51 protein-coding genes and 1 pseudogene (2 of these 52 cut by a window edge) are annotated in these 57,671 nt (G+C 70.0%); 30 read left to right on the top strand and 22 right to left on the bottom strand.

Annotated elements, in window-relative coordinates:
• The 4 genes from QSK05_RS30640 to QSK05_RS30625 all read right to left on the bottom strand — a co-directional run.
• On the bottom strand, positions 1-3,425 hold the 5' portion of the coding sequence (locus tag QSK05_RS30640; RefSeq protein ID WP_285600867.1) for a DNA polymerase III subunit alpha. It extends 1,222 nt beyond the left edge of the window; only the first 3,425 of its 4,647 coding nucleotides appear in the window; it begins with the start codon at positions 3,423-3,425; its stop codon lies off the left edge, out of view.
• Positions 3,426-3,432: 7 nt separating this feature from the next.
• Complete coding sequence (locus QSK05_RS30635) at positions 3,433-3,867, bottom strand: SAV_6107 family HEPN domain-containing protein (protein ID WP_285600866.1); 435 nt, start codon at positions 3,865-3,867, stop codon at positions 3,433-3,435.
• Positions 3,868-4,155: 288 nt separating this feature from the next.
• Positions 4,156-4,764, bottom strand: a complete 609-nt coding sequence (locus tag QSK05_RS30630) for a DUF6504 family protein (protein ID WP_285600865.1) — start codon at positions 4,762-4,764, stop codon at positions 4,156-4,158.
• Positions 4,765-5,192: 428 nt separating this feature from the next.
• On the bottom strand, positions 5,193-6,206 hold the full coding sequence (locus QSK05_RS30625; protein ID WP_285600864.1) for an o-succinylbenzoate synthase: 1,014 nt from the start codon (positions 6,204-6,206) through the stop codon (positions 5,193-5,195).
• Between the two features lie 74 nt (positions 6,207-6,280).
• Here QSK05_RS30625 and QSK05_RS30620 point away from each other — a divergent pair, with 74 nt between their 5' ends.
• From QSK05_RS30620 to QSK05_RS30605, 4 genes are all read left to right on the top strand, one after another.
• Positions 6,281-7,039 (top strand): monooxygenase, encoded by a 759-nt coding sequence (locus QSK05_RS30620; RefSeq protein WP_285600863.1) that lies wholly within the window; start codon positions 6,281-6,283, stop codon positions 7,037-7,039.
• Positions 7,036-8,298 carry a carotenoid biosynthesis protein gene (locus QSK05_RS30615; RefSeq protein ID WP_285600862.1) on the top strand — a complete coding sequence of 421 codons (1,263 nt, stop codon included), beginning with the start codon at positions 7,036-7,038 and terminating at the stop codon, positions 8,296-8,298. Before QSK05_RS30620 ends, QSK05_RS30615 begins: the two co-directional genes overlap by 4 nt.
• A gap of 62 nt (positions 8,299-8,360) precedes the next feature.
• Positions 8,361-9,728 carry a glycosyltransferase gene (locus tag QSK05_RS30610; RefSeq protein ID WP_285600861.1) on the top strand — a complete coding sequence of 456 codons (1,368 nt, stop codon included), beginning with the start codon at positions 8,361-8,363 and terminating at the stop codon, positions 9,726-9,728.
• 2 nt (positions 9,729-9,730) lie between these two features.
• The gene (locus QSK05_RS30605) at positions 9,731-11,230 is read left to right on the top strand and encodes a phytoene desaturase family protein (protein ID WP_352303168.1); all 1,500 of its coding nucleotides are present in this window, start codon (positions 9,731-9,733) and stop codon (positions 11,228-11,230) included.
• Between the two features lie 17 nt (positions 11,231-11,247).
• Here QSK05_RS30605 and QSK05_RS30600 read toward each other — a convergent pair.
• The 4 genes and pseudogenes from QSK05_RS30600 to metF all read right to left on the bottom strand — a co-directional run.
• Positions 11,248-11,557: pseudogene (locus QSK05_RS30600) on the bottom strand (Uma2 family endonuclease); the annotation flags it as partial.
• A gap of 50 nt (positions 11,558-11,607) precedes the next feature.
• On the bottom strand, positions 11,608-11,775 hold the full coding sequence (locus tag QSK05_RS30595; protein ID WP_285600858.1) for a hypothetical protein: 168 nt from the start codon (positions 11,773-11,775) through the stop codon (positions 11,608-11,610).
• A 116-nt stretch (positions 11,776-11,891) separates the two neighbouring features.
• Positions 11,892-12,563 (bottom strand): CDP-alcohol phosphatidyltransferase family protein, encoded by a 672-nt coding sequence (locus QSK05_RS30590; RefSeq protein WP_285600857.1) that lies wholly within the window; start codon positions 12,561-12,563, stop codon positions 11,892-11,894.
• A 257-nt stretch (positions 12,564-12,820) separates the two neighbouring features.
• A complete protein-coding gene (gene metF / locus QSK05_RS30585; RefSeq protein ID WP_285600856.1) occupies positions 12,821-13,726 on the bottom strand; it encodes a methylenetetrahydrofolate reductase [NAD(P)H] in 906 nt (301 codons plus the stop codon).
• Between the two features lie 299 nt (positions 13,727-14,025).
• Between metF and QSK05_RS30580 the strand changes: the two genes are divergently transcribed.
• The 5 genes from QSK05_RS30580 to QSK05_RS30560 all read left to right on the top strand — a co-directional run bounded on the left by QSK05_RS30580 (position 14,026) and on the right by QSK05_RS30560 (position 21,114).
• Positions 14,026-15,129: a polyprenyl synthetase family protein gene (locus tag QSK05_RS30580; protein WP_285600855.1), complete on the top strand. Its 1,104-nt coding sequence runs from the start codon at positions 14,026-14,028 to the stop codon at positions 15,127-15,129.
• Between the two features lie 18 nt (positions 15,130-15,147).
• Positions 15,148-16,704, top strand: coding sequence for a phytoene desaturase family protein (gene crtI, locus QSK05_RS30575; RefSeq protein ID WP_352303207.1), 1,557 nt, complete (start codon positions 15,148-15,150; stop codon positions 16,702-16,704).
• Positions 16,705-16,892: 188 nt separating this feature from the next.
• Complete coding sequence (locus QSK05_RS30570; protein ID WP_285600853.1) at positions 16,893-18,395, top strand: glycosyltransferase family 29 protein; 1,503 nt, start codon at positions 16,893-16,895, stop codon at positions 18,393-18,395.
• Positions 18,392-20,029 carry a polysaccharide pyruvyl transferase family protein gene (locus tag QSK05_RS30565; RefSeq protein WP_285600852.1) on the top strand — a complete coding sequence of 546 codons (1,638 nt, stop codon included), beginning with the start codon at positions 18,392-18,394 and terminating at the stop codon, positions 20,027-20,029. Before QSK05_RS30570 ends, QSK05_RS30565 begins: the two co-directional genes overlap by 4 nt.
• A 101-nt stretch (positions 20,030-20,130) precedes the next feature.
• Entirely contained in the window at positions 20,131-21,114 is a 984-nt protein-coding gene (locus QSK05_RS30560; protein ID WP_285600851.1) for a phytoene/squalene synthase family protein, read from the top strand.
• Here the strand turns inward: QSK05_RS30560 and QSK05_RS30555 are convergent, their stop codons facing one another.
• Both QSK05_RS30555 and QSK05_RS30550 read right to left on the bottom strand, forming a co-directional pair.
• Positions 21,115-21,501, bottom strand: a complete 387-nt coding sequence (locus QSK05_RS30555) for an Rv2175c family DNA-binding protein (RefSeq protein ID WP_285600850.1) — start codon at positions 21,499-21,501, stop codon at positions 21,115-21,117.
• 140 nt (positions 21,502-21,641) lie between these two features.
• Positions 21,642-22,673: a hypothetical protein gene (locus QSK05_RS30550; protein WP_285600849.1), complete on the bottom strand. Its 1,032-nt coding sequence runs from the start codon at positions 22,671-22,673 to the stop codon at positions 21,642-21,644.
• Between the two features lie 291 nt (positions 22,674-22,964).
• Between QSK05_RS30550 and QSK05_RS30545 the strand changes: the two genes are divergently transcribed.
• The 4 genes from QSK05_RS30545 to QSK05_RS30530 all read left to right on the top strand — a co-directional run bounded on the left by QSK05_RS30545 (position 22,965) and on the right by QSK05_RS30530 (position 27,350).
• Complete coding sequence (locus QSK05_RS30545; protein WP_285600848.1) at positions 22,965-23,126, top strand: hypothetical protein; 162 nt, start codon at positions 22,965-22,967, stop codon at positions 23,124-23,126.
• Between the two features lie 158 nt (positions 23,127-23,284).
• Positions 23,285-24,562 (top strand): LysM peptidoglycan-binding domain-containing protein, encoded by a 1,278-nt coding sequence (locus tag QSK05_RS30540; protein WP_285600847.1) that lies wholly within the window; start codon positions 23,285-23,287, stop codon positions 24,560-24,562.
• Between the two features lie 98 nt (positions 24,563-24,660).
• The gene (locus QSK05_RS30535; RefSeq protein ID WP_352303160.1) at positions 24,661-26,823 is read left to right on the top strand and encodes a Stk1 family PASTA domain-containing Ser/Thr kinase; all 2,163 of its coding nucleotides are present in this window, start codon (positions 24,661-24,663) and stop codon (positions 26,821-26,823) included.
• Entirely contained in the window at positions 26,823-27,350 is a 528-nt protein-coding gene (locus QSK05_RS30530; RefSeq protein ID WP_285600846.1) for a GNAT family N-acetyltransferase, read from the top strand. Before QSK05_RS30535 ends, QSK05_RS30530 begins: the two co-directional genes overlap by 1 nt.
• Before the next feature lie 51 nt (positions 27,351-27,401).
• On the opposite strand, the gene QSK05_RS30525 is transcribed toward QSK05_RS30530, so the two are convergent.
• From QSK05_RS30525 to QSK05_RS30515, 3 genes are all read right to left on the bottom strand, one after another.
• Positions 27,402-28,454: a threonine aldolase family protein gene (locus tag QSK05_RS30525; protein WP_285600845.1), complete on the bottom strand. Its 1,053-nt coding sequence runs from the start codon at positions 28,452-28,454 to the stop codon at positions 27,402-27,404.
• Between the two features lie 2 nt (positions 28,455-28,456).
• Complete coding sequence (locus tag QSK05_RS30520) at positions 28,457-29,839, bottom strand: class II 3-deoxy-7-phosphoheptulonate synthase (protein WP_502879840.1); 1,383 nt, start codon at positions 29,837-29,839, stop codon at positions 28,457-28,459.
• A gap of 167 nt (positions 29,840-30,006) precedes the next feature.
• Positions 30,007-30,951: a lysophospholipid acyltransferase family protein gene (locus tag QSK05_RS30515; RefSeq protein ID WP_285600870.1), complete on the bottom strand. Its 945-nt coding sequence runs from the start codon at positions 30,949-30,951 to the stop codon at positions 30,007-30,009.
• Between the two features lie 184 nt (positions 30,952-31,135).
• Here QSK05_RS30515 and QSK05_RS30510 point away from each other — a divergent pair, with 184 nt between their 5' ends.
• Complete coding sequence (locus QSK05_RS30510) at positions 31,136-31,945, top strand: alpha/beta hydrolase (protein WP_285600843.1); 810 nt, start codon at positions 31,136-31,138, stop codon at positions 31,943-31,945.
• Positions 31,942-32,607, top strand: a complete 666-nt coding sequence (locus tag QSK05_RS30505; RefSeq protein ID WP_285600842.1) for a hypothetical protein — start codon at positions 31,942-31,944, stop codon at positions 32,605-32,607. Before QSK05_RS30510 ends, QSK05_RS30505 begins: the two co-directional genes overlap by 4 nt.
• Here the strand turns inward: QSK05_RS30505 and QSK05_RS30500 are convergent.
• From QSK05_RS30500 to QSK05_RS30470, 7 genes are all read right to left on the bottom strand, one after another.
• The gene (locus QSK05_RS30500; RefSeq protein ID WP_285600841.1) at positions 32,604-33,317 is read right to left on the bottom strand and encodes an endonuclease/exonuclease/phosphatase family protein; all 714 of its coding nucleotides are present in this window, start codon (positions 33,315-33,317) and stop codon (positions 32,604-32,606) included. The genes QSK05_RS30505 and QSK05_RS30500 overlap by 4 nt on opposite strands.
• A 5-nt stretch (positions 33,318-33,322) precedes the next feature.
• Complete coding sequence (locus QSK05_RS30495) at positions 33,323-34,309, bottom strand: ROK family glucokinase (RefSeq protein WP_352303155.1); 987 nt, start codon at positions 34,307-34,309, stop codon at positions 33,323-33,325.
• Positions 34,306-35,256, bottom strand: a complete 951-nt coding sequence (locus tag QSK05_RS30490) for an ROK family glucokinase (protein WP_285600840.1) — start codon at positions 35,254-35,256, stop codon at positions 34,306-34,308. The genes QSK05_RS30495 and QSK05_RS30490 overlap by 4 nt, the downstream gene beginning before the upstream one ends.
• A gap of 96 nt (positions 35,257-35,352) precedes the next feature.
• On the bottom strand, positions 35,353-35,709 hold the full coding sequence (locus QSK05_RS30485) for a hypothetical protein (protein WP_285600839.1): 357 nt from the start codon (positions 35,707-35,709) through the stop codon (positions 35,353-35,355).
• Between the two features lie 36 nt (positions 35,710-35,745).
• Positions 35,746-36,942: an ArsA family ATPase gene (locus QSK05_RS30480; RefSeq protein ID WP_285600838.1), complete on the bottom strand. Its 1,197-nt coding sequence runs from the start codon at positions 36,940-36,942 to the stop codon at positions 35,746-35,748.
• Between the two features lie 3 nt (positions 36,943-36,945).
• A complete protein-coding gene (locus QSK05_RS30475; protein WP_285600837.1) occupies positions 36,946-37,389 on the bottom strand; it encodes an SRPBCC family protein in 444 nt (147 codons plus the stop codon).
• Positions 37,390-37,498: 109 nt separating this feature from the next.
• Positions 37,499-37,990, bottom strand: coding sequence for a hypothetical protein (locus QSK05_RS30470; RefSeq protein WP_285600836.1), 492 nt, complete (start codon positions 37,988-37,990; stop codon positions 37,499-37,501).
• A 188-nt stretch (positions 37,991-38,178) separates the two neighbouring features.
• Between QSK05_RS30470 and QSK05_RS30465 the strand changes: the two genes are divergently transcribed.
• The 14 genes from QSK05_RS30465 (at position 38,179) to QSK05_RS30400 (ending at position 54,871) form a co-directional block, all read left to right on the top strand.
• Positions 38,179-39,963, top strand: coding sequence for an AMP-dependent synthetase/ligase (locus QSK05_RS30465; protein ID WP_285600835.1), 1,785 nt, complete (start codon positions 38,179-38,181; stop codon positions 39,961-39,963).
• Between the two features lie 279 nt (positions 39,964-40,242).
• A complete protein-coding gene (locus QSK05_RS30460) occupies positions 40,243-40,734 on the top strand; it encodes a TadE/TadG family type IV pilus assembly protein (protein WP_285600834.1) in 492 nt (163 codons plus the stop codon).
• A 5-nt stretch (positions 40,735-40,739) separates the two neighbouring features.
• Positions 40,740-42,341 (top strand): Tad domain-containing protein, encoded by a 1,602-nt coding sequence (locus tag QSK05_RS30455; RefSeq protein ID WP_285600833.1) that lies wholly within the window; start codon positions 40,740-40,742, stop codon positions 42,339-42,341.
• 95 nt (positions 42,342-42,436) lie between these two features.
• Entirely contained in the window at positions 42,437-43,126 is a 690-nt protein-coding gene (locus tag QSK05_RS30450; protein ID WP_285600832.1) for an SAF domain-containing protein, read from the top strand.
• Entirely contained in the window at positions 43,126-44,295 is a 1,170-nt protein-coding gene (locus tag QSK05_RS30445) for a CpaE/TadZ family protein (RefSeq protein ID WP_285600831.1), read from the top strand. The genes QSK05_RS30450 and QSK05_RS30445 overlap by 1 nt, the downstream gene beginning before the upstream one ends.
• Positions 44,292-45,641 (top strand): TadA family conjugal transfer-associated ATPase, encoded by a 1,350-nt coding sequence (locus tag QSK05_RS30440; RefSeq protein WP_285600830.1) that lies wholly within the window; start codon positions 44,292-44,294, stop codon positions 45,639-45,641. The genes QSK05_RS30445 and QSK05_RS30440 overlap by 4 nt, the downstream gene beginning before the upstream one ends.
• Positions 45,638-46,639 carry a type II secretion system F family protein gene (locus tag QSK05_RS30435; protein ID WP_285600829.1) on the top strand — a complete coding sequence of 334 codons (1,002 nt, stop codon included), beginning with the start codon at positions 45,638-45,640 and terminating at the stop codon, positions 46,637-46,639. The genes QSK05_RS30440 and QSK05_RS30435 overlap by 4 nt, the downstream gene beginning before the upstream one ends.
• Positions 46,636-47,577 (top strand): type II secretion system F family protein, encoded by a 942-nt coding sequence (locus tag QSK05_RS30430; protein ID WP_285600828.1) that lies wholly within the window; start codon positions 46,636-46,638, stop codon positions 47,575-47,577. The genes QSK05_RS30435 and QSK05_RS30430 overlap by 4 nt, the downstream gene beginning before the upstream one ends.
• A gap of 6 nt (positions 47,578-47,583) precedes the next feature.
• On the top strand, positions 47,584-49,434 hold the full coding sequence (locus QSK05_RS30425; RefSeq protein WP_285600827.1) for a hypothetical protein: 1,851 nt from the start codon (positions 47,584-47,586) through the stop codon (positions 49,432-49,434).
• Positions 49,435-49,748: 314 nt separating this feature from the next.
• Positions 49,749-51,521, top strand: coding sequence for a sensor histidine kinase (locus tag QSK05_RS30420; protein WP_285600826.1), 1,773 nt, complete (start codon positions 49,749-49,751; stop codon positions 51,519-51,521).
• Positions 51,518-52,174: a response regulator transcription factor gene (locus QSK05_RS30415; RefSeq protein ID WP_285600825.1), complete on the top strand. Its 657-nt coding sequence runs from the start codon at positions 51,518-51,520 to the stop codon at positions 52,172-52,174. The genes QSK05_RS30420 and QSK05_RS30415 overlap by 4 nt, the downstream gene beginning before the upstream one ends.
• Positions 52,175-52,398: 224 nt before the next feature.
• Complete coding sequence (locus tag QSK05_RS30410) at positions 52,399-52,632, top strand: Flp family type IVb pilin (RefSeq protein ID WP_285600824.1); 234 nt, start codon at positions 52,399-52,401, stop codon at positions 52,630-52,632.
• Positions 52,633-52,981: 349 nt separating this feature from the next.
• Entirely contained in the window at positions 52,982-53,200 is a 219-nt protein-coding gene (locus tag QSK05_RS30405) for a Flp family type IVb pilin (RefSeq protein ID WP_285600823.1), read from the top strand.
• Between the two features lie 147 nt (positions 53,201-53,347).
• A complete protein-coding gene (locus QSK05_RS30400) occupies positions 53,348-54,871 on the top strand; it encodes a glycosyltransferase family 87 protein (protein WP_285600822.1) in 1,524 nt (507 codons plus the stop codon).
• Positions 54,872-54,966: 95 nt separating this feature from the next.
• Here QSK05_RS30400 and QSK05_RS30395 read toward each other — a convergent pair whose 3' ends face one another.
• Positions 54,967-56,112 (bottom strand): glycosyltransferase family 4 protein, encoded by a 1,146-nt coding sequence (locus QSK05_RS30395; protein WP_285600821.1) that lies wholly within the window; start codon positions 56,110-56,112, stop codon positions 54,967-54,969.
• Between the two features lie 323 nt (positions 56,113-56,435).
• Positions 56,436-57,362 (bottom strand): hypothetical protein, encoded by a 927-nt coding sequence (locus QSK05_RS30390; RefSeq protein WP_285600820.1) that lies wholly within the window; start codon positions 57,360-57,362, stop codon positions 56,436-56,438.
• 132 nt (positions 57,363-57,494) lie between these two features.
• Between QSK05_RS30390 and QSK05_RS30385 the strand changes: the two genes are divergently transcribed.
• Positions 57,495-57,671: the 5' portion of a metallophosphoesterase family protein gene (locus QSK05_RS30385; RefSeq protein WP_285600819.1), read on the top strand. 594 nt of this gene lie beyond the right edge of the window; the window shows 177 of its 771 coding nt (coding positions 1-177); it begins with the start codon at positions 57,495-57,497; its stop codon lies beyond the right edge, outside the window.

Genomic DNA, 57,671 nt, shown 5'->3' with positions numbered 1-57,671 from the left:
CCGCTGTTCCCGGCTCTGCTCCCGTTCCGGTCCTCGCCCCTGAGCCCCTTCCAGCTCCCGGTGCCCGATTCCGGTGGCCGAGTCGTTCCGGATCCTCCGGTCGACAGGCCTTGGCCCTTCTTCTTCCGGCCCCCGGCCCTTCCCTTCTCCAGCGACCGGCTCCACCGCTCCAGGTCGGCGAGCTGCAGCAACAGGTCGCGGCGGGTCGTACGCCCGCGAGCCGGCACCGGCAGGGCATCGCTCAGGCCGTAGAGGGAGTCGAAAGCGCCGGTAATGATCAGCCTCTCCACGATCGGCCGGGAAATTCTGGCCCGCTGCCAGAAGTCGGCCAGCGACTGGTACGGACGGTTCGCCACCACCCGTTCCACCTCGGCCTCGCTGATGCCCTTGACCTCGGCGAGGGACAGGCGGATCCCGTACGGGCTGCCGTCGGGAAGGACCAGAGCACCGCTCTGAGCCGCCGGAGCGTGGGCAGCCGGGGCGAGCAGGTCTATCGGGACGGGCGAGACGCGGGAGGACGAGGTGCGCGGACATGCCGGAGTGGGCAGACCGGTCAGGACGTTCTGATCGGCCAGAGCCGTCCGTCCGGACACGGCGGGAGCGATCGGTGCGGTGAGGACGCCGGACACCCCAGGGTTCACGGAGTCACCGGCAAGGACAGAAGCGGCACCGTCATCGAACGGGGCGTGGAGCTCGGAGGAAGGGGTGGTGTAGAGCGACCCCGGTTCCTCCTGCTCGCCGTCGAGCCGTTCCACCCGGTAGGAACCGTCGGAGTGGTTCACGTCGAGAGGGAGCACCGTGATGCCGAAATTGCGGGCGTCGTCGAGGATCAGGCGCTTGGGATACATGCCCGGGTCGTGGGTGAGCACCCCGGCCAGGAACGCCGCCGGGTGGTGGGCCTTCAGCCAGGCCGACTGGTAGGTGGGCAAGGCGAACGCCGCGGCATGAGCCTTGCAGAACCCGAACGATGCAAAAGCTTTCAAAACTGCCCATATTCGATCAATAGCATGGTCGTCGAACACGCGATCACCGTCGGAGGTGCGCCTGCGGGCGGCGTGGTGACGGAACCACGCCTCGTTCGACTCGTGCTTGGCCGACACCCCCATCACCCGCCGGAACTCGTCGGCGTCGTCCAGGCCGCAGCCGGTGGCGATACTGACGATCTGCAGCACCTGTTCGTGGAAGACGACCACCCCACACGTGTCTTCGAGAACCGACCGGAGAGCCGGGTGCAGGTACTCCGGCTCGTCCCAGCGCTGCCGGGCCCGCAGGAAGGGCGTGATCATGTCGGATTTCACCGGGCCGGGACGGAACAGAGAGATGTCGATGATCAGGTCGTGGAAGGTCTCGGGAGCGAACTTGCCCACGAGCTCCCGCTGGCCGGGTGACTCGATCTGGAAACAGCCGAGCGTGCGGGTGCTCTGGATCAGGGAGAACGTGGCCGGGTCGTCGTGCGGCACCGCGTCGAGGTCGATCAGGCCGGTCCGGTCGATGAAGTCGGACGTCTCGTCGTGCTTCCCCGCCGCGACGGTGTCCGGACCGTCCACCCGGGCGATCTCCTGGATCGCGTAGGACATCGCGGACTGCATGCGGATACCGAGGATGTCGAGCTTGAGCAGCCCGAGCGACTCCACATCGTCCTTGTCGAACTGGCTCATCGGGAAACCCATCCAGCTGGCCTCGACCGGTGTGCGGTCGAGCAACCGGTTGTCCGAGATCAGCACCCCGCAGGGATGCAGCGCGACGTGCCGGGGCAGCCCGTCGAGGCGTTCGACCAGGTCGAACAGCAATCCCAGGCGAGGATGGGCGAGCCCGGAGGCGCGTAGTTCGGGCAGTTCGGCGATGGCGGAACGGACGTCCCGGGCCCGGATGTGCGGGAACGACTTGGCGATGGTGTCGACCTCGCCGGGGGGCATGCCGAGCACGTTGCCGACGTCCCGGATGGCGTGCCGGGCCCGGTAGGTGTCCATCATCGAGACACAGCTGACCCGGTCGCCGCCGAAGACGTCGAGCAGTCTCTCGTACACGTCGGTGCGCCGGTCGGACTCGACGTCCAGGTCGATGTCGGGCAGCTGGGCGCGGTGCCGGGTGGCGAAGCGCTCCATCAGCAGGTCGTGCCGCAGCGGGTCGACCCCGGAGATGCCGAGCAGATGGTTGATCAGACTGCCCGCACCGGAGCCCCGGGCCGCGACCCGGACGCCCATCTCCCGGATGAGGTCGCAGGCCTTCGCGATGGTGAGGAAGTAGGTGGGGATGTCCAGGGCCGAGACGAGTTCCAGTTCCCGATTCAGCCGCTCGTCGATGCGCTCCCGCTCACGGCGGCTCGTCCGGGGATAGCGGGTGCTGATCTGGTCGAAGCACCTCCGTCGTAGCTCGGCATGTGCGTCCTTGCCCTCCAGACCGAGTACCCGGGCCTCGGGCAGGTGGGCCTCGCCGAGACCGAGCTCGCGATCCGCGTTCATCAGACAACGCGAGGCCAGCGACTCGGTCAGCGCCAGCATCTGCCCCGCTGCCGCCGGGGCACCGGCCGCGACCGCGATGTCGTGCGCCCTGCGGGTCATCTCGGCGGCGCCGACGAGGTAGCCCTCGCTGGTGGTGCGGTCGAGGTGCCGGGAGTCGATGGCGACCAGTCGGCGGGCAGCGTCCAGCACGTCGACCGTGACCGCACCGTCGCGGCCGGCGTGTCGCACGGCGTTGGTGAGGACGGCCGGAACCCCGTACTGGCGGGCCAGGTTCAGCATCCGCGCGGCTTGCCCAAGACTTCCCGGAACCCCCTGCGGCCCGAGGTGATACACGATCTCCACGGCCAGGCAGGCAGATGGCAGCAGGGCACGCCAGTGATCGAGCACCGCCCGTGCCAGATCGGCACGACCGGCCAGCACCGCCCGGCCGTACTCGGAATCGGGCCCGAGCAGGACGACGAGCGCGGGGACGCCGTCGAGCTGGGCCTGTTCGGTGATCAACTCGACGGTGCTGACCGGCCGGCCCCGCTCACCTCTCAGATGGGTGGCGGTGACCAGCCGGCACAGGCGACCCCAACCCTGGCCCGGCTGCAGTCCGGTGCCAGGGCCGGAGGCGAGTGCCAGCACGGTGACCCGGGGAAGACGAGGGTCCACGCTGGCACCGCCCCGCACCGGGACCCGTCGGACGGGTCCCGGAATGCCTTGCCCGGCGGGTACCCGCCGCCTTCCGCCGACCGGAAGTACTGGCTCGACGGCGAGATTCACACCGAGGGCCGGTTCGATCCCGGCTTCCTTACAGGAGCTGACAAACTTGACCGCGCCGTAGAGGCCGTCGCGGTCGGTCAGTGCCAGGGAGGTCAGGCCCTCGGAGACGGCCTGTTCGACCAGCTGGCGCGGACTGGAGGCGCCGTACCGGAGGGAGTACCCGGAGGCGACGTGCAGGTGGGTGAAGGGGTGCGGCATCTCGTGGTCATTCGCAGCTCGGCAGGGTCAACGGGAGAACCTGCTGGTAGGGCAGGCCGAGTGTGGACTCGACCAGATGGTGGAAAGCCTCTGCCTCGCGCAGCAGATCGTCGGCCTCGCGGGCACTGATGACGCCAGTGCGGCCGGCGTCGATCGCAGCCCGGCGGGAGGCGGTGGAGGCGAAGAACGAGGACCACTCGCCCAGTTCAGGAGCAACCCGGGGCAGGACCTCCCAGACGCTGCGGGGCCCGCCCCGGCCCCCGGGACGACTGCGGACCGCGAGCACCGCGGCCGCGGCCCGCAGGGCCGCCAGATGTGCGGTGACGTAGCGCTCGGACGCGGTGCGCGACGCGCAGGCCTGGGCCAGGCCGGCCCGGGAACGATCGAGCAGCATCCGCGCCGCGGTCGAGACGGGCGGCCGGGCCAGAGTGGTTGCCGACATGTCGGCCTCCTCGGGGTCAGGACGTTCAGGACGTTCGGACGGACGATCGGGTACGGCACCGCTGTGACCCTGATGAAAGGGCCGCCACGACGGTGGAACTCGTGGGAGTTGCGGAGATGGTGCCGTCCGTGGCGTGGGCCCTGACGGGCCTGGGTTTCCCGGGGCTGAGGATTTCTGACGGGGCGGCACAGAACTCGCCGGTGGACCGGATTCCGCGGGACCAGAATCCTTGGGTCCAGAAGTGGTTCCGGAGTCGGTCATGAAGATCGGGCCGGAATTCGCGGGCGCTCAGTCGGCGACCTGGAGCAGGCGCCAGGAATCGGCCGACTGCTCCGCGGACGGTGTGCGGGAGAGGTCGTACACCCCGCTGCCGAAGGCCCGCCCGGTGCTCGCCTCCACCCTCCAGACCTCGCACTCGCTGTCGAGCATGAACTCGTGGGGCTTTTCGGCGGGCCCGGCCGATCCAGCCGGTGCTCCCGCCGGCCCGGAGTGACGCCGGGCCGAACCGGGCCGTTCGGCACCTCGCTCCGCCCCACCACGAGACCGATGGCGAGAATGCTTGTGGGACCTGCCGACAACGTCTTCGAGCTGGTCTTCGCGGGCCCGCCCAGGGATACCGCCGGGCACTCCGCCAGGCAGTTCGCCGGAGGATCCGGACGGCTGTCCGGACCAGACCGCGAAGGACGGCTCTTCCGGGACCGGGGGTCGCCGGCCGTGCGAGTCCTCACCGTGCAGGGCACGCGCGGCGGCGGTGGACCACCAGTCGCGCCGCTCGTGCCAGTGCCCGAGAACTTCCCGCACCACGTAGAGACGACCGCGCCAGAGGAAGGCCATCGGCGCGTCACCCGTTTCCTGGACGACCCGGACATCAACCAATTCACTTACCCGACGAGCCATTTCGTTCTACACCTACGCTTCCCGCTACCGCTGCCGACTGGGATCGATGTGCCGACTGATACCTGACGCTGATCCGGATGCCGCACGAAAACTCTTACGGAGCAACCAGGCCCGGGGGAAGACGGGCTGCCACCGGCCTACGGTCCCCCTCTCCGCAGGCCGGTGAAACATGACACCGGGACGGCCGGTGACGAGGCGGGGTCGAGTTCGCCTCGTCACCGACCAACTCACCAAGGGCAGCCGGCGCGCTGTGATCCCCGATGAGCCCGTTCGAACACATGTTCGAACGATTCGAATGTACACCGGTCGCCCGGGAGTCCGTCAACCACAGATGCGCCCCCGTTCGGACGACGCTGAGTATCGGCTCGTCGACGATGAGCGACCGAGGGTGGGAGTGCGGATGCCGACGGGCCGGGCAGGTCGCCGGCTCAGGCCAGGCGCCACGCCGACGGGACCGCGGACGGGTCGGCCAAGCCGTCGATCGCCCGTCCCAGACGCGCCAGCCACCAGGCCCGACGCACCGGGTCGACCATCTCGACCCCGGCGAGGACGGTCTGGTCCGGCACCGGCGCAGCAGCCGGAACCCGGATGAAACCACTTTCCGGGCGCAGAGATTCACCCGGACGGGCGACATCCTCGCGAAACAGGGAGATCGTGCCGAGACCGCAGGCGAACGGGAGCTCCGGGAGCGCCGCCGCGAGGGCCACCTGGGCGGCCAGACCCACGCTGGTCTCCAGCGCCGAGGAGACCACACAGGGCAGTCCTGTCGACTCGGCCACCTCCATGGCCCGGCGTACGCCTCCGAGCGGTGTGCACTTGATCACCGCGACGTCCGCCGCCTCGCTCAGCCGCACCCGGGTGGGGTCGGCAGCCTGCCGGATGGACTCGTCGGCGGCGATCCGCACCTCCACCCGGCGACGCACCTCGGCGAGCTCCTCGACGGTGCGGCAGGGCTGCTCGGCATACTCCAGCTCCCCCGCCACCCGGGTCAGCTCACGCAGGGCGTGAACGGCCTCGTCGACGTCCCAGCGCATGTTCGCGTCCACCCGGACGGCCCCGTGCGGGCCGAGCGCCGAGCGCACCGCCTCGACCCGGGCCAGGTCGTCGGCGAGCGAGCCGGGCCGGTCCGCCACCTTGACCTTCGCGGTGGCACAGCCCGAGGCGATCACCAGCTCGGCGGCGCGTTCGGGGGTGACAGCCGGAACGATGCAGTTCACCGGGATCCGGTCACGCACCGGCGCCGGCCAGCCGACCGTGCAGGCTTCCACCGCCGTCGCCAGCCACCGGGACGCGACGGCGTCGTCGTACTCGGGGAACGGGCAGAACTCGCCCCATCCGTGAGGGCCCGGCAGCAGGACCCCCTCCCGCACGGTGATCCCCCGGAAGCGGTCGGTCAACCCGATCGCGTAGGGCGCCACCGAGAAGTCTGCCTGAGCCGTCACCTGGGCAGATTACGCCCGCGCCAAGACTGTCGGCGGGCCCGCGTAAGGTTGCGGCCGTTGGTTGGGAGAGCAGGATGACGACTCCGGCGAGACGGGTGGTGAAGTACCCCATGACCTACGTGGTGCTCACGGTCTGGGGCGTGCCGATCTCCCGCCTACCTCTGGCGCTGCTCCGGATGGGTACCGAGCGCCTTGCGCTGCGGTCCGTCCCCGGGCTGCGTTTCGCCAAACTTCTCGGTACCGGCGACGGGCGCACGTTCACCCTGCGCGACGCCGATCCCCGGCACTGGGGTTTGCTGACCGTCTGGGAGAGCCCGGAGCACGCCACCGCGTTCGCGGAGGGTGGGGTCCACCGCCGCTGGAACGCCCTGGCCTCCGAGCGTCTCGAGATCACGATGAGCCCTCTGACCAGCCGGGGTGAGTGGGCCCGCACCGAGCCGTTCGGGTCACCGGCACCACGAAGAATTGCGGACGACGTCCAGGTCGCCTCGATCACCCGGGCCCGCCTGCGACCGAGTCGGGCGATGAGCTTCTGGCGTTCCGTCCCTCCGGTCTCCGCCGAATTGTCCACCGTCGCCGGTCTACGCCTGGCGCTCGGTATCGGGGAGGCCCCGATCGGTCTTCAGGGCACGTTCTCCCTGTGGGAATCGTCGTCCGCGCTGAACGATTTCGCCTACCACCGGGCCAGCCACCTCGACGTGGTCCGTCGCACCGGGCCCGAGCGCTGGTACGCGGAAGAACTTTTCGCCCGGTTCGAGGTGCACTCGGTCACCGGGACCTTCGGATCCTTCCGGGGCACCGCGCCGGAGCCCAGCCGGCGGGGGGAAGAATGAACCGGCAGTCGACAGCACCGGACGTTCCGGGGCAGATCGTGATCGGCCTGCTGATCGCCGGTGTCCTGACCCAGATCAGTTACCCGCTGCTGTCCGGTGCTCCCCTGCGCGTGGTCACCGTGCTCAGTGTGCTGCTGCTGACCTCGGCCGGGGTGCTGCACGCCGCCCTGCGCTGGAGTCCTCGGCACGCCGCGATCCTGTTCGCGGTCGCGGGCGGCATCGGACTGGCGGCCGAGACGATCGGCGTGCACACGGGATATCCGTTCGGCGAGTACATCTACACCGGCCGGCTGGGCCTGAAGGTCGTCGGGGTACCGGTGCTGGTCCCGATCGCCTGGACGATGATCGCCTATCCGGCTCTGTTGCTGGGCCGTCGCCTGGCCACCGGCCTCGGCGGGACCAGGAGCCGGGCGCGCACGGTCCTGCTCGGCGGATTCACCCTCGCCGCCTGGGACCTCTACCTCGACCCACAGATGACCGCGCAGGATGCCTGGCGTTTCGCCGACCCACACCCGGCGCTGCCCGGTGTGCCCGGCATCCCGCTGACGAACTACGCGGGCTGGCTGCTGGTGGCGCTGATCATCGTCGCCGCGCTCGACCGCGCGCTGCCCGACCGTCCGGACCGTCGGCGAGGTTGGGAATGGCCTGCCGCCTCCGTGCTGGCCTGGACCTGGCTCGGGTCGGCCGTGGCCAACCTGTTCTTCTTCGGCCGGCCCTGGGTGGGGGTCTACGGAGGCCTGGTGATGGGCCTGACGGTCCTGCCTTATCTACGCCACCTGATCGCGGTCGCCGGAGCCGAACCCGACGGAGAACCAGGATCCGGGCCAGGCACCGAGCCAGGAACCGGGCCGGATCGCGAGCCCTCCCAGGAGCCGAACCCTGCCCCTGAGGACCACCGTGGTCAGGACCTCGCCCGCGAGCAGAGCACTGTGCCGGGCGGCAGACCGGGCCAGAGATCGCGGACCGGGCACGAATCGGGATCCGGCAGTACCGGACCGGGGACCAGGACGGGCACAGGCGGTAGGCCCGGCTCGAGCGATAGGCCCAGCTCGAGCGATAGGCCCAGCTCCGGCAAGCGGGCCGGCTCCGGGCATAGGCCTGATCCCGGAAAGCGGGCAGGCTCGGGGAGCTGGCCTGAACCCGGCAGTTGGGCAGACTCGGGCAGTAGGCCCGGCGCCGGCGGTAGGCCTGGCTCCGGCAACAGGCCGGACCAGGACGACGATTTCAAGGACACGACCGCACGGATCGGGGAACGTTGACGAGACGGAGTACGGCACGCGCTGTCTGGCGCGGACTGGTGCGGGTGGGAAGCCTGACCGCCATGGGACTGACCGTGCACACGGCGTTCAATCTGCGGGCGTTACGACAGCCGGGGAACGACCCGGACGAGGTCGGCGAGCGCGTCACCGTGCTGCTGCCGGTCCGTAACGAGGCCGAGCGGGTGGCGCCCTGTCTGGCGTCGCTGCTCGACCAGATCCGGGTGCCCTACCTGGAGATCCTCGTCATCGACGACGGCTCGACGGACGGCACGGTCGATGTGGTGCGGGCCACGGCGGCCGGGGATCCGCGGGTTCGGATGCTCAGCGCTGGGGATCCGCCCGAGGGCTGGCTGGGTAAACCGAACGCCTGCCACGCCGGGGCCCGGCTGGCGTCGGGTTCGGTGCTGGTGTTCGTGGACGCTGATGTGCTGTTCGCACCACATGCTCTGGCCGCTGCAGTGAACCTGCTCAGAAAGTCTGACCTGCAACTGGTCTCGCCGTACCCGCGTCAGCTGGCCGGTACCGCGGGCGAGCGTCTCGTGCAGCCTCTGCTGCAGTGGTCCTGGCTCACCACCCTGCCTCTGCACAAGGCCGAGAACTCACCGCGGGCGAGCCTTTCCGCAGCCAACGGCCAGTTCCTGGTGGTCGACACCGAGATCTACCGCGACAGTGGTGGGCACGCGGCTCCCACGGTGCGGGGCGCGGTGCTGGACGACATCGCCCTGCTGCGGTCTGTGAAGGCGGCCGGAGGGCGGGGCGGGGTCGTCGACGGCACCCATCTCGCGGTCTGCCGGATGTACGGCGACTGGGCGGAACTGCGCGACGGCTACACCAAGTCACTCTGGTCGGCCTTCGGTGGCCGGACCGGTGCCGGGGCAGTCGTCGCCGGCTTGGGTGTGGTCTACCTGGTGCCACCCATCGCTGCGCTGACCGGCTCGCTGACCGGCTTCAGCGGCTACCTGGCCGGCGTGATCGGCCGTTACCTGGTGGCGGAGCGTACCGACGGCCGCTCACTGCCCGACGCGCTCGCGCACCCGGCGTCGATCGGGGTGTTCGGCTGGCTGGTCGGCCGGTCGGTGCGGGCCAGCAGTCGCGGTGAGCTGTCGTGGCGCGGGCGATCGATCGACGGCGGTTCCGCCCGGCAGCCGGTCTTCGTGCCAGGCGCGTCGGGAGCATCGATGGCGGAACACCGCACCGTGACCAACCAGATCTTCCAGGGCCTGCACGCTGAACCTGACCAGCTTGCTGCACCAGACCTGCGCACCGAACCCGACCAGCCTGCCGAACCTGACCGGCCCGCCGTACCTGACCGGCCCGCCGTACCTGACCGGCCCGCCGTACCTGACCGGCCCGCCGTACCTGACCGGCCCGCCGAACCCGACCAGTCTGCCGAACCTGACCGGCCCGCCAACTCGACCGAGAGCCGCTGAGCATGGCCCGGGTGATCGTGGTCGGTGCCGGGCTCGGTGGGCTGTCCGCCGCGGCCCGTCTGGGGGCGCTGGGCCACCAGGTGACCGTGCTGGAGCAGGCCGAACAGATCGGCGGCAAGCTCGGCCTGCTGCGGCGGGAGGGGTTCGGCTTCGACACCGGGCCCAGCCTGCTCACGCTGCCGGCGGTCTACCGCGACCTGTTCCTGAAGACCGGCAAGCCGCTGGAAGACGTGCTCGAGCTCGTGCCCCTCGATCCGGCGTGCCACTACCGCTTTCCCGGTGGGCTCGAGCTGGACATGCCGGGCAGCGGACCGGGCGGGGTCTCCCGCGCCTGGGCCGAGGCCCTCGGTCCGAGAGCCGGGCAGGACTGGACGGCGTTCCACCGGCGCGCAGCCGGCATCTGGGACCTGACCCGTGACCCGTTCCTGGAGTCACCCCTCGACGGGATCCGCACGCTGCTCGGGCTGGCCCGCAACCCGGCCGACATCCGCACGGTCGCGCCCTGGCTCAGCCTGCGTGGCCTCGGCCGCCAGTACCTGCAAGCTCCCGAGCAGCGCATGTTCCTCGACCGCTACGCCACCTACACCGGCTCCGACCCGCGCCGGGCCCCAGCGGCCCTGGCCACGGTGCCGTTCGTGGAGCACGCCTTCGGCTCCTGGTACATCCCCGGCGGCCTGTGGCAGCTCGGTGCGGCCGTGGCCGACCGGGCAACATCGCACGGCGTCAAGATCCTCACCTCGTCGCCGGTCGAGCAGGTGATCGCCTCCCCCCAGGTCGAGGGGGTGCGGCTGGAGAGCGGCGAGACGTTGCCGGCCGACGTGGTGGTGTCGGGGGTCGAGGCAGCCCATCTGTACCGCGACCTGCTGCCCGGTGCTGAGGGCAAGGGCGGGCGGCGCGCGCTCGCGAAGGCATCACCCTCGCTCTCGGGTTTCGTCATGCTCCTGGCCCTGCGGGGTCGCACGCCCGGCCTGCGGCACCACACCGTGCTGTTCCCCACCGACTACGACGCCGAGTTCGACCACGTGTTCGGCACCGGGAAACAGGCCGGGAAACCCTCACCGGTGCCCGATCCCACGGTGTACATCAGTGCCCCGGACGATCCGGCGCTGCGCCCGGACGACGACCACGAGGCCTGGTTCGTGCTCGTCAACGCCCCCCGCCACGAACCAGCCGCCGGAATGGACTGGGACGCTCCCGGTCTCGCCGAGTCGTACGCCCAGAAGATCCTGGGGCTGATGGCGCAGCGGGGCTTGGACGTGCGCGACCGCCTGCTCTGGAACGAGATCCGCACCCCTGCCGACCTGGAACGCAACACCCGCTCGACCGGCGGCTCGATCTACGGCTCGAGCAGCAACGGCGCGCGATCGGCCTTCCTGCGCCCGGGCAACCGCAGCCCGGTACCCGGCCTGTTCCTGGTCGGCGGCTCGTCCCACCCCGGCGGCGGCCTCCCCCTGGTCGGGCTCTCCGCCGCCATCGTCTCCGACCTCATCGGCAAAGCCTGACCGCCGGTACCGAACCGTCAGATCTGGCTGAGGTCTGTTTCCACCGGAAAGGGAGCCGTCACCTTCAGAACACCGGTGAAGACCTCACCGTCGCGGTACCGCCCCGTAGCCGGATCAAGAACGTACGTGTACGCCAGAGGAACACCCGGTAGCGGCCTGCTCGATCCGCCAGTAGAACTGAATTCCCGCCCGGGCGTACTGCTCCGCCTTCACGATCCGGTCGGTGGTCTCCGAACCAGGAGAAACGACGTCGACGACGAGCAGAACGTGCTCGGGCCGGGTCGGGCTGACGTCGATCGTGTCGGCGCGATAAACCGTCACATCTGGCACCCCCGCCGATCAGCACATCCACAACGCGACCATCCTCGCCTGCCTGCTCAACGCTCCAGGATGCGTTCCACGTCGTCCGGGTCGGCCGCCGCACCGATCGCCTCGATCACCACCGGCACACCGACCCAGTCGCAGAGCCGTTGCACGTTCGGCTCCGCCAGGCGTCGCATCACCCTGTCGTAGATCGGCCCCGGCCGCTTCGGGTCTTTCGCCATGTCAACGAGATTGCCGACCGCAGCAGCTAGTTCACCGGGCAGGAGAGACACCTGTGGATAACCCGAACATCGTGTGAGCCGGGGAATGCACGCCGACGATCAAGAAACCCAGGAGGTTACGACATCCCCCGCCGGACCACCACAACCAGCTGCAACAACCCAGTGGCGCCGGCCCCCGTCATGACGATTCCCCCCGCCGTGGCCCAGGTTCCGGCCGACGCCGGGTAAACCCCCGCCGCCAGCACGAACATGGCCGCCACCAGCACCCGTGTCGGCCGCTCGGACACCGTCACGACACCGATCGACGTCATTCCCCGATGACGGGCCCACGATCGCGTGAACTCGTGCAGCAGACCCAAACAGGCACCGGCCACGCACCAGACCCAGAACCCGCCCGCAAGCCAGAGACAGGCTGCGAAACAGATGTCCGAGCACCGGTCACAGACCCGGTCCAGCCGCGCCCCGAAGGACGAGACCCGGGAACTGAGCACGGCGACGGCCCCGTCCAGCCCGTCGAGCAGCGCGGACAGGCCGATCAGCGCTGCGGCGAGCAGGGGCCAGCGGGATCCCGCCGCAGCGGGCACCAGGGCGCACACCCCCACGAGCAGACCGAAGAGCGTCACTACATGCGGCGATATCCGCAGCATCACGAGCGGTTTGGCCGTCAGATAGACAAAGCGCAGCCAGCCACCGACCAGACCGGTGGGCGCGGCGTTCCCGTGCAGGGCAGACCATTCCGCGAATCCGGGCACCCGGCCGGGCCGTTCCGGGTCAGGCCGTTCCGACATCAGGGCGATCCAGGGAGCAGAGGACGACACCTGGAGACCGAGGGCTCCGTGAGGGTGGGGCTGCGGAGACGGGAGGAAAGCCGACCGGTCACGAGCATCCTCGACCGCCAGCGATTTCCGCGAGGGGTCGACGCACGGTCGCATGTGGGCGGCAGGACGAGCCCCGCGAAGCCCTCCCCGGCCCACCCGCTCCCCCAGGCGACCCGGGAGATGCGGGCCGGTAGACGTCCACAAGCATCAAAACAGCACCAAAACCCCTAGACCCGGGTGGTGAGCCCCAGCGCCTCGGCGACCTCGAGCGTCGCCGTGGACCGGTTCATCGTGATGAAGTGCAACCCGGGAGCACCCCCGTCGAGCAGCTCCCGGGAGAGCTCGGTGGCGATCTCGACGCCCACCTGCCGCACCGCCGCCGGCTCGTCGGCAACGGCGTGCAGCCGCTCGACGACGACATCGGGAATGGCGACACCGGTGAGCTCGGCGATGCGCGTGACCTGCTTGACGTTGGTGACGGGCATGATCCCCGGGATGATCGGGATGGTGCAGCCCAGGGACGCGGCCCGGTCGACCAGTTCGAAGTAGGTCGACGGCGTGAAGAACATCTGGGTGATCGCGAACTGCGCGCCGGCCTCCGCCTTCATCGCGAGCACGCGCGCGTCGGCATCGAGATCGGCGCTGGCGGGGTGGATGTCGGGGAAGGCCGCGACGCCCACGCTGAAGTTGCCCAGCTCACGCACGAGCGAGACCAGCTCGACGGCGTACCGCGGACCCCCCGGGTGCTGCACCCACTCGGCGCGCGGCCCACCGGCCGGGTCGCCCCGCACCACGAGAACGTTCTTCACCCCCGCCGCCGCATAGTCGGCAACCACGCCACGCAGCTCCGCGAGACTGGCACCGACACATGTCAGGTGGGCCATGGGGGTCAGCGTGGTGTCTTGCGCGATGCGCTGGGTGACACGTGTGGTGCGGTCCCGACTCGACCCACCAGCCCCGTAGGTCACCGACACGAAGGTCGGGTTGAGCGGCTCGAGCCGACGGATCGACTGCCAGAGCGTCGCCTCCGCCTCGTCCGTCTTCGGCGGGAAGAACTCGAAGGAGATCGAGGGGCGCTGGGTCGCGATGAGTTCGTGCAGCTGCTCGTGCAGGGCGGGTCGGTCCTGGGGCATGCCGGTGAGTTTACGCGTGCGGTCGTCCGTCACCCCGGCCGCAGCGCGCATGATCAGGAACGGGACGACGCCGAAATGAGCCGAAGTTGATCACGAACAGGTCAGCAGGTGGTCACGTTCAGGGTGGATCGCGGATGAACCGGCGAAAAACGTCGTTCTCACCAGAGTCATAGGCCCCTACCCGGCGCGCAGCGGGCGGGCGGACCTGAGAAGGTGGGACCCCGGCCGCCCACACGCCGGGCCCCACGCGTCTCCCACCGCACGGGTGCAGGAGCAGCACGGAAGAAGGACCCGCCAGCATGACGTCGCTCGCACCCTCGGCCGGCAGCCATCCCCTGCAGGCGGAGCATCTGCGGGAGCGGGTGGACACGGCGCTGCAGGACTTCCTGGCCCGCCGTTCGCTCGAGCTCGCCGACGTGTCCCCGGAGTGCGTCGAGATCGCCGACACCGTCTCGGTGATGACCAGCGCGGGCAAGCGCCTGCGCCCGGCGTTCCTCTACTGGGGCTGGCGCGGTGCGGGCGGTGAGAACTGCGAGGCCGCGGTGAAGGCAGCCTCGGCCCTGGAGCTCTTCCAGGCCGCCGCTCTCATCCACGACGACCTGATCGACGCCTCCGACCTGCGCCGCGGGATGCCCGCGGTGCACAAGCGGTTCGAGAGCAAGCACCGTGAGCAGGGCTGGAACGGCGCCCCGGAGGCGTTCGGCCTGGCCGGAGCGGTGCTGGCCGGCGACCTGTGCCTGGTCTGGACCGAGGAGCTGTTCTCCGCCAGCGGCCTGTCGGCGGAACAACTGGCCCGGGCCCGGCCGATGTTCGACACGATGCGCACCGAACTACTGGGCGGCCAGTACCTCGACGTGCTCAGCCAGGTGCTGCCGGAGAAGGATCCGGCCGTGATGGCAGAGCGTGCCCTGAGAGTGATCCGGTTCAAGAGCGCCAAGTACTCGGTGGAGCACCCCCTGCTCATCGGTGCGAGCGCGGCGGGGGCCGACGACAAACTGCTGGCGGTCTACTCCGAGTTCGGCCTGGCGCTGGGCGAGGCGTTCCAGCTGCGCGACGACGTGCTGGGTGTGTTCGGTGACCCCGCCACCACCGGTAAGCCCGCCGGTGACGACCTGCGGGAGGGCAAGCGCACCGTGCTCGTCGCCCGTACCCTTCAGAACAGCACACCGGCCCAGGCCGCGACCGTGCACCGCCTGCTGGGCGATCCGGCCCTGGACGAGGCCGGCGTGGACACCCTGCGCCAGATCATCGTGGAGACCGGTGCGGTGACGCAGATCGAGCAGATGATTACCTCGGCCACCGCCCAGGCCGAATCCGCACTCGCAGGAGCCGATCTCGCTCCCGGACCGGCCCGCGACGTGCTGGCCGGCCTGGTCGTCGCGGCCACAGCAAGGAAGCAGTGACTAATGCCTCTCACCTCCATGAGCCGTAACCGCTTCAACACCGCTCCCCGGCGCAAGGGTCCCCGCACCGTCACCGGCCCCACCGACACCGTGGTGATCGTCGGTGCCGGTCTGGCCGGGCTCTCGGCCGCGATGCGCCTGGCCCGTACCGGCCGCCAGATCATCGTGCTGGAGCGCGACCTGGTGCCCGGCGGACGGGCCGCGGTGCGCGCGATCAGCGCCCCGAACGGCAACGGCGAGTACCGGTTCGACCCGGGCCCGACCGTGCTGACCATGCCCGATCTGATCGCCGACTGCTTCGACTCGCTCGGTGAGGACATGGCCGACTGGCTGAACCTCAAGCCGGTGGAACCGCTGTACCGCACCACGTTCGCCGACGGTTCCTCGATCGACGTGCACTCCGACGTGGACCGGATGGCCGACGAGATCGAGCGCGTCATCGGGCCGGACGAGGCGGCGGGCTTCCGGCGCTACGTGAAGTTCGTGTCGCGGCTGTACAAGTACGAGATGCGGGACTTCATCGACCGCAACATCGACTCCCCGCTCGACCTGCTCACGGTGAACCTGGCCAAGCTGACAGCGATCGGTGGCTTCCGGCGGATGGCGCCGAAGGTCGGCCAGTTCCTCAAAGACGACCGCACGCAGCGCATCTACTCGTTCCAGGCGCTGTACGCGGGGCTGTCGCCCTACGACGCGATGGCCCTGTACGCGGTGATCGCCTACATGGACTCGGTGGCGGGCGTGTACTTCCCGGCCGGGGGCATGGCGGCGGTGCCGGCGGCGATGGCCGCCGCGGCGAAGAAGCACGGCGTGGAGTTCCGGTACGGCACCGAGGTGACGAAGGTCGAGCACTCCGGCGGCCGGGCCACCGCCGTGATCACGTCCGACGGCGAGCGCATTCCCGCCGACGTGGTGGTGCTCAACCCCGACCTCCCCGTCGCCTACCGGGATCTGCTGGGCAAGACGCCGTTCCGGGTGAAGCGGCTGACCTACTCGCCGTCCTGCTACCTGATGCTGGCCGGGACCCGGCAGAACTGGCCGAACGCCGCCCACCACAACATTCACTTCGGTGGCCCCTGGAAGGGCACGTTCGAGGAGCTGACGTCGGGCCGCCTGATGAGCGACCCGTCGTTCCTGGTGACGAACCCGACGGCCTCGGACGCCCGGCTCGCGCCGGCGAACCGGGACATCTACTACGTGCTGTTCCCGACGCCGAACCTGGACTCGCCGATCGACTGGAAGCGCCTCAAGCCGGTGTACCGCGAGCACGTGCTCGCCCAGCTGGAGTCGCACGGGTACGAGGGTTTCGGCGACTCGATCGAGGTGGAAGACGTCACCACGCCGCTGGAGTGGGAGGAACGCGGCATGGAGCGCGGCGCCCCGTTCGCCGCGGCGCACTCGTTCTTCCAGACCGGCCCGTTCCGCCCGGGAAACCTGTGGGGCGAGAACGTGGTGTTCACCGGCTCGGGCACGCAGCCGGGGGTCGGGGTGCCGATGGTGCTGGTGTCGGGGCGGCTGGCGGCCGAGCGGATCACCGGGCCCGATCCGGTGTACGCATCGCGGGCATGGCGCTGAGGGGCTTTCAGAGCGAATTGAGGACGCGTATGCCCACCGGTGGTGGGTGTGCGGCGGTTCGGTCAGTCATGGGTACGGAGGACGCCCCTCCCCCGTTCTCACTACTCTCTGTTTCTGTCTGACCACACCGATAGTCTCTCCGGCGTATGCCAGCCTGTCAGTCTTCACACCCTCTCGGGAGCACGCCGATGAGCATCATCGACAAGCTCGATCAGCTGACGCCGCGAGCGATCGCGGAGATCCGGAAACTCACGCCCCGGGCGATCGCTGAGGCCCGGCTGGAGGCACAGGCCGAACGCCGGGCCGCTGCGGCCGCGGCTGCTCAGGCCGCCCATGAAGAGGCCGCGCGACTGGCTCGCCAAGTCGAGGTCGCCGAGACGGTGAACCGGCCGTTCCTCAAAGCCGCTTCCCGGTGGGCAGAACCGGAATCCCTGGCGGCGCGGCCGAAGTCCGTACGCGGTCCGCTGACCGAGATCACCAGGGCCGCGCAGGCCCTGAGACAAGGAAGCGATTCGGTCGCGATCACTTCGGGCGAACGCAGTTGGGTCGAGGCGCTTCCGTCCCTGGTGGAGAAGCTGCTGAAGCTGGCCGAGACGGCTCGGGGCAAAGACCCGCACCTCAGCCTGGAGATCACCGAGGTACTGCTGGCTGCCCGGCCCGCGTCACGGGCATCGTGGCGGCAGCGGGCCCTCGCCGGTGAGCATGCCGGTGATCTGCCGACAGCCATGCATGCCCATCAGTCGTACCTGAATCTCACCTCCGGCGACCGTCTGGGAGTGAAGGACAAGCTGAAGGCTCTGGAAGAACGCGACGACCGGCGCCTGCGCCTGGTCACCGTGCTGGATGCCGCGCTCCGGGCGGGCACGAATCTACGGGAACAGATGCAGATGTTACTGAGGCTGCTGAACCGGCCCACCCCACGCAAGGAACTGGACGCGGCGGTGGCCACCCTGCTGGATCAGGTGCTGGCTCTTCCCGTCGCCGAGCTGGCCCGGCCCACCCTGCAAGACGTGTTGCACCACGTGAGCCGCTGGCAGCGGTACGCAACCCTGTACCCAGCCCCGCTGGCCGAGAACGATGCCCGCAACCTGAGTGTGCTGCGGCTCAACGACCTGCGCCAGCGACTGGCCGGGAAACGGGTGTGCCTGGTGACGGACGACGCTCAGCGGCTGAGAGGTTCCGGCCAGGGTGAGCGGGTGGACGACTACGACGTGGTGGTGCGGTTCGGCCCCACGCGCAACAGCCCGGCGGACGGCGGTGCGCGCACCGATGTCCAGGTGATCCGCCACGACGCGAAAATGGGCTGGAACACTCAGACCCGGTTGCGACTGATCCTCTCCGACGATCCCGACGTCACCGATGACCTGGACGAGGCCGAGGGTCCCGGCGACTGGTTGACAGCTGTGCGCTCGCAGCTCGTCCCGGGCCGTCAGTCGGCGATCGCCGAGAAGGCCCTGCGCCGGCCGCTGCGCAACCCGGTGCAGGACGACACGGAACCCATGGCCGGCACGGCGGAACAACCCCTGCAGACCGACACCTACCAGGTGCTCCGGCTACTCGACCTGCTGGCGGTGTGCGAGGTGGTCGACCTGATCGGCTTCCGCCCGGAACAGGACTTCACCCATGCCGAGATGGCCTGGCTCACGCCTCGGCTGGAACAGTTCGACGACCACGCGATCGGAGTGCGATGACCGCCCGGCCCGGCGACGTCACGAAGGACGACACGATCTCGGTGCAGAAAGATCCCGACCTGACCGTGGCACCGGACAACCCGACCGCATCGGTGCCCATCGGCGTCCCCCATTGGAATGCCCGTCTGGCCGAACTGCGCAAGGAGGGCAGCTTCCAGGAGGCCGCCCGGCTGGCACGTGAAGAATTACCGGAGAGGCCTTCCGCAGCAGATCATCTCGAAGCCGGTCGGAGCCTGGCCGCGGTCTCCGACTACGACACGGCGAACGCCCATCTTCTCCTGGCGAGCCTGGACGCGCGTCAGGCCCCGGATGCCCTGGCCAAGCTCGCCGAGGTCGCCTGGGTGCGTCATGATCATGTTCGGGGGCGAGAGTTCGCCCTGGAGGGTCTGGAACTTGACCCGGGCCTGCGAGGTTGCCGGATTCAGTTGCGGCGCAACGAGAACTCTGAGGCGACGGCGAACGCGCTGGGCGACACCACCGGCATGGTCGCGCACGCCGCCTTCCACGCCGACCCGCACGGCAACGCGGGTGACCTGGCCCTGGTCGACTCGGTGCGGCGCGGTTTCGATCTGGAGTACGAACCGAAACCCCGTAAGGGGCTTGCGAAGAGCGCTCTGAAGAAGCCGGTCTCGTTCCCCCGCTGGTGGGATGTGCACGTGCACCAGCTGTTCGACGAGCAGCGCCTCGCCCAGGTCAACGCCGGTGACGGTCTCGTGCTCGGTGGCGGTGGGCTGTTCCTGCCCGATACCGCGCCGAACGGGAATTCCGGCTGGCAGTGGAACATCACCGACGAGATGCTGCGCCGGATCACGGTGCCGCTGGTGGTCTGGGCGGTGGGCTACAACACGTTCGAGGGCCAGGAGTTCGACGGCAGCCGGTTCGGCACCTCGCTGCGCACGCTGGTGGAGAGGGCCGGGTTCGTCGGTCTGCGCAACGCCGGGTCGGTGGAGCGCGTACGAGCTCTCCTGCCGGACGCGCTGGCCGAGAAGGTGCGCTGGCAGCCCTGCCCGACCACGGTCATCTCGAAGCTCGGCGGCCCGGCCTGGGAGGCGGAGCCGGCCGACGACGGCGAGACCGGGCCGGTACTGCTGAACTGTGCCTACGACCGGTCGAACCGGCGCTTCGGCGACGGGTACGGGCAGTTCCTGGCCGGGATGCGCGACTGGATCCTGAGTACCCGGAACCGGGCCGAGGTGCGGTACGCGGCGCACTGCGTGGACGACGAGATCTTCGTCAACGACCTGCGCCGCGAGCACGGCCTGACGCTGCCAGTGATCCCGATGTACGACATGACCGTCGAGGAGATCCACACCACCTACCGCCGCGCCGCTCTGGTGGCGGGGATGCGCGGGCACGCCGGGATGGTGCCGTTCGGCTGCGGTACCCCGATCATCAGCCTGGTCTCACACCCGAAGCTGACCTACTTCCTGGCCGACATCGGCCGCGAGGAGTGGGGCGTGCCGGTGAACGAGCCCGAACTGGGCCGGCGGCTCGAGGAACTCACCGATCATCTGCTCGACAACCGGGCGAGCGTGGTGGCCGACATCGGGCAGCTGCAACAGCGGTTGTTCGAGGTCACGCTGGAGAACCTGGCCGCTGTGCCCGAGCCGTTACGGGTCATACCCACCCGTTGATCACCACCGATGGTGGCTGACCAGGGCGTTCAAGGTTACTCTCCCGAAAGGGCTTGTATCAGGAGTGACGACGGGGAGCTTTTTGTGAGGCAGGAGGCGACATGCCGCGGGTGAGTGACAAGGCCCTGGACGCGGCCCGGATCGGCGATCTGAAGCTGCGGGCCGCTTATGAGCACTGCCGCCGGGTCAACGCCGAGCACGGCAAGACGTACTACCTGGCGACGATGCTGCTGCCGCCGGAGAAGCGCCCGTACGTCTGGGCGCAGTACGCGTTCGCCCGGTCCGCCGACGAGTTCGTCGACTCGCTGGTCGCGCCGAACCCGGCCGCCCTGGAGACGTGGGGCAACGAGTTCCTCGAGGCACTGTCGGGCGGTGCGGTGCCGGAAGACCCGGCGACCGTGGCCATGCTGCACACGGTGCGGCGCTGGCAGGTACCCCGGGTGCACATCGAGGCGTTCCTGGAGTCCATGCAGATGGACGCCACGATCACCGGCTACCAGACGTACGCCGACCTGGAGCAGTACATGTACGGGTCGGCGGCGGTGATCGGCCTGCAGATGCTGCCGATCCTCGAGCCGCAGACCCCGGAGGCCTCGGCGCGGGCCCGGGCCCTGGGCGAGGCCTTCCAGATGTCGAACTTCATCCGCGACGTGGGTGAAGACCTGCAGCGCGGTCGGGTGTACCTGCCGCAGGAAGATCTCGACAGTTTCGGCGTGACCCGCGAGGCCCTGCAGGGCGGCGAGGTCACCCCGATGATCCGTGAGCTGCTGAAGTTCGAGATCGAGCGCACCCGCCGGCTGTACGCGTTCGCCGAGCCGGGCATCGAGATGCTGCACCCGACCTCGCAGGACTGCGTGCGTACCGCGTTCATCCTGTACGGCGAGATCCTCGACGCCGTGGAGAAGATCGACTACCAGGTGCTCAGCCGGAGGGCCTCGGTGCCGCTGACGCGCCGGCTCGCCGTGGCACTGCCGGCGGCCCGCCGGGCATCCCGGGCCCGGAAGGCGAACCGGCAGGTCGTACTGCCGTCGTCCTCCTCCTCGAAAGACTCCAAGGAGGAGGACCCGGCGGGAGCTTCCCGCTGATCAGAACGCGAGGGCCTGCGCCCGGCGCCGCACCTCGGTCTTGCGGTGGCCGGTGCGCAGGGCATCGACCGGCGTACCGGGGTAGTCGTCCTCGGTGAACAACCAGCGCAGCGCTTCTTCGTCGGAGAAACCCGAGTCGTTGAGCACGACCAGCGTGCCCTGCAGATCGGGCAGCGGCGCTCCGTCTTTCAGCAGTTCCGCCGGCACGCTCATGATCTTGCGCTCGCCCCGGCGCAGGCCGATGAGCACGCGTTCCTGCAGCATGCGGCGAACCTTGCCGACATCGGTACCGATCAGCTCGGCCACGTCGGGCAGGTTGAGCCAGACCCGCTCGCCGTCGGGGCCCTGGCTGAGGACGTCTTCGTTTTCGTGGGGTGTGTCTGACACGCGACTTAGGGTGCCACGTCCCACCGGCAAAACCAGAAACCACCCGGCCCTCGGTGTCGACGGCACGAAGGGACCAGACTCCGAACGGATCGGAATCGGCCCCCTCCCGGCGTACCGGTCAGGCCGGTTCGACCGTCTGATCAGGAACAGGTCCACAGAACCGGGACATGCCTGCCCCCTTCGGCAGCCGGGTCAGAGATGGCGGTGCCGACGACCACGCCGTCGTCCTTGATGATGAGAGGCAGGACGATGATGCCCGGCCGGTAGGTCGGCAAGGCACTGAACGAGCCGGCCCTCCACACCCCTCCCTCGCCGTCCAGGAAGCCGGAAACCGCACCGTCCTTGTTCACCGACGTGGCATCGAAGTCCGACGGCAGTGTGGTGAAGGTGTCGTTGTGCCACAAGATCCGGGACGACTCCTCCGTCCCGTCCTCCCGGGGCACACTGACGCTTCCCAGTGCGTACTCACCGGCGACCTGACCGACCGAGCTACCGGTAGTCTCCTCGCGCCTCGGAAGCGGCGAGAAGCCATTCGTCGCAGTCCCCTTCAACGCCGTCGTGGTGCGGTTCGGGTGGCTGGCCTCGTGATTGCTGGTGACCGCGACCATGGTGCCGTCATCGTCCACGTCCATCAGCTCCAGTGAGCCGGACCCCGCGCCCAGGTCTCGATACTCCCCGGGGGAATCGACCGACCAGACAATGCCGTGTGACCACATCTCCTCCTCGGAGAACACCGCGTTGCCGATGATCTGGCCGGCATCGGTGATGCCCCGAACCACAACGCCTACCGCCCCTGCCGGCGTGGCCAGGTCGATGGCTGCCCTCTCGGACCAGAGAACCGGTCCTCTCCCCAGGATCCCTCCGGCGGCCATCCCATCGGCATTGACGACAGAGATGTAACCGCCCGAACCACCACTAGTTTCGAGAACCGTCGCGGATCCGCCACGCCAGAGCACGGGGTACATGTTCCCGTCCGGATCCTGGGCCATGCCCGCGATGTAGTCTCCATCGGCCGCACTGACGTCAAAGGTGCTGAGACCGGCCGGAAGATCGAAGCTGGTGACGCCCCACGTGCACGACGGCGCGGCATGAGCGGAAGCTACCGGGGCGGCGACCAGGACCACCGTAGCGACAGCAACAGCCAGCCCAGCCGAAAAGGGCTTGAAACGCATGATGATCCCTACTTTTCCATAGATGCAGAACGCGCTTGCAGGGCGAGATCACCGTAGGCATTTAAAGGTTAAAAGGGGACAAACGCCCAAGAGTGACCCCGGCCACGTTAGACCGGCCCACCTCCGGTACCGCAGCCAACGACGATGAGAGCGCCCCCCTGGCCCCGTTCCGCCGGGCACGATCTTCATGCGCAGCCTGCGCCGGCGGCGGCGCCAGTGGCGGTCGATGGTTAATCCAAAGCCGTTGTCCTGTCGTACGAACCGGAAGAACTGATCGACGGGCCCATCGCCATGAACCGCTTCTCGCTGCACGAGACCGGCACGTTCCGCATGGGTGGATCAGGAGCCGAGGGATGGCCGGTGGACATCGAGTACGGCCGGTCCTCCTTCATCGAGCAACTGCCGACCCTCCCGACCGCCCCGCAGGAAAGCCGGGAGCGATGCTCCCCTTGATCCGATGGACCCGAGAAAAGGTCCAGGCCCCGGATGACGGCACAAGACATGCCCATGTCACAGGTCGTCGCTATTCCACTACGCTCTGTTGCACAATGACCTTGGAGTGACCGTACTGACCGAGGGACACGAACCTGACCGAGAGGATGCCAAGGCTCATGAACGATCCGACCGCAGCTCTTCTCGGGGATCCCACAGCTCCGCGCCGACGGCGCGGGGTCGGCCCGAAACCCTTGTCCGACAGTGTGCCCGACACCTTCGCGGAGACCGACACCCCTGGAGTGGTCGTCGCCGCGGCACACCTACAGGTCTCCCAACCGCCATCGGTACCGCCGGTACCTCCGGCTCGGCACCGGGTGCACCGGCCCGGCCCCGGCGTGCAGATGCTGCTGCAGCGCACCCGGCTCACAGTGCTCGTCGGTCTGGCCCCGGCCGCCACCGTGGTGCTTCCTCCCCCGGCGCCGCTGGTCCTGCTCAGCCGACCCGGCACCACCCCCGACTCGATCCCGCGACTGGCCACGACGTCCACGCTCGACGCACCGCCGCATCCGGCGGCCACCCTGCGCACGGTCAGCCTGCGCATCCTGGTCGACGCCCTGGTGAGCGCCGATCCCGATGACGCGGGCCGGGCCCGGCGGCGGGCCGGGGCGACCGGCCAGCTCCCCGCGGACTCATCGGGTCTGCCGTCCCTCGCCTACCGGGTGAAGCCCGGTGACGATCTGGAGAGCGTGGCGCGGGTCGCGGGGTGTTCGGGACCGGCGGTCCTGGCGGCCAACGACATGCGCCCCGGCGCGGCGCTGAAGACCGGGCAGCTGATCCGGCTGCCGGCCCTTGCGACCGGACCGGGCACCCAGGAGATCCCGGTCGGCGCTGATCCTCAGCGAAGACGGCCGTCCGCCGACACGACCCGGCAGATGGCCGCCCGGCGGCGCCGTACCCGGCGCGGTGAGGTGATCCCGTCAGGTGATCTTCCCCACCGTTCCTATCCGGCCGCTGTGACGAAGGCGGCCTCGACCAACCGTGAGGCGCTGAAGCAGGCGGACGTGCCCGACCGGGCCACGGTGAAGGGCATGGTGCGGGCCGCGGCCGTGCACTTCGGGGTGGATCCCGCCCTGGCCCTCGCGGTGGCCTCGATGGAGTCGGGATTCGACCAGCGGCTGGTCTCCCCCGCCAACGCGATCGGGGCCATGCAGCTGCTGCCGTCGACCGGCGCCTGGGCCGGTGAGCTGCTGGGACGTCCTCTGGACCTGCTCGACACCCGAGACAACATCACCGCCGGGATGGTGCTGCTGCTGGCCCTGGGACGCCACGCGGACGAGCAGACCACGCTGGCCGGCTACTACCAGGGGCTGGCCTCGGTGCGGCGTCACGGCACTTTTCCTGACACCCGCCGTTACGTGGCCACCGTCCGCACTCTCAAACTGCGTTTTCGCTGATCACGGCCGATGAACCTCGTGCTCACAGATAACGATGCGACCACCGGGACACCCGGGATGTGGCAGAGCCGAACCCGGACGGCCTTAGACTGCCGAACGTGGACATGACACTCCAGGATCCACTGGTCGGCCGGCTGGTCGACGGGCGGTACCTGGTCCGGTCACGGATCGCGCGCGGTGGCATGGCTACGGTCTACCTCGCGGTGGACCGGAGGCTGGACCGGGAGGTCGCCCTCAAGGTCATGCACGAAAACCTGGCTGACGACCCCGAGTTCGTCTCCCGGTTCGTGCGTGAGGCCCGATCGGCCGCCAGGCTCTCCCACCCGAACGTCGTCGGCGTGTTCGACCAGGGCACCGACGAGACCTCCGGCGTGCTCTATCTCGCGATGGAGTACCTGCCCGGGCGCACGCTGCGCGACGTGCTGTCGGCACGTGGCGCGCTCACGCCCCGCGAGAGCGTCTCCGTGCTCGAACCGGTACTCGCCGCGCTCGGCGCCGCCCACCGGGCGGGCATCGTGCACCGCGACGTGAAGCCGGAGAACGTCATCCTCACGGACGACGGGCGCATCAAGGTCGCCGACTTCGGCCTGGCCGCCGCCGTCACCGCGCCGATCGCCACCGCGGCGACCGACGAGCTGCTCGGCACCGTCGCGTACCTGTCCCCCGAGCTGGTGGCCCATGGTCACGCCGACGCCCGGGCCGACGTCTACGCCGCCGGCATCATCCTGTTCGAGCTACTCACCGGCCGTCAGCCGTTCACCGGCGAAGATCCGTTGCAGGTGGCCTACCGCCACGTCTACGAGCGGGTGCCCACCCCCACCTCGATCGCGCCCAACCTGACGGACGCCTTCGACCCGCTGGTGCTGAAGCTCACCGACACCAATCCGGACGTGCGGCCGCCCACGGCCGACGCCGCGCTCACCGAGCTACGCATGGCCCGGGCCTCGGTGCCCGCCGAGCTGCTCGACGTGCGCGCCGCCGACGCCGACGAGCTGCGCGGCCCGACGACCGACCTCGATGACGTGACGCAGGAGTTCGGCTCCGCAATGTCGGGGATGTCGGGAATGTCCGGGGCGGCTGCCGCCAACCAGACCGCCATCTACTCGCGCTCGGAACACCCGGAGTTCGGCTCGTCCGGTCCCACGCGCGTGATCTCCCCGAACAGCAGTGAGCTGTCGGTGCGGCCCGGTGCCGACGACCAGGCCACCGCGCTCTACCAGCCGGTGCCCGGTGCGGCGCCGGCGCCTGCCCAGGGCCCGCAGCCGACCCGCGCCCTGTCGCGGCGTCAGGAGCGGGGCATGACGCGGGAGCCGATGCTGCCGCGGCTGCGCGTGCACGAGGACGAGGAGGCACCTCCCGGTGACTTCGGCGGCGACCGCCGCCGCACGGCGATCACCGCCGCCGTCGGTGTGCTGGTCGTCCTGGCCCTGGTGCTCACCGGGGTCTGGTGGTTCTCCGGCGGCCCGGGCTCCTACGTCCGGGTACCGGCCGTGGCCGGTCTGCTCCAGGCCGATGCTCAGCGGGTCGTGGCCGTGCAGGGCCTCACCCCCGAGGTGAGTGAGCAGTTCAGCAGCGACGTCACCAACGGCATGGTGATCTCCTCGACCCCGGCCGGTGGCGACAACATCAAGAAGAACGGCACGGTCACCCTGATCGTCAGCAAGGGCCCGGAGATGACGACCGTGCCCAACGTGAAGGGCAAGACCCTCGACGAGGCCAAGGAGGCCCTCGAGGCCGCCGGCCTGAAGGTCGGCACGACCACGGAGAAGTTCAACGCCAAGGTCGACAAGGGCAAGGTCATCGCCAGCGCACCCACCGCCGACAACAAGGTCACCCCGGGCCGCGAGGTCAAGCTCGTCATCAGCAAAGGCATCGAGCCGGTGACGCTCGACAACGTGGTGAACCAGAACTTCGACCAGGCCAAGGCACTGCTGGAGAGCAAGGGCCTCGTGGTCGAGCAGGTCGAGCAGGACTACGTGCAGGGCGGCCCGAACCCCGGCACCGTGACCCAGCAGGAACCGGCGGCCACCGGCCAGCAGGTGGCCAAGGGCAGCACGGTGAAGCTCTACACGGTCAAGCAGCCCGCCCAGGTCGAGGTTCCGAACGTGGTGGGCCAGGACATCAACCAGGCCCAGGCCACGCTCCAGGGCCTCGGGTTCCAGGTGAAGCACGAGGGCTTCGGTTTCTCCAACACCGTGCGGGAGCAGAGTGTGACAGGACCGGCCAACGTGGGCTCCGAAGTCATTCTGAAGACCTGGTAATGACGGCGTCGGACGTGGTCCTCCGCGCCGTGGGCGTGGAGGACCTGCCCCTGCTGGGGCAGTGGCGCGCCGATCCGGAGCACGAGAGCGAGTTCGGCGACTTCCTGCCGATGGCCCGGCGCCAGAACACCTATCAGGACCGCTGGTACGCCGACGGGATGCTCACTGAGGACGAGGGTGTCCTGCTGATCTGTCACGACGGCATGCCGGTCGGCTCGATCAGCTGGCACCCGGTGGGCTACGGCCCCAACCGGGGCAGCCAGGCCCTGAACATCGGCATCGCCATCGCCCCCGGTTCCCGGGGGAAGGGCATCGGCTCGATCGCCCAGCGTCTGGCCTACGAGTGGCTGTTCCGGTACATGCCGGTGCACCGGGTCGAGGCCAGTACCGACGTGGAGAACATTGCCGAGCAGAGAGCTCTGGAGAAGGCCGGCTTCACCCGCGAGGGCATCCTGCGCGGCGCCCAGTTCCGGCGCGGCGAGTGGCACGACATGGTGTCTTACAGCCGGTTGCGCAGCGACCTCTGACAACGGCGCCGGCTCCCTCGGGAACCGGCGCCGTTCGTCCTCAAAGACAACTCAGACGTTGAGCGCCTGCTTCGCGATGGCCGGAAGTGCCTCGGCGGCCCGGCCCGCACCGCTCTCGTCGATGTCGAGATGGGTGACCAGGCGCACCACCCGGGCACCGACAGCGCTGACCCGGAGGCCCTCCGCGGCGCAACCGGCGATGAACGCCTGCGCGGCAGCTGCCGACGGCCACTGGGAGGCGACGATGTTGCTGCGCACCAGCTCCGGTTCGATGATCGAGTCGTCGACCCCGGCCAGGGCCTCCGCGATCGTCCGCGCGCGGGCGTGGTCGTCGGCGAGGCGGGCCACGTGGTGCTTCAGCGCGTACCGGCCGGCCGCGGCGAGCACACCGACCTGCCGCATGCCGCCGCCCATCCGCTTACGCCAGATGCGGGCTTCGGCGATGCGCTCGGCACTGGCCACCAGCACCGAGCCGACCGGCGCGCCCAGGCCCTTCGACAGGCAGACCGACACCGTGTCGGCGAACGAGCCGTATTCCGACAGGGGGACGCCGGTGGCCACGTGGGCGTTCCACAGGCGGGCCCCGTCGAGGTGCACGTCGAGACCGAGAGCGGCCGCACCGGCCCGCAGCCGGCGCAGCTCGTCCACGGACTGCACGGTTCCGCCACCGAAGTTGTGCGTGTCTTCAATGGCGATCGCGGCGGTGGAGACGAAATACGGACCGGCGTCGGGCACCGCCATACCGAGCGCCTGGTCCGCGTCGAGCTGCCCCCGCAAGGACTGCCAGGTGCGCGTGGTGACCTGACCGAACACGGCGTGGCCGCCGAGTTCGGCCCGCACGATGTGGGCCAGCGAGTCGCAGATGATCTCCTGCCCGGCGGGTACGAGGGCGCGCACGCCGAGCATGTTCGACATCGAGCCGGTCGGGCAGAACAGCCCGGCCTCGTGGCCGAGCAGCTGCGCCACCTCGGCCTCGAGGGCGTTGACCTCCGGGTCTTCCCCGTAGACGTCGTCGCCCACCTCGGCGGTGGCGATGGCCTCGAGCATGCCGGGGGTCGGCCTGGTCAGCGTGTCGCTGCGCAGGTCGACGACGGGGTGCGTCATTCTCAGCGGCCCGTCAGCATCTCGGCCACCAGGAACGCCATCTCCAGCGACTGCTGGTGGTTCAGGCGCGGGTCGCACAGCGTCTCGTAGCGCATGGCCAGGTCGGCGTCGTCGATGTGCTCGGCGCCGCCCATGCACTCGGTGACGTCGTCACCGGTGAGCTCGACGTGCAGGCCACCGGGGATGGTGCCGACGGCGTTGTGTACCTCGAAGAAGCCGCGCACCTCGTCCATCACGTCGTCGAAGCGGCGCGTCTTGTAGCCCGACGCCGACTCGAAGGTGTTGCCGTGCATCGGGTCACAGATCCAGAGAGCCGGCAGGCCCTCCTTCTTCGTGGTCTCGGCCAGGGCCGGCAGGTTGCTGCGGATCTTGCCCGCGCCCATCCGGCTGACCAGGGTCAGGCGGCCCGGCTCGCGGTCGGGGTCGAGTTTGTCGACCAGGCGCATCAGGTCGTCGGGCGTGGTGGCCGGGCCGATCTTCACGCCGATCGGGTTGCGCACGCGTGACATCAGGTCGACGTGGGCGCCGTCGAGCTGACGGGTGCGCTCGCCGATCCAGACGAAGTGCGCGGACACGTTGTAGGGCGAGCCCGTGCGCGAGTCGATGCGGGTCAGGGCGCGCTCGTAGTCGAGCAGCAGACCCTCGTGGCTGGACCAGAAGTCAACGGTGCGCAGGGCGTCGGAATCTCCGCCGGCCGCGATCATGAACTTCATCGCGCGGTCGATGTCGCGGGCCATCGCCTCGTAGCGGGCGTTCGCCGGGCTGCTGACGAAGCCGCGGTTCCACTCGTGCACCTGGCGCAGATCGGCGAAGCCGCCCTTGGTGAAGGCGCGGATCAGGTTCAGCGTGGAACTGCTGGTGTGGTACGCCTTCAGCAGCCGCTTGGGGTCGGGCGTGCGCGACGCCTCGTCGAAGCTGAAGCCGTTGATGGCGTCGCCGCGGTAGGCGGGAAGGGTCACGCCCTGCCGCGTCTCCATCGTGCTGCTGCGCGGCTTGGAGTACTGCCCCGCCATCCGGCCGAGCTTGATCACCGGCATGCTGGCGCCGTAGGTCAGGACGACGGCCATCTGCAGCATCGTCTTGATCTTGTTGCGGATGCGGTCGGCTGTGGCCTCGGCGAAGGTCTCGGCGCAGTCACCGCCCTGGAGCAGAAATGCCTCGCCCCGCGCGGCGGCGGCCAGCTGGCCTCGCAGCAGGTCACACTCCCCCGCGAACACCAGCGGCGGCACGGTGGCCAGCTCGGTGGCCACGGCCTCGAGTTCGGCCGGGTCGGGCCAGGCGGGCTGCTGTGCGGCGGGGAGGTCACGCCACAGGTCGAGCCCGGCCTCAAGAGCAGCGGCAGCCGTGTCCGGAGTGCTCGTGGGGTAGAGATCGGCACTGGTGATGGGATGCAGTGGGGCGCTCACGACGACAAGACTACGGGGCTGGCGCAAGCTCTTTCAGCATTATCACTTTTCGCGCCGGGAACGGCGTCCGGCCGGAGATCCTCCGGCCGGAACGACGCCGGGCCCGCACCCTGACGGTTGCGGGCCCGGTGTGTGACGGTGGCCGCTCAGGCCGCGTCGTCGTCCTTCTTCGCCTTCTTGGCCTTGCGGCCCTTCTTCGCCTCGTCCTCGGAGGTCTCCTCGGCCGGGGCGCCGTGCCCGCCCGGGGTCACCGCCAGCTCGGCGTGACCGGACGGCAGGCCCACGTCGGCACCGCTGCGCCTGGCCGCGGCCAGGCGCTCTTTCATCGTGGCCGCGTAGATGTCCACGTACTCCTGGTTGGACAGGACCATCAGCTGGTACATGATCTCGTCGGTCACCGAGCGCAGGACGAAGCGGTCGGTGCTCATGCCCTCGTAGCGGGAGAAGTCCAGCGGCTCGCCGATCACCACACCGACCGTGCCCTTGGGCAGCAGCTGCGGGATGAGCTTGCCGGGGGGCTGCACCTCGAAGGTGGAGATCATCGCGACCGGGACGACCGGGATCCCCGACTCCAGGGCCATCCGGGCCACACCGGTACGGCCGCGGTACAGCCGGCCGTCGGGCGAACGGGTGCCCTCCGGGTAGATGCCCAGCAGCTCACCCTTGTCGAGCACCTTCATCCCCGTGCGCAGCGCGGCCTCGGAGGCCCGGCCCCCGGCGCGCTCGATCGGGATCTGGCCCACACCACGGAAGAACATGGCCGTCAGCCGTCCCTTGACGCCCCGGCCGTTGAAGTACTCGGCCTTGGCCAGGAAGGTGATCTTCCGGTTCACGTGCAGGGGCAGGAAGAAATGGTCCGAGAAGGACAGGTGATTGCTGGCCAGGATGACCGGGCCCTTCTTCGGGATGTTCTCCAGGCCTTTGACCCACGGCTTGTACAGCACCCGGATGAGAGGGCCGAGAAGAACGCGCCGCAGCAGCCAGTAGAGCATCGCCACCTCCTTGACCGCGTGCCAGTGCGCGTGTGCGCACCGGGCCACCGCGACCCGGCCGGCCGGGGACGCCTCACCCGACCGACGCACACTATCCATTGTCACGCCCCGGACCGCCAAGATGAGTGGTCGTCAAATCCGCTGGGCGAGGATCGGGCGGCTCGCCGGACTTGACGTGAACGCGTACCTCGCCCACTTGTTCGCCGATCGCCGAACCACTCGATAAGTGCCCGGGTCCGTGTAACGATGGCGATCTGGCCCAATGATCGACGAGGGAGCCGCCGTGACCGTCCGTCCGGGAGCCGAGCCCTTCGCCCGGGACGGCGACGACGTCGGGGTGCTGCTCTGCCATGGCTTCACCGGCAATCCCTCCAGCCTCCTGAGCTGGGCCGAAGGGCTGGCCGAGGCCGGTCGCACGGTGCGCCTGCCCCGTCTGCCGGGCCACGGCACCAGCCCGCGCGACCTCGCCCTCACCGGCTGGTCGGACTGGTCCGCGGAGGTCGACGCGGCCTTCCACGACCTGCGCCGGTCCTGCCGGGTGGTGGTCGTGGGCGGTCTGTCGATGGGCGGCGCCCTGGCCCTGCGACTGGCCCAGACCTATGGCCCGGCGATGAATCCCGGGCCGCTCCCGGGTGTGGACGGAGTGATTCTCGTCAACCCTGCGGTGCATCTGGACGACCGGCGGCTGGCGGCCCTGCCGGCGCTGCGGTGGGTACTGCCGTGGCTACCACCGGTCGGCAACGACGTGAAACGGCCCGGCGCGCAGGAAGACGCCTACGACCGGATTCCACCCCACGCCTTACACTCGATGCTGCGCGGCTTCCGCTCGGTGGCCGCGGACCTGCCCGCGGTGAGCCAGCCCGTGCTGCTCTTCCGATCAAGCGAGGACCACGTCGTGCCGGCCAGCAGCAGTGCTCTCATCCTCGACCGGGTGACCTCGGCCCGCGCCGACGAAGTGATCCTGCGAGACAGTTATCACGTGGCGACGATCGACAACGACGCCGACGAGATCCTCCGGCGCAGCCTGACCTTCATCGACGAACTCGCCGTCGGCGCCCAGCCCACGACACGGACCACGGAAGGCGTGCGATGAGCACCGCCGGAGACCCGCCGGACCACGACGGCGACACCGAGCACACCCCCTCGAAGGACGAGCCGGCCGACGCCGGGCGCACCCCCTCGAAGAGCGACGGTGAGGGCCTCGACGTCGACGCCCGCTTCGCCGAGATCGTGGCGGGCTGGGGCGAGGAGCCGCCCAAGGCCTGGCCGACGGCCGAGGAGGCCGCCGAGACCCGGCGGCACTACGAGGACGAGACCGACGTGCCGACGCCTCCCGGCCGGGCGCCCGGGCCGGAATGGGGCAACGACTGGGACTTCCCGGTCAAGGATCCGCTGATCGGTCAGCGCGAGGTGCGCGACCTCGGCCCGCTGGACGAGTTCGACCCCGACGAGATGCCCGAGGAACTGCGCGGCGCCGGGCCCCGGGACTTCTCCCCCACGGCCGAGCCCGAGCACCGCTTCGAGCCGCCCGAGCCCCCTCCGCTGCCCAAGGGTGACCTGCTGAGCCGTCTGGCCTGGGCCGCGGTGATCGGCGGGCCGCTGTTCCTGCTCATCTCCGTGCTCGCCTGGCACAGCGCAGCACCGCAGCTGTACGTGCTGATCGCGCTGGCCTGTTTCGCCGGTGGTTTTGTCACGCTCGTCGCCCGCATGCCCAAGCATCGCGACGACGACGGTGACGACGGAGCCGTGGTCTAAGAGGCTCGGGAGGGCAGGACCCGCAGTTCGGCGACCACCGGCAGGTGGTCGCTGGCCCGCCGGGCATCGGCCGGGTCCGGGCTCCAGGCACCGTATTCGAGTACGTCGATGCCCCGTCCGGTGAGGATCGCGTCGATCCGCCGGCGCGGTGACGCCGTGGAGTAGGTGACGGGCGCATCCGGCGCCGGGTCGGCGACGAGCGGTTCCAGCGCCTCCCAGGACGCCCCGCCGGGCGGTTCGTTCAGGTCTCCGGCCAGGACCGCCGGCAGACCGAAGTCCCGCAGCTGCCGGGACAGCGAGCGCACGTGGGCCAGCCGCTGCCCGCCGTCGAGCGGCAGGTGCACCGAGGCGATGCGCAGCGGGTCGCCGCCGACGATCGGCTGCACGGTGGCCAGGACGGCACCTCGCCGGTTGTCGCGCCAGTGACCGAGAGGAAACGTGAAGGCCCCGACGTCGCGGGCTCTCACCCGGTCGGAGACGAAGATCGCGTTGCTGCCGGCGGCTCGTCCCCCGGCCAGGTGGTAGAGACCGCAGGCTCCGGCCAGGCGCTGGAACTGCCGGTCGGAGCCCGGGAAGCGCGGTCCTTCCTGGACGCACAGCACGTCGGGCGCGGCGGCCTTCACCACCCGGTGCACCGCCAGGGGATCGCCTTGGAGGTGCTGGAGGTTCCAGCTCATCACGCGGATGCGTGGTCCCGGTTCCTGGCTCATTGCCGTCACTCCCCGGCCAGTGCGGCTGCCTGACGCCGAGCCAGGTCGGCGGCGCCGACCAGTCCTGCCTCGGGACCCAGATCGGCCTTCACGATGGATGCGAACGGCCGGAACCCGCGCCCGGTCAGGGTGCGGCGGAAGGAGGCCCGGGCCGGGGCGAGCAGCAGGTCGTCGGCGTCGGAGACCCCGCCGCCGATGACGAACAGGCCCGGATCGAGGGCCGCGGCCAGGTTGGCCAGGCCGATGCCGAGCCAGTTCCCGACCTCGTGGAACAGCTCGACCGCGGCCGGGTCACCGTCCATCGCGGCCTCGGTGATGAGCGGCCCGACCAGGGCCGCGTGGTCGCCCTTCACCCGCTGCACGAGGGGCACGGTGACCGGGGAACCGGCCGCCGCCATCTCTCGGGCCTCGCGACCGAGCACGTTGCCCGAGGCGTACTGCTCCAGGCAGCCGCGGTTGCCGCACTCGCAGCGGCGGCCGTCGGGCACGACCACCATGTGCCCGAACTCGCCGGCCATGCCGTAGCGGCCGCGCTGGATCACGCCGTCGAAGACCATGCCGCCACCGATGCCGGTGCCGAGCGTGACCATGACCAGCCGGGACTCCGTGCGCCCGGCGCCGAAGCGCCATTCCGCCCAGGCCGCCGCATTGGCATCGTTCTCGACGACCACCGGCAGGCCGACAGCCGCCGCCACGCCGTCGCGCAGCGGCTCGTTGCGCCAGGCCAGGTGCGGGGCGAACAGCACCCGGGCGCGATCGGCGTCGACGAAACCGGCCGCGCCGATGCCGACGCCGGTGATCGTGCGGCCCTGACGCAGCTCGTCCACCACGTCGGCGATGGTCGCCTCGACCACCCGGGCGTCCGCGTGCCGGGACGGTGTCGCCCGGCGGGCCCGGGCGATGACCGCACCACTGGCGTCCACGACTCCGGCGGCGACCTTCGTCCCCCCGATGTCGACGCCGATGGCGAGGCCCCCCGCAGTGGTTGTCACCGTGACCGGGCCAGATCGGCGGCGCCGATGATGCCGGCTTCGTTGCCCATCTGGGCCGGGCGGATCTGCAGGTGAGGGCGGTTGGCGCCGCCGGACAGGTGCAGGGCGTAGGCCTTGCGGGCGGGCTCCAGCAGCAGGTCGCCGACCTCGGCCACGCCGCCGCCGATCACCACGACCGCCGGGTCGAGCACGTTGGCCAGGGCCGCGATACCCTCGCCGAGCCAGCGGCCCAGCTCGCTGAACAGGCCGATCGCGGCCGGGTCACCGGCCAGGGCGACCTCGGTGATCATGCTGCCGACCAGCCCGTCGATCTTTCCGCCGGCGGCCTCGATCAGCGGTGCGGCGGCCTTCGGGTCGCGGATGGCCAGCTCGAACGCCGAGCGGGCCAGGGCCCGGCCGGAGGCGTACTGCTCCCAGCAGCCGGTCTGGCCGCAACCGCAGGCGCGCCCGTTCGGCACGACCCGCAGGTGGCCGATCTCGGCCGCGATGCCGTAGGCGCCGCGGATCAGATGGCCGTCGAGCACGATGCCACCGCCCACCCCGGTGCCGACGGTGACGGTCGCGACGTCGGTGGAGCCGCGGCCCGCCCCGAAGCGGTACTCGGCCCAAGCCGCAGCGTTGGCGTCGTTCTCGACGATCACCGGCAGCCCGACCCGCTTGCCCACGGACTCGGCCAGCGGGTGCTCGCGCCAGGCGATGTTCGGCGCGAAGCGCACGACGGTGCGGTGCTCGTTCACGAAGCCGGCCGCGGCGACACCCACGGCGGCGACCTGGCGACCTGCCTCGGTCTGCTTCAGCTGCTCGACGGCCTCGGCGATGCTGGTGTCGATCGCGTCGACGCCCTCCGGGGTCGGTACACGCAGCCGCTCGAGAATCCGCCCGTCGGCGTCCACGACACCGGCGGCGATCTTCGTTCCGCCGACGTCCACCCCGATGGTCAGTTCCACGATCGGATACCCCTTGTTCAGTGCGGGTCCCGGTCTCCCCGGGACGGTCAGTGCTGTCAGTGCTATCAGTGCCGTCGGTGCCGGCGGTGCCGGCACTCAGTCCGAGACGTCGATCCGAACGGTAGTGGGCGGCTCCGGTCGGTGGGTGGGCGCGGTCCCCCGAACACCCTCCTGCCGATCGTCCGTCGGTCCAGTTTCTCCCGGAACGCCGGTAGAACGCTCGTCCGGGGCGGCCTCGCGCAGGGCCTGCGCGAGTGCGGCCGTCAGCGTCGAGACCCGGTCGAGCAGGCCGGGACCGTGCTCACGGACCAGGGTCGCGCCCCGGCAGACCGGGCAGCTGTCGTCGGAGGCCAGTGCATCCTGGAGGGCGGTGAGGGCCTGACCGGCGTCCTGCGCCCATCCGGCGGGCAGCCCGGCGGTGAGAGGGCCGGGATCGAGGTGGCGATGACTCACGGTCCGATCCATCCCTTCACGTCCATTTACGTCCATTTACATCCATCGGGACGGGAACTGCGCGGGATCGGGCACGAACGCGACCGCCAGCGTCCCCTCGCGCAAGGTGGCGTTCTCGACCCGGCAGCGGCGCAGTACTCCCGGAAGTGGCAGCACCTGCCGGTAGCCGTCGGCGGTGACGACCAGGTCGTCGCCCCGGCGCCCCAGGTCGAGCGTCTCCCGGCGGGCCAGCGGCATCGCCAGAGACAGGCTGAAGCCGGTGTCGGTCCGTTCCACCCGGGGCGGCAGCGGACCGGGCCGGACCGGGCCCGGCTGGTTCCCGTAGAGTTCCAGCCCCAGATCGGCGAGCTGCTCCAGCCCTTGTGGCTCGGCGGGCGCGTAGGTCATCCGCAGCACCGGAACCGGCTCGAACGACGAGACGATGTCGGCCAGCACGGCCTCCTGCGAGCGCCGCCAGGTGTTCTGCCAGCCCATCGGCTGGTCCATCAACAGGTCCATGGAGGACGCGGGTGGGCCCGTCGGGAAGATCCGGTTCACCACCACGGCGTCGACCGGGAACCCGGACATCGTCAGGGCGGTGAACAGGCGCCGGGTCTGGGTCAGGGCACTCGCCTCGGGGGTCATCACCAGCCGTACCGAGGTACTCCCGTCCGTGAGCATCGAGCGCAGGCCGGCCAGTTCCCCGGCGAACCGGTCGACGGCGTCCACCAGTGGGTCGCCCGCCATGCCCCGGGCGCTGAGCCGGTCGAGTCGCCGTTCCATCGGCAGCAGCCGGGCCAGCAGGCGGCCGAGCCGGCCGGGCGTCGCGAGCAGGCGGAAGGCCGCGGCGGAGGGCGCACAGTCGACGACGACCAGGTCCCAGGGCCCGTCCCGGGTCTCCTCACGCACGGCCAGCAGGGCGAGCAGGTCGTCCAGGCCGGGCAGGTCGGCGAGGTCCTCGGCGGCGAGCGGGTCGACGCCCAGATCGTCCAGGGCGTCGAGGGCCGGGCGCCGGGCGGATTCCCAGAACCGCTGCGCCAACCGGTGCGGATCCATCTGTGACGCGAACAGCCCGGCGCCCACCTCGGACGGCTGCGGGCCGAGGGACAGACCCAGCTGGTCGGCCAGCGCGGGCGCCGGATCTGCGGACATCACCAGGGTTTTCACACCCCGGGAGGCCGCGTGGGCCGCGGTCGCGGCGGCCGTCGTGGTCTTCCCCACCCCACCTCTACCGGTGAACACCACGAGACGCACCGGTCAGGACTCCACGTGCTTCTTGAGCTCCTGGAGGGCCGTGTCGATGATCGTCTTCTCGGCCTTGCGGCGCAGCATGCCCAGCATCGGGATCCGCAGGTCGATGGCCAGGCAGTAGGTGACCTGGGTGCCGGCCGGGGTCGGCGTGAGCCGGTAGCTGCCGTCCATGGCCTTCATCACGCCGGACTGGTCGAGCTTCCAGGACAGTTCGCCGGTGCCGTCGTCCTTGACGTCCCAGGTGTAGTCGAGGGAGTAGGTGTCACGCACCGCGCCCGCGTCGAGGATGAACCGCACCTTGGCGGCCCGGCCGTCGGGCAGCCGGTCGAGCACCTCGACCTCCTTCACCGCGCCGGTCCATTCGGGATAGCGCTCGAAGTCGGCGATGACGCCGAGGACGTCCCCCGGCTGTGAGTCGATGACGACGCTCGACTCGGTCTGGTCGGCCATGTGGGCCCTTCTCTGGCTCTGACTGCTGATCGGGAGGGGTGGTTCTGAACGTTACCGCCCAACTCACACCAGCACCGCCGCGCACGGTCGCACCTGTGTCAGAGCTGTTTCAGACCAGCAACCCCAGCAATGTCAGCCCGGCCACCAGGAGCACGAGCAGCAGGAGACCGCCGCCGAACGCGATCGCGTATTTACCTCCCGGCAACTGACCGAGCGCCAGGTGGGCCTTCATCACGGCCACGGCCGGCCGGTTCGCCGACTCGTCCCGGGCCAGCCCGGCCACCAGTTCCCCGGGTTCCTCACCGGGTCCGGGATCGCGTACGTGCCGTCCTTTGCGCCGGTCCGAGGGCCACACCACCTCACCGGCCGCAGGTCCGGATCCGGCCACGTTCCCGGCCACGTTCCCGGCCACCCCGTCAGCCGCGCCCTCGGGACCGCTCTCCACATCGTCCTCACGCACCGCGCCCACCGGCTCGACGGGTACGGCCGTGGGGGTCAGGCACAGCGAGCACCACTCGACCCCCGGCGTGAGCCGGGCACCGCACTCGCGGCAGCGCAGCGGGCCGCCGGTCGTCTGCGGCGGAGGTGGGGAGGCGGTCACGGCGACTACCTCGGCGACCGGCGCCGGTGGCTTGAGCCGGGAGAGTGATCCAACGGCCCGGTAACGACGTGCAGAGACCCTCAGCCACGTACCGTTCGCGGACCTTCGACCCGGTTTGCGCCGTGCGGTCGCCGAGAAACCCCGATCAGGACTCGGAATAAACCGGACGCGCAGCATAGGCTCGGCGCGTGCGAGAGATCATTGTCCCCCGGCAGTTCCACCTCGACGACGAGGAGAACCTCTGCGACGTCGTGGTGGGCAACGCCGAACGGCAGCCCACCCACGTGGCGTTCCGCCGTCACGTCGCCGGCGCCTGGCAGGACGTGACGTCCGCCGAGTTCCTCGGTGAGGTGGTCGCCTCGGCCAAGGGCCTGGTCTCGCTGGGGGTGCAGCCCGGCGACCGGGTCGCCCTGATGGCCCGTACCCGTTACGAGTGGACGCTGCTCGACGTGGCCATCTGGTTCGCGGGCGCCGTCAGCGTGCCGGTGTACGAAACCTCGTCGCCCGAGCAGGTGCGCTGGATCCTGTCCGACTCCGGCGCGGTCGCGGTGGTGGTGGAAACCGCGGCGCACCGCGAGACCGTGGGGCAGCTGCGCGAGGGTCTCACCGCCCTGCGCGAGGTGCTGACCATCGACGACGGTGCGGTCACGACCCTCGCCGAGCTGGGCGCGGACATCCATGACGACGTGATCCACGAGCGCCGCCACCTCGCGCGCCTGGACACGGTGCTGACGCTGATCTACACCTCCGGCACCACCGGCCGCCCCAAGGGCTGCGAGCTCACCCACGGCAACTTCGTGGCCGGCGGCCGCGCGGCCCTGGAGGCCTTCGGCGACCTGGTCGACCACCGCGCCAGCACCCTGCTGTTCCTGCCGCTGGCCCATGTCTTCGCCCGGTACATCCAGGCGCTGTGCCTGGTCACCGGCGCCACCATGGGCCACACGCCGACCACCTCGAACCTGCTCTCCGACCTGGACGGTTTCAAGCCGACCTTCCTGCTGGCCGTGCCCCGGGTGTTCGAGAAGATCTACAACGGCGCCGAGGCCCGGGCGATGGGATCGGGCCGGGGCAAGGTCTTCGCCCGTGCGGCCCGGGTCGCGATCAGCTACAGCCAGGCCCTCGACGCCTCCGGTCCCGGCCTGGGCCTGAAGCTGCAGCACACGGTCTTCGACCGGCTGGTCTACGCCAAGCTGCGCGCGGCCACCGGCGGCACACTGCGGGCCTCGGTCTCCGGCGGCGCCCCCCTGGGCAAAGACCTCAGTCACTTCTTCCGCGGTATCGGCATGCCCGTGCTCGAGGGCTGGGGCCTGACCGAGACCACCGCACCGGTCAGCTGCAACACCCCGGCCGAGAACCGGATCGGCACCGTCGGGCGTCCTCTGCCGGGCATGGGTGTCCGCATCGGTGACGACGGCGAGATCGAGGCGTTCGGCGTCGGTGTGATGCACGGCTACGCGAACAACCCGCAGGCCACGTCGGACGCGCTGCACGACGGCTGGTTCGGCACCGGCGACCTGGGCGCGCTCGACGCCGACGGCTTCTTGTCCATCACCGGCCGGAAGAAGGAGATGATCGTGACCGCCAACGGCAAGAACGTCATCCCCACCGTGCTGGAAGACGCGATGCGCAGCAACCCGCTGATCTCGCAGTGCATCGTCGTCGGTGACCAGAAGCCGTTCATCGGCGCCCTCATCACCCTCGACGAGGAGATGCTGCCGACCTGGCTGACGAACCGCGGCAAGCCCGAGCTCGACATTGCCGCGGCGGCCAAGGACCCGGACGTGCTGGCCGAGCTGCAGAGTGCCGTGGACAAGGCCAACGGCCTGGTCAGCCGGGCCGAGTCGGTGCGGAAGTTCCGGGTTCTCACCGTCGACCTGACCGAGGAGTCGGGGCACCTCACTCCCAAGCAGAGTCTGAAGCGCGCCGTCATCCTGAAGGACTTCTCGACCGACCTGGACGCGCTCTACTCCTGACCTCGCCGTGGGCGCGCCGCCTCACCCGGGCGGCGTCCTCCGCCGTTCTCCGCCGTCGCAGGTTCATGATCCGAGGGCCGGTCGACGCGGTCTCCGCCCGGGCCGAACCCAGGGGAAAACCCCTTTCCGTTCAGCGAAATCGAGTCACAGTCCCCCACAAAGGTGACACAAGCCCCACCGATCCCGGCAGTACTGCCCGGACTACTCCGCAGATGGTGCAGACTGTCCGACACCGGAAGACTGCGCACAGTGAGCGTGGATCAGGTTGGGAGGGTCGTGGTGCGCCTCACAGAACCACCAAGCGCCAGAACCGCGCCCGGCGATCGGTGGGACGCGGCCGACCCGGGTGCCGTCGCCGTTGAATTCGCCCTGCTGCTACCACTTCTCATGCTGTTCCTGTTCGGCGTGATCCAGTACGGCTATGGGCTTTTCCAACTCCAGTCGTTCGGTGCCGCGCTCGACGGCGCCAGCCGCGACGCGTCCACCGGCATCAGCGACTGCGCCGCCCTCGATCGCCTCCTCACCCGGGAGGTCAGCGAGAACGGGCTCAGCCCGGCCGATGTCAGCGACGTGCAGCTGGAATGGCTGCGCGACGACAGCACGGTCACCACCGTTCCCGAGCGGATCCTCGGTCAGGTGCGCGTCACGGCCACCTACACGCCGTTCGACATCGGCATCCCCCTGATCCCGTTTCCCAGCACCATCACGCGCAGCTCCACCGCGACCGTGCAGAGTGTGCTGAGCGCCGACCTCACCGGCTGCGGAAGCTGACGCTCATGCCGGTCCTCCACGATCCCCGGCCCGACGCGGGGGTGATCGCGATCGTGGTCACGCTGGCCGTCTCCACGTTCCTGCTCGGTGTCGCGGCCCTGGCGGTCGACCTGGGCCAGGCCCACCTGCGGGAGAACGATCTGCAGTCGCTGGCCGACCGTCTGGCCCTCGCGGGGGCCAAAGGGCTGCCGGCGATCGACGAGCCGGAGGGGGCGATCGATCAGCTCACCACCACCCTGGCGGCCGTCTGCGCCTCCGGCGAGGAGACCGGTGATCTGTGCCCGCCGGGCGGCATCACTGCGGCCCGGTGGACCGACGCAGACCCCTCCAACGGCGAACTCACCTTCTTCGCCGACCCCGACGCGGACGGCGTGGTCACGGCCTCGGACGCGGTGGGTGACCTGGCCACCCCGAGTCAGGCACTCCGCGTCCTGCTTCCGCCCGTCACCGTGCAGTTCGGCCTGGCCGGGGTGCTCGGTTTCGATGCGGCGAAGATCCAGCGCTCGGCCGCGGCCCGCGTCGGCACACCCCTCGGCTCGGGCCTGTTGCCCTTCGCCCTCACGGCGGACGACGTGGCCCGGGGCACCTTCTGCGTCACCACAGAGCCCGCCTCCACCGGGAAACCCGCCGGCCTCGCAACGTCGGCCCGCACCTCGTTCCCCGTTCGCCTCACCCTGAACACCGTCTTCCCCGACGGTGTTCCGGTCGCCGGCGCCGACGCATCCGTCACCCTGAGCTCCAGCTTCTGGTCACGCTTGCGTGGCGTGAGTTTTCGATGGAAGACACCTGATGGCACCGAACGCTCGATCTCCGCGGTCCACACCGGATGGCACACCTACCGGCTCGCCCTCCCACCGGGCCGGCCCGGGTCCACGGTGGAGATCCGGGCCCAGGGGCGCCGAGGTCGTTCCACCCCTTTCACCACCACACCTCTCACCCTCACCTACGCGGGCACCCCGCCCGCGACCGACCTGATCACCTGTGACAGTCCGCTCCCGACCCTCGACGTCGGTGATCTCGAGCGGAGCATCCGCTCGGGATCCTCTCCTCCGATGCTCGACAGCCTCCTGAACCTCACCTCCACCCCGGAGATGTCGGACGCACTGACGAAGGGCATGCTCCAGAGCGAGGGCAACCGGCCGGGTCGCCTCATCGGCGACACCGGCCACGGCACCCTGACCACGAACGGCTACCCGGGAGTGGACGCTACCGACCTGTTCACGAGCACTCATCTGCTCGACCAGCGGTACGGGAGCGGGTCATCCCTCAAGACTCTTCTGCAACACGGCAGCACCGCGCAGCCCACCGAGCGGGGCTGGATCACCGCAGCAGCCGTGCGCAGCCACCGGCTGGCCGTACTCCCGGTCATGGACGACGAAAACAAAAAGACAATAACGTCTTTCCGGTACATCTGGATCGACGGCGACTCTCCCGGCCGGGGACTTCTCTGGTACCAGGGGCATCTCGCGGGACTGGAGGGGTACGTGATCGATCCCGGATACCTCCCGGCCGTAGTGTCCGGCTCGGGCACGGTGGGGCCCTACCTGGGTTCCGGTATGCCCAAAGAAGCGCTCCTGACAGCAGATTTGGACATCAGCCCGGGGTGAACGTCACCATCGGAACATCACCGAACCACCACTCCACGCCACCGGGATGCGACAGAATGCCATCCTGACGAACAGAAACGACGGGACGGGCAGGGATGGGACGACGCACGCTTCTCCTGATCACGTCCGTCCTGCTGGCCGCGGTCGGCACCGCCATGGTCGCGGTCTACGTGCGGCAGGCGGACGAACGCGCGGCCGGCGACGAGGCCACCGCGCTCTACCTGGTCGCGGCCCGGAAGATCCCGCAGGGCACCACGATCGCCGCCGGCGATCTGACCACGCGGGAGATGCGCGTGCGCGACGAGCCCACCACGAGCGTCACCGATCTGGACGCGGCGACCGGGCGGGCCGCCCTGGCCGACATCCTCGAGGGCACCACGCTCGACACCCGCGTCCTCGGGCGACCGGGGGCCCAGGCCGAAGCCGCCATCCATCAGGGCGAACTCGGCGTCGATGTACTGCTGCAGGATCCCAACCGGGCCATCAGCCTGCTCGGCATCGGCTCGAGGGTGCGCATCTACTACCTGGACACCGCCGGGCAGGCCCGGCAACTGGTCCGGCAGGCCCGGGTGATCTCGATCGGCGGCGCGCTGCGGGAGTCGGGTGCCGCCGGGCCGGACGGGACGAACAGCGTCGGCTCCGGCACCGTGCCCTCCTCGGTCGTCGGCCTGTCGGTGGGCCCGAAGGTGGCGCAGGCCATCATCGCGGCCGTGGGGCGCCAGCAACTGCTCTACTTCGCGGTCATCCCGAGCACCGACGTGACCCCCGACGACGGGGACGGCTGATGCGCGGCACCGCGGTCTTCTTCGACCCGCAACCCCCGGTCGCCGGCGCGCTGGCCGTCGACAGCGGCAGCACCGGGCCGGTGTTCAGCGAGATCGTGGACCTGCGCGACCACGTGGAGACGATGTCCGACGACGACACCCTGGTGCTCGGTCCCGACCTGGCCGACGACGAGGCGTTCGAGGTCGCGCACTTCACCCGGGCCCACCGGCCGGGGGTGGAGATCATTCTGGTGCGGCACGAGATCACCACCCCGCTGCTGCAGGAGGCACTGCGCGCGCGGATGTCCGCGGTGGTCGACCACCGCGACAACCGGCAACTGCGCACCGAGGTCCGGCGCAGCCTGAATCGCTCCCCCGGGCCCGAGCAGCCGTTCCCGGAGAAGGCGGGCACCCGGCGCGGACGCGTGCTGACGGTGTTCGCGGCCAAGGGTGGCTCCGGGAAGACCATGCTGGCGGTCAATCTCGCGGCCACGCTGGCCGACCGGGGTCATCGTCAGGTCTGTGTGGTCGACCTCGACCTGGCCTTCGGCGACGTCGCCATCGCGATGCAGCTGTTCCCGGCCCACACCATTGCCGACGCGGTTCCCCTGGGCGGTGACATCGACTCCTCGGCGGTCGCGGCGATCCTCACCCAGCATTCGGCCGGGCTCAGCGCGATCGTGGCGCCGACCGAACCGGGCACCGCGGAGTCGATTCCGCCGAAACTCATTGCGCACCTGCTCGACGTGCTGCGCGACGAGTTCGACTACATCGTGGTCGACACCCCACCCGCGTTCGACGACCAGGTGCTGGCGGCCCTCGATGTCTCCGACCTGATCACCCTGATCGTCACCCCCGACGTGCCGGCCCTGAAGACGCTGAAGATCACCGTGGAGACCCTGATCGAACTGGGCTACCCCCGCGACCGGCTGCGGCTGGTGCTGAACCGCTCCGACTCCCGGGTGGGCATCTCCCACGCCGAGGTGGAGAAAACCGCGGTGATGCCCCTGGCCGGGCAGATCCCCAGCTCACGCGACGTACCGGCGTCGGTGAACCGGGGTGTGCCGATCGTGCAGGACGACCCCCGCCACCCCGTCAGCCAGGCGATCGCCCAGTTCGCGCAGGACGAGGTGATCGGGGTCGGGGCCCAGCGGCGTCAGCGACCCCGACGGCGCCGGTTCCTGCGATGAGCCTGGCCGACCGTCTCGCCCAGGCCCGGCTGGAGCGCACCGATCTGACCTCCGCCGGTCGGACGTCCAGGCCGTCGGCACCACGTCCGCGCCGGCGCGCCGACCCGTTCGCCGACCTGCGCCGCACCGTGCACGTCACGCTGCTGGAGAGTCTGGGCCCGAAACTCTACGACTCCCGGCTGAGTCAGCCCGAGCTGGAGCAGCGGGTGCGGGCCACGCTGCAGGAGGTGCTGCAGGCCGGGCAGATCCCGCTGACGGTGGCCGACCGCGCCCGCATCGCGCAGGAGATCGCCGACGACATCCTGGGGTACGGCCCGGTCGAGCCCTACCTGCGCGACCCGGAGATCACCGAGATCATGGTCAACGGGCCGGACCAGATCTATGTCGAGCGGCGGGGCCAGATCTTCCCGGTGGACGGCCGTTTCGCCGACGAGGCGCACCTTCGGCGGACCATCGACAAGATCGTCGGGCGGGTCGGGCGGCGGGTCGACGAGGCGAGCCCGATGGTAGACGCGCGGCTGCAGGACGGCAGCCGGGTCAACGCGATCATCCCGCCGCTGGCGGTGGACGGGTCGCTGCTGACGATCCGCAAGTTCGCGGCCGACCCCTTCGAGGTGGACGACCTGATCCAGTTCGGCACGCTGTCGCAGGAGGTCGCCGGGGTGCTCGCGACGTGTGTGCGCGGCCGGCTGAACATCCTGGTCAGCGGCGGCACCGGGGCGGGCAAGACCACCACGCTGAACGTGCTGTCGGGCTTCATCCCGCAGACCGAGCGGGTGGTCACGATCGAAGACGCGGCGGAGCTGCAACTGCATCAGGACCACGTGCTGCGCCTGGAGTCACGACCCCCGAACATCGAGGGCAAGGGCGAGATCTCGATCCGCCAGCTGGTGCGTAACGCGCTGCGGATGCGGCCCGACCGGATCATCGTCGGCGAGATCCGCGACGCCGCCGCGCTCGACATGCTGCAGGCGATGAACGTGGGCCACGACGGCTCGATCTGCACGGTGCACGCCAACACCCCGCGCGACGTGCTGTCCCGGGTCGAGACGATGGTGCTGATGGCCGGGATGGATCTGCCGGTCAAGGCGATCCGCGAGCAGGTGTCGAGCGCGATCGACCTGATCGTGCAGCAGGCCCGTTTCCCCGACGGCACCCGCCGCATCACCGCGGTGGCCGAGGTGACAGGCCTGGAGAACGACATGATCATCCTGCAGGACCTGTTCCGGTACGACTACGCCGTCGGCGGCCTGCGCTGGACCGGTGTGCTCCCGGCCTTCCGGGAGAAGTTGTCCCGCTCGGGCGTCCACCTCGACCTGGGCGCCTTCATGGGGGACGCCCCATGATGCTCACCGGTCTGCTGCTGCTCTTCGCCGCCCTCGCCCTCCTGATCTTCCTGACCATCGGCGCCCTGACCGGCGCCGGCCGGCAGGAGACGGAGGTGCTGCGGCGGATCTCGGCCTACTCGGCGACCTCGCGCCGGCCGGGACCGGCGCCCACCGGTGACGGCCCTCCGTCCGGCTCGTCCGGTCTGGGCGACGGCCCGCTGACCCGTTCGGCGGTCGGGCTGATGAACCGCGTGGCCCGCACCGGCCGGGTCGACCGCGCGCTGGACGCCCGGCTGGAGTCGGCCGGTCTGCCCCTGCGCACCGGTGAGTGGATGCTGCTGCACGTCAGCGCCGCGGTCGGTACCGCGCTGCTGCTCGCCGTGATCGCCCGGGGCCGCCCGGCCGCCGCCGTGGCCGGCCTGCTGCTCGGCCTGATCGTGCCGTGGGGCGTGCTGCTGGCGGCGAAGGCCCGGCGCGAGGCCCGGTTCCTGGCCCAGCTGCCCGACACCCTGCAACTGCTGGCCGGCAGCCTGGCCGTGGGTTACTCGCTCCCGCAGGCCATCGACTCGGTGGTGCGCGAGTCGCACGCGCCGATCCGCGGCGAGTTCAGCCGGGCCCTGATCGAGACCCGGCTGGGGATGCCGGCCGAGGATGCGCTGGACGGGATCGCCGCCCGCACGAACAGCCGGGACTTCTCCTGGGTGGTCATGGCCATCCGGATCCAGCGCGAGGTCGGCGGCAACCTGGCCGAGCTGCTCGGCTCGGTCGCGGAGACCCTGCGTGAACGCGAGCGTCTGCGCCGTCAGGTGGCGGCTCTGTCGGCCGAGGGCAAGCTCTCGGGGATCATCCTGGCCGCACTGCCGGTGGTCTTCGCCCTCTACCTGATGGTGGCCCGGCCGGAGTACATCGACCCGTTGTTCAGCACCTCGCTGGGCCTCCTGCTGCTCGGGTTCGGGGTGTTCTCGCTGGCCGTCGGCGGGTTCTGGATGTCCAAGGTGATCCGGGTGGACGTGTGACGCTGCTGATGCTGCCCGGAACCGGTCTGGTCATCCTGCTCGCCGGTCTGGCCGGGGTCTTCGCCGTGCTGCTGCTGACGGGTGAGCAGCGCCGCGACGCCCGCATCCGGCGGGCCCTGCTGGAGAAGTTCCGGGCGGTGCCGGTGCCGTTGCGCCGGACCGAGCTCGAGGTGCCCTTCACCGAGCGGGTCGTCGCGCCGCTCGTCCGGCGGTTCGCGGGGGCGGGACGGAAGCTGACCACCGACAGCCGGATCGAGCGGATCCGGGTCCGTCTGGACCTGGCCGGTAACCCCCCGGGATGGGATGTCGACCGGGTGTTAGGACTGAAGGCCCTGGGACTTGTGACCGGTGCATTACTGGGGCTGGTCATTCCTCCCCTGTTCGGAGCAGGGCCCCGTGGGATGCTGCTCACATTCAGCGGGCTCTCAGCTCTCAGCTGGTTCGCTCCCACGTTGTGGATCTATCAGGTCGGGTACGACCGCACGGAGCTCGTCCGGCGAGAACTTCCCGACGCGATCGACCTGCTCACGATCTCCGTCGAAGCAGGTCTGGCCTTTGATGCCGCGCTCGCGCAGGTCGCCCGCAGCAGTGACGGGCCGCTGGCGAAAGAGCTCTTCCGCGTGCTCCAGGAGATGCAGCTGGGCACCGGAAGGCTGGCCGCGTTGAGGGCTCTGGCCGATCGCACGGACGTCGAGGAACTGCGGATCTTCGTCGCCGCTATGGTTCAGGCCGATACGTTTGGGATCCCCGTCGCCGGAGTGCTGCGAGTGCAGTCGAAGGAGATGAGAGTGAAGAGAAGCCAGCGGGCAGAGGAGAAGGCACAGCAGGTGCCGGTCAAGATTCTCTTCCCCCTGATTTTCTGCATTCTGCCGGCCTTGTTTATCGTGGTCATGGGCCCGGCCGGGATCAAGATCTTCGAACAGTTCCGAGGTATGTGAGGGCGGATGGCGCGACTGCTGATCATCTCCCGTTCCCTCGCGCTCGGGATGCGGCTCACCGATCTGCATGAGGTGGACGAGCGCTCGGCCGACGACCTGGAGCAGCACCTGCCCCAGGTCGAGGGGTTCGACGTGCTCGTGCTCGACGTGGGCGACCCGGTGCTCGCCGTCAACACGGTCAATTCTCTGCGTGAGGACGAGCAGGCCATCCCGGTCATGCTGGTCTCCGGCTACCAGCCGGAGTGGGAGCAGGTCGAGGCGCAGCAGGTCGAGGGTGTCCACGTGGTGCCACTGCCGATCACCCGGCAGGCGCTGCACCGTGGGGTGGGGGTACTGCTCGACGGCGACCCGGACGAGTTCATCGTCGAGCCGACAGGAGCGATGCCGGTCTCCCGGCCGGCGGCTCCGGTTCCTCCCTCCTCTCCGGACGACGAGGAGACCGTGCGGGTCCCCGCCATCCCTGCGCCTACCGAAAAGCCGACAATGGTGGACGTTTCGGTTGCCCCGGCCGCGTCGCCCACCGATGGCGCACCCCGGCCCGGCAAGGCCGGAAAGACCACCGCGAAGGCCGGCCCACCGGCTGCGGTGGAGACTCCGGCGAGTGCGAAGGCCCCCGTCCCGCCCGGTGCCGGCCAGGCCCCGGGCCCGGCCGACGTCGCGGCGGCCAAGGCCGTGCAGAAGGCGGCCGAGGCGAAGGTGACCCCGGCCCTGCCGCCCGCCGAACCGAACGCACCGGCCACCGGCCCGCTGTCACCCAGCACGGGGCGGCTCGGTCAGCAGATCGCGGCCCGCCGCCTGCAGCAGACCCAGTCGCTCGAGCGGCTCGGCAGCCCGCAGCACGACCGCAACCGGCCGATGGGATCGCGCCCGCAGACCCCCCGCCCGCAGACCGAGGCGATCGAGGTGACTCCCTCACAGGTCGCCGGCCTGTCGTACTCCTCGCCGGTGGTGCGCCCGTTCTCCGAGCAGCCGCCGGCCGGGCACCGGCCCACCCCCCAGCGTGACCAGAACCCGGCCGCGCCGGCCGGTCCGGACGGTCAGGCCGCCCCCAGCCGCTGGCGTCCCGCGCCGGCGCCGGAGACCGGCAGCATCAACCTGAGCGGCAACATGGCGGCCAACCGGCGCATGCAGCGCCTGGGTGACCGGCCGCGCAAGTTCCAGCGACGCACCGGCCCGGCCGAGAACACGCCGCGCACCCCCGGGCGGGGTCTGGTCACCGACCCGCTGGGCCCGCGGACCGATCCCTACGGCTTCCCGGTCAGCGCCCTCGAGCGCCGGCTGGACGCCGAGGCCGCCGCGAGCCTGCGCCCGGGCCTCGACGGCGAGCCCGGCCTGCGTACCGGTGACCTGATCCGGATGCTGGCCGAGCGCACGGGCGAGCTGTACGGCGTCAGTGACACCTCGCAGGTACTGGCCGACGACGTGATCGAGCGGGCTTCCGCCGACGCGGCCGCCGTGCTGGTGCCGGACGGCCCGATCTGGCGGGTCAGTGGTGGTGTCGGGCTGCGCCCGGCCGAGCGCCGCCTGGAACTGAACGACTCGCACTGGCTGATCACCGAGATCGGCTCGGCCGGACGAGCGGTGCTGATCGACGACACCGACATCGTGCGGCAGCAGCTGGCGGGCGCCCCCCTGGCGGCCTGGCGGCACCTGCTCGCGCTGCCGGTGCCCGATGTGCGCGTCATTGTCGTGATGGCACGTGGTGACGAGGGCGAACCCTTCAGCCAGCGCGACCTGTCGGCCGTCTACCCACCCGTAAGGGAGTCGGCGGTGCTCCTCGCCCAGGCCATCGAGACCCGTCGGCTGGCGCGGGCTCTCGCGCCGCTGCGGGAACCGGAGCCCGAGTCCGACCGCTGACCCCACTCCCTGTTCGTGATCATGCAAAGTGTCCCCGGCGTTCGTGAACGCCGGGGACACTTTGCATGATCACGAAAGGACGAGGGAGCCACTTCGTCCCTCCCGGGAGGGTCACCCTGTCGGCGGCTGTCGCTCCCCCGGCTGTCGTGCGTCCGGGCCGGAACGGATGAACCGGGGCCCGGGCCGACCCGCGAGACGATCAAGAACAAATCCACCGGCACCGGGACCGAACCGGCAGATCGGTTCGTCGCATTCCCGAAACCTTGGGGGATCTAACGGTCGTATTGGACGATCCCAAGCCATGAGTATCCCTCGTGTGGCAGATTGTCACCGTGGCCGTGCTGGAACTCCGAGTGAAGAGCATCTTCGTGCCTCTCGTGATCCGCGCCGGAATCATTCTGATCTTCGCCAGTACCGCGGTTGCCCTCGGGATCCTGGCGGGCAGTTCGTTCGGTGACGGAGGGGGCGTCTCCCCGCGCGAGGCAGTGATCCCGGCGCTGATGCTGTTCTGCGTGGCGGCGCTCGCGTCGCTACCCCTGCCCAGAGCCGTGCCCCCGATCATCCCGGCCCTTGCGGAAACCCTTTCGGCATCGGTGATCATCGGTGGCATCGGCACCAGTGGTCTGCTCTTCCTGCCCTACCTGACGGTTCCGCTCTTCATCGCCGGGCTGAGCACCGGCCTGGTCGCCGGGCTGGCCGCGGCCGCGACCGCCGTGGTGGCCTTCGGCGGCACGATCATCACGTCCAACGAGATCGACATCGACGAGCTGAACGGCAACAACTCGCTGCTCGCCTGGGTGTTCATCCTGGTCGCGGTGCCGGCCGTGGGGGCGTGGATCCGCCGGCTGCGCGCCGACGTGGCCCCCGACACCGAACCCGCCTACGCCGACGCCCACCGCCTGCTCTCCGAACTTCACGTGGTGGCGAGACAACTCAGCCTCGGGCTGGACCCGCGCACGCTGGCGACGGCGCTCGCCGAAGACATCCGCGCGGTGGTGCCGCAGGCCGATGCGGTGGTGCTGGTGCGCTCGACCGGCGGCCGGTTCGTGGCGCTCTCCGGGCACGAGGCCCCGGAAGCAGCCGAGCTGGCGATCGAAGACGCCTGGGTCAGCGCCCAGCCGGTGAAGCGGGAGGCGTCCGGCCGGTCGTTCGCCGCGGTGCCGGTGTTGATGGGTGAGCGCGTGGTGGCCCTGGTGTTGGTGATCACCGCGACCGGTCTGGACGCGGCCTCGCTGCGCAGCTGTCGCACGGTGATCGAGCAGTCCGGACCGCGCCTGGCCTCGGCCATGCTCTTCGACGACGTGCGCCGCCTGGCCACCTCCGACGAGCGCATGCGCCTGGCTCGCGAGATCCACGACGGCATCGCCCAAGACCTGGCCTCGGTCGGCTACGCGCTGGACGACATCCGGCAGAACTCCGACCCGCAGGTGGCCCAGCAGGTGATGACCGTGCGCGAGCAGCTCCAGGCGATGGTGGCCGACCTGCGCATGAGCATCTTCGACCTGCGCCACGGCGTCAACGACACGGTCGGGCTGGGGGCCGCGCTGAGTGAGCACGCCCAGCGCATCGCGGCCCAGTCCGACCTCGCGATCCATCTGTCCATGGACGAGTCGCCCAAGCGGCTCCCGATCACCGTGGAGGTGGAACTGCTGCGGATCGTCCAGGAGGCGATCACCAACGTCCGCCGGCACGCCCAGGCCACGAACCTCTGGCTCACCGTGACCGTCGAGCCACCTCGTGCCCACATCACCGTGATCGACGACGGTCGTGGGCTGAAACCCGGCCGGGCCGACAGTTTCGGCATCCAGGGGATGCGCGAACGGGCCCGCCGGATCGGCGCGAATCTGCATGTCGGCCCGGGGCCGGAGAACGGCACCCTGGTCGAGGTCGGGCTCGGCACCGAGATCGCGGCCTTCGAGCCGCGGCACCTGGCCCGTCCGGCGGTGACCCGCGTAGCACTTACCGACCCGCACGGTATTCCGACCATCAATCCGGCGAGTAACTCAGCCAGTCAAGCCAATCGGCAGACAACGAGACGGCCCCGGACGGCCTCACACGCCCGGGCCGACCAGGAGGTGACTAATTGACCAGCGCAACGGCGAACCTCCGGGTTGTGCTCGTCGACGACCATCAGCTGATCCGGGAAGGCCTTCGACGGGCCTTCGACCGGGCAGGTGACATCGAGGTCGTCGGCGAGGCGGCCTCGGTCGCGGACGCGCTCAGTGCTCTGGACCGGCTCCGGCCGGACGTTCTCGTGACCGACGTGCGTCTGCCGGACGGCGACGGGATCACGCTGACGACCCAGGTGCGGGCGAGCAATCCGGCAATGGGCATCGTCGTCCTCACCATGTATGCCGGGGACGAGCAGGTTTTCGCCGCCCTGGACGCGGGCGCCTCGGGTTTCGTCGGGAAGGACGCTCCCGCCGAAGAGGTCGTGGCTGCCGCCCGGCACGCGGCGGCCAACCCACGGGCCTTCACCGCGCGCGACCTGGCCGGCGCCATGCAACGCCGGATGAGTGCCCCCGCGGGGCCGAAACTGTCTCCGCGGGAACGGGAAGTGCTCGACCTACTGGTCGACGGCCTGGCCATCGCCCAGATCGCCCGGCGGCTCTACATCAGCGAGTCGACCGCCAAGACACACGTGGCCAACATCTACGAGAAACTGGGGGCGGGAAACCGCGCGCAGGCCGTCATGGCGGCTGTCCGACTCGGTCTCGTGGACGACGCCAAGCGACGGTAGTCCCACGAGTTCTCTTTTTCAACAAGGGTTTTCGTAACACCAGCCCCAGTTCTCGCCCATTCGGACGAGGACTGGGGCTCTCTCTTTGCATGATCCCTTTCGCACCATGGGTACACACCGCGACGCACCTGGCACGCTGAGCCTGTCTTCGGAGGAATGCATCCCCCGAGCACCTTCTCGTTCACCCCGTCGAGCAACCCTCGAGCACCCAGGAAGGGATCCGCATGCTCAGCAACCTCCGTCAGGTGATGTCCGCCGCCCAAGACCGCGGCGCTTCGGCCGTCGAGTACGGCCTGATGGTCGCGGCGATCGCCGCCGTGATCGTCGCGGTCGTCTTCGGTCTCGGCACCATCGTCCAGAAGACGTTCAGTGACACGTGCAACTCGTTCGCGAGCGGCGTGACGCCGTCCAGCAGCAGCACCGACAACGGATGCGACACACCGGCCAAGGCCGGGTAGCCGATCCTCCTGTGATCTTCCTCGCCGACCGATGTGGGCGAGTTCAGAAAGAACCCGGAAAGCCCTTCGAGGCTTCCGGGTTCTTCTGCGTCCGGGCACTTTCGCGGATTCGCAGCGGATATCGGCTCCTGGTCCGGTGTTACAGGGGTGGATATTGGGATTCCTTGAACCCCGGTCGATTCAGCTGGCCGTTAAGCCACGATCAAGGCCACTCCCCTACTGATCGGGTGTTCAGCCGATCATTCCGGAGATGACTGAATGTCACGCCGGGCGTGTGTCAGTGTGTAGGTAGTGACGGGGGGCTACACCGGTGCGGTCCGCAGCCGCGCCGGACTCAAAGGAGGCACGGATGATTTCCCGGACCCGCCGGATGGTGCGCTCGGCCGGCGACCGAGGCGCCTCCGCCGTCGAATACGCCCTGATGGTTGCCGCCATCGCCGCCGTGATCGTGGCCGTGGTGTTCGGATTCGGCAACCTGCTCAACAAGACCTTCGAGGGCACCTCGAACTGCATCGAGAACCGGCAGACGATGCCGAACTGTGATCCCGGCGAGGCGACCACGCCGTAAGGCCTCCGCGGCGACCACAGTGGCCCCTCGTCCACGACGACCCCGTTCACCACACGCTTTTCGGAGCCGGTGACCGGGGTCGTCGAGGTTTCCCGGTCCCTTCCGAGGGCCGCGCGGAGGCTGCTCCACGGCCCTTAAGCTGGCCGCATGGTTCCACCCGCCGCCGATTCCCCTCCGCGCCGCCAGCCCCGGCCGGGCCTGCGCCGCAGCTCTCCGCTGTCCACCGCCCTCGCCCTCGCGCTGCTGACGACCGGCATGGCGGTGGCTACTCACAGTGTTGTTCGCTACCGACTGTGGATTGTCATCGTCTACGTCGTGATCGCCGTGGCCCTCGGCCTCTGGGTGGTGGCCGGGAGTACCCGCCGGCCATCCGGCTCACCCGTCCGCCTCCTCACGGGTAGGCCCTGGCTGCGCGAACTGCAGCACTCGGCCCAGACCTCACCGTTGCCGTGGACGGGCGGCGCCCTGGCCCTCACGCTCGTCGTGGTCGCCGGGCTCCACGTGACCATGCGGCCGTACACCTACCTCACCACCGGCCAGGGCTGGACGGTGCGCTGGCTCTTCGCGGCGGCCGCGCTGATGCTGGCCGCGGGCGTCGCGATCTCGACGGTGCGGCGCAGCCCGCTGGCGGCCCACATCGCCCTCGGGATCACGGCCGTCGTCTACGTGGTGGCCGCGGCCCTGCTGATCCGCTGGGACCCGACCCCGAAGATCGACGTCTGGGTCACCCTGCAGCAGGCCGCCGACGGAATCCTCGACGGCAAGAACATGTACGCGCAGAACTGGACCGACTCCCCCGGCGTACAGGACGCGTTCACCTATCTCCCCTTCACCGCGCTGCTCCTGGCTCCGGGCCGCTGGCTCGCCGGTGACGTGCGCTGGGCCCTGGTCGTTGTCACGCTGCTCGGGACCCTGGCCGTGCTGCTGCTCGGCCGCACCGGCAAACCCTCGTCCACCATGTCGATCCGCAACCTCGTCGGTCCCGCGGCCGCCGGGCTGCTGCTGGTGCTACCGGGCACCGCCACCCAGGTCGAGCAGGCCTGGACCGAGCCGCTGCTGATGGCCTGCCTGGCCGGCTGGGCGCTGGCCGTGCGCCGCCGCCAGATGGTGCTCGCGATGGTCTTCCTGGCGCTGGGCCTGGCCAGCAAGCAGCACCTGGCCGTGCTGCTGCCGGTGCTCGCGGTCTGGCCGGTGTTCGGCTGGCGTCGAGCGATCGGCACCGCGGGCCTGGCCGGGGTGTTCATGGCGCCCTGGTTCATCGCCTCGCCGGGCGACATGATCCACGACACCGTGACCATGCTGATCAACTTCCAGCCGCTGATCTTCGCGAACACCGTGTTCATCGCGGCCATCAACGAGATCGACTGGACCCCGCCGTTCTACCTGACCGGCGCGGCCGTCCTCATCACCCTGGCCTCGGCGATCCTGCGCGTGCACCGGCAGCAGCCCGACCTCGCGAACGTCCTGCGCTGGGCCGCAATGGTGCTCCTGGTGGCGAACCTGGTGAACAAGCAGGCCTTCTACAACCAGTACTGGCTGGTGGCCGCGCTGATCGTGATCTCCCTGGCCGCGGCCCGCTACCCGCAGGTCTCCGCGACCGAGGAGGAAGACCCGGAGATCTCCGACGACGAAACCACCCCGGCCCCTACGCCGGCGTCCGCCACCCCCTGAGCCCTTCTCCTCCTGTCGTGCCCCTCCTGTCGTGATCATGCAAGGTGTCCCCGAGTTCTAGGGCCTGTCCCGATCACGAACAACGTGAGAGGAGTTCAGCCCACCACGCGGTCGCCGGCGAGCATGCGCTGCAGCTGCACGGCGAGGTCGTCCCAGCGCCATTTCTCACCGACCCACTCCCGGCCGCGCCGGCCGAACTTGGCGGCCAGGTCACGGTCGAGCAGGAGCTCGGCGCAGCGCTCGGCCACGGCCCGCGCGTCGGTACCGTCGACCACGAAGCCGTTCTCGCCCTCCAGCACCGCGTCGGGCGCGCCACCGGAGTCGCCCGCCACCACGGGCAGACCGGTCGCGGCCGCCTCGAGGTAGCAGATGCCCAGGCCCTCCAGGTCGAACCCGGCCAGGCGGGTACGGGCGGGCATGCAGAACACGTCGCCGGCGGCGAAGTACTCCGGGATCCGTTCCCAGGACACCCGGCCGGTCACGAACACGTGCTCGCCCAGCCGGGCCGCGGTAACCCGACGCTCCACCTCGGAACGGTACGGCCCGTCGCCGACCAGCAGCAGTGCAGCGTCAGGGACCTTCTCGCGGATCAGCGGCAGCGCCTCGACCAGCACGTCCTGCCCCTTGCGGGCGACCATCCGGGACACGCACACCACCACCGGGCGGTCTCCCAGCCCCAGTTCGGCCCGGATCTGGGAACCGTCGACCTCAGGATTGAACAGAACATCGTCCACCCCCGGTGTCAGCTGCCGGAAGCGGGCGCGCGAGGCCGGGTCGAGGGCCGGTGCGATCCGGCTGCGGGTGTAGTCACCGAGGTAGGTCAGCACGTCGACATGCCGCCCGATCCGCCGCATCAGGCCGCGGGTGAAGGGCACGACCGCCCACCACACCTCGTGCCCGTGAGTGGTCGCGACCATCCGCTCGATGCCGGCCTCACGCAGTTTCGGCGCCATCAGGGCCAGCGGCGCCGCGGCGCCGAACCAGACCCGGTCACAGCCGTGCTCCCGGGCGATCGCGATCGAGCGCCGGGTGATGCCCGGCGTCGGCAGCATGATCGGCGACTTGTCGCGGATCACCGGAAAATCCAGCTGCCCGTCGAACTCCTCGGCGCCCTGGCGCCGCGCCGTATGCACCACCACCTGACCGGGCGGGAAGCGCTTGGCCATGGCCAGCACGAATGACTCGATCCCGCCGGGCCGCGGAGGGAAATCATTCGTGATGACGAGCGTCCGTCCGCTCACAGCCTTACCACCCCGCCCGTTCCACGATCATCTGCCGCCCAACTCTCCCACCCAGCACCGAAATCCCCCAACCCGCCGGGAAGTGGGGCCCGGGATCGCCTGATCCCGAAAGAAGTGCCGGGCAGGACCGACGAAACGTTCACGATCACCGGCCGGCCCATCTTTCGTGATCATGCGAACACTCCCCGGGGTGGTGGAGGCGCCCCCTGGCCGACGGCTGGGAGGTCGCCTGATCACGAACCGTAGAAGAGGCCGACTTTCCTGGTCACCGCTCTGACGGCGACCAGGCGCTCTTCCCCTCGCGCCAGGTCCGCAATAGCCTGTTATCGACCAAGCGCCATCCGTTGCCTCACCGCCCGCACGAGAGCAGCTCGGGTAGCGAATCCCGCCACCCGCAGAGCCTCGTCCGTCCCACCGTGCGCGGCCTTTTCATACAAGCGCCTCAGCGCCGTATCGCTGCCCAGCCGGTCGGCGAGCACCGATACCGCCACCCAGGCCCGACCGTACGCCACGGCCGCACCGGCACCCGCCGCATCGAAGTCCTCCTCGGCCGGAAGAGACGGCGGCAGCGGCGCGCCCAGCGCGTCCCCGGCGATCTCCCGGGCCGACAGCCCGGTGTCGCGATAGGCCACATAGTCCGCATAACCCTCCTCCAGCCACATCGGGGCACCTGAGTCACCGGCGGCACGAGCGGCCACGTGCACCAGCTCGTGGGTGAGCACGACCTGGCGGCCGAGCTCGGTCAGCCCGTCGAACGCGGGGCCGTTGATGAACACGGCATCGGCCGGGGCATCGGCCGGTCCGACGGTGACGGCCGCGGTGTCGGCGAGGCCCTCGGTGTTGTCGCGGCCGAGAAGGTCGGCCAGCTCACCGATGTCACCGGCCACGACAACACGGGTACGGATGCTGCCCCACTCGTCGCCCTCCTTGTCGCCCTCCTTGTCGCCCTCCTTGTCGCCCCAGGCCCGGTCGACGGTGCGCGCCGAACGGACGCACAACGCGGCGAGCTCGTCCACGAGAGTTCGGGTGGTGGCCGGGCCGGTCACCCGGCAGCGGCTCGAGGCGGCGGTCACCTGCGCACCGGCGGAGGACGCGGTCGGGCCGGTGTCCGCGGTGGCTTGAGGGGCGGTGGACGTTTTCGTGCTCCGGGGACCGGCCGGGACCTTCGTGCCGGTCCCGTTCCCACCGGTGAGGGCGAAGGTCAGGGCGACGAGGAGGACGTAGGCGCCGATCGGGAGGAGACGGCGCATCCGCCCAGGTTACCCAGCACCACCACGGAAACCGTGACGTGCGTCCGGCACCGGGAATTCGCCGGTGGCAGATCTGCTTGCCGCGGGCTCCGGGAACCGGCGATGCTCGACGCGAGCTACGGGGGGACATCCATGAGAGTCGCGGTTCTGGCCGACGTCCACGGCCATCTGCCGGCGCTGGAGGCGGTGCTGGCCGATGCCGAGCGGGAGGGCGTCGACGTCTTCGTACTCAACGGGGACATGGCGACCGGGCCGATGCCCGCGCAGACCCTCGACCGGCTGGCCGAGCTCGGGGACAGGGCGGTGTGG

The sequence above is a fragment of the Kineosporia sp. NBRC 101731 genome (genome assembly GCF_030269305.1).
GTDB lineage: Bacteria > Actinomycetota > Actinomycetes > Actinomycetales > Kineosporiaceae > Kineosporia.
Note: the sequence above shows the minus strand (reverse complement) of the source record. Positions and strands in the feature narration are given on the sequence as shown.

Coding starts and splice junctions, on each gene's coding strand:
- QSK05_RS30610 (WP_285600861.1), top strand. CDS start 8,361: ATGGGACTGACCGTGCACACGGCGTTCAATCTGCGGGCGTTACGACAG.
- QSK05_RS30390 (WP_285600820.1), bottom strand. CDS start 57,362: ATGCGCCGTCTCCTCCCGATCGGCGCCTACGTCCTCCTCGTCGCCCTG.
- QSK05_RS30620 (WP_285600863.1), top strand. CDS start 6,281: ATGACGACTCCGGCGAGACGGGTGGTGAAGTACCCCATGACCTACGTG.
- QSK05_RS30450 (WP_285600832.1), top strand. CDS start 42,437: ATGGGACGACGCACGCTTCTCCTGATCACGTCCGTCCTGCTGGCCGCG.
- QSK05_RS30505 (WP_285600842.1), top strand. CDS start 31,942: ATGAGCACCGCCGGAGACCCGCCGGACCACGACGGCGACACCGAGCAC.
- QSK05_RS30440 (WP_285600830.1), top strand. CDS start 44,292: ATGAGCCTGGCCGACCGTCTCGCCCAGGCCCGGCTGGAGCGCACCGAT.
- QSK05_RS30445 (WP_285600831.1), top strand. CDS start 43,126: ATGCGCGGCACCGCGGTCTTCTTCGACCCGCAACCCCCGGTCGCCGGC.
- QSK05_RS30400 (WP_285600822.1), top strand. CDS start 53,348: ATGGTTCCACCCGCCGCCGATTCCCCTCCGCGCCGCCAGCCCCGGCCG.
- crtI (WP_352303207.1), top strand. CDS start 15,148: ATGAGCCGTAACCGCTTCAACACCGCTCCCCGGCGCAAGGGTCCCCGC.
- metF (WP_285600856.1), bottom strand. CDS start 13,726: ATGCCCCAGGACCGACCCGCCCTGCACGAGCAGCTGCACGAACTCATC.
- QSK05_RS30455 (WP_285600833.1), top strand. CDS start 40,740: ATGCCGGTCCTCCACGATCCCCGGCCCGACGCGGGGGTGATCGCGATC.
- QSK05_RS30605 (WP_352303168.1), top strand. CDS start 9,731: ATGGCCCGGGTGATCGTGGTCGGTGCCGGGCTCGGTGGGCTGTCCGCC.
- QSK05_RS30630 (WP_285600865.1), bottom strand. CDS start 4,764: ATGGCTCGTCGGGTAAGTGAATTGGTTGATGTCCGGGTCGTCCAGGAA.
- QSK05_RS30540 (WP_285600847.1), top strand. CDS start 23,285: ATGAACGATCCGACCGCAGCTCTTCTCGGGGATCCCACAGCTCCGCGC.
- QSK05_RS30580 (WP_285600855.1), top strand. CDS start 14,026: ATGACGTCGCTCGCACCCTCGGCCGGCAGCCATCCCCTGCAGGCGGAG.
- QSK05_RS30565 (WP_285600852.1), top strand. CDS start 18,392: ATGACCGCCCGGCCCGGCGACGTCACGAAGGACGACACGATCTCGGTG.
- QSK05_RS30410 (WP_285600824.1), top strand. CDS start 52,399: ATGCTCAGCAACCTCCGTCAGGTGATGTCCGCCGCCCAAGACCGCGGC.
- QSK05_RS30435 (WP_285600829.1), top strand. CDS start 45,638: ATGATGCTCACCGGTCTGCTGCTGCTCTTCGCCGCCCTCGCCCTCCTG.
- QSK05_RS30635 (WP_285600866.1), bottom strand. CDS start 3,867: ATGTCGGCAACCACTCTGGCCCGGCCGCCCGTCTCGACCGCGGCGCGG.
- QSK05_RS30525 (WP_285600845.1), bottom strand. CDS start 28,454: ATGACGCACCCCGTCGTCGACCTGCGCAGCGACACGCTGACCAGGCCG.
- QSK05_RS30500 (WP_285600841.1), bottom strand. CDS start 33,317: ATGAGCCAGGAACCGGGACCACGCATCCGCGTGATGAGCTGGAACCTC.
- QSK05_RS30530 (WP_285600846.1), top strand. CDS start 26,823: ATGACGGCGTCGGACGTGGTCCTCCGCGCCGTGGGCGTGGAGGACCTG.
- QSK05_RS30405 (WP_285600823.1), top strand. CDS start 52,982: ATGATTTCCCGGACCCGCCGGATGGTGCGCTCGGCCGGCGACCGAGGC.
- QSK05_RS30595 (WP_285600858.1), bottom strand. CDS start 11,775: ATGGCGAAAGACCCGAAGCGGCCGGGGCCGATCTACGACAGGGTGATG.
- QSK05_RS30475 (WP_285600837.1), bottom strand. CDS start 37,389: ATGGCCGACCAGACCGAGTCGAGCGTCGTCATCGACTCACAGCCGGGG.
- QSK05_RS30560 (WP_285600851.1), top strand. CDS start 20,131: ATGCCGCGGGTGAGTGACAAGGCCCTGGACGCGGCCCGGATCGGCGAT.
- QSK05_RS30570 (WP_285600853.1), top strand. CDS start 16,893: ATGAGCATCATCGACAAGCTCGATCAGCTGACGCCGCGAGCGATCGCG.
- QSK05_RS30550 (WP_285600849.1), bottom strand. CDS start 22,673: ATGCGTTTCAAGCCCTTTTCGGCTGGGCTGGCTGTTGCTGTCGCTACG.
- QSK05_RS30515 (WP_285600870.1), bottom strand. CDS start 30,951: ATGGATAGTGTGCGTCGGTCGGGTGAGGCGTCCCCGGCCGGCCGGGTC.
- QSK05_RS30615 (WP_285600862.1), top strand. CDS start 7,036: ATGAACCGGCAGTCGACAGCACCGGACGTTCCGGGGCAGATCGTGATC.
- QSK05_RS30590 (WP_285600857.1), bottom strand. CDS start 12,563: ATGTCGGAACGGCCTGACCCGGAACGGCCCGGCCGGGTGCCCGGATTC.
- QSK05_RS30425 (WP_285600827.1), top strand. CDS start 47,584: ATGGCGCGACTGCTGATCATCTCCCGTTCCCTCGCGCTCGGGATGCGG.
- QSK05_RS30545 (WP_285600848.1), top strand. CDS start 22,965: ATGAACCGCTTCTCGCTGCACGAGACCGGCACGTTCCGCATGGGTGGA.